This is a genomic window from Fructilactobacillus sp. X2R6C1 (assembly GCF_059901295.1).
In genome coordinates this window covers 115,343-173,013 of sequence record NZ_JBWXUZ010000003.1, presented here as the reverse complement: position 1 = coordinate 173,013, position 57,671 = coordinate 115,343, and the positions used below count along the sequence as shown (strand labels likewise).

The window sequence follows — 57,671 nt, the reverse complement described above, 5'->3', positions numbered from 1 at the left end:
CTTAACCTGATCTCTTGTCATGTCATTCAAAAGAGCAGAAACCAAATCGACACTGTCATACTTTTCAAGGAGCTTTTTTGCGACCCGCTCAAACTTGGCAGTATCCGTCTTCTTTACTAACTTTTCAATATCATCTTCAGCAAATTTTAACTGACCAGCAAGGGCTTCGTCTTCTGAAGGTGGCTTTAAAGGAAGCATCCTTACCTTGGTAAGTCGTTCAATTCCTCTTAAATAACTCATCTCATTTGGAGTGACAAACGTTACTGAGGTACCATGATGGCCGGCACGACCAGTTCGTCCAATTCGATGGACATAACTTTCTGGATCCTGGGGAATATCAAAGTTATAAACGTAAGTGACACCCGAAACATCAATTCCTCTAGCAGCCACATCAGTAGCCACTAAATAATTAATCTTGTCGTTCTTAAATTCGTTCATAATCTGAGTTCGCCGTTTTTGGGTTAAATCACCGTGAAGACCAGCTGCCCGATAACCACGCGCAATCAGTCCCTTAGAAACTTCGTCGACTCGTCGTTTAGTTCGACAAAATACGATGGTAACCTTGGGTGTTTGAACGTCAAACAAACGGGTCATGGTATCAAACTTTTCGTTATCTTTAACCTTAACGTAGTACTGATCGACTAGGTCAGTGGTTAATTCCTTCGACTTAACCGTGATCTGCTTTGGATCTCTCATGAACTGAACCCCAACTCGTTTGATGGGTGCTGGCATGGTTGCTGAGAAAAGCAAAGTTTGCCGATCTTCTGGAATGTTCTTAATGATGCTTTCAATATCATCTAAGAATCCCATGTTAAGCATTTCGTCGGCTTCATCTAACACTAAGTACTTAACGTGTCCTAGTTTTAAGGTGCGACGATTAATGTGATCAAGAATTCGTCCTGGAGTCCCCACCACAATCTGTGGCTTCTTCTTCAAATCTCTAATTTGCTGGCGAATATCTGAACCACCATAAACTACTTGAACTCGAGCTCCTTCAACGCCACCAAGACGTTGCATCTCTTTTTGTGTTTGAATGGCAAGTTCTCTAGTTGGTGAAATTACAAGTGCCTGCACATCTGGATTATTCAGATCGATTTCTTGCAGGATTGGAAGGGCAAACGCAGCTGTTTTCCCAGTTCCAGTTTGAGCCTGTCCAATAACATCCTGACCTTTTAACAATAATGGAATTGTCTGAGCCTGAATTGGAGTGGGTTCGTCAAAGCCTGATTTTTCCACGGCTTTTAATAGACTATCAGATAGTCCTAAATCTTTAAACTTCAAATGTGTTCCTCCTATTGAAACTACAATTGTGAATTCAATGATTTGCTTGGAAAAAATCCGTTTTCCATAATGCGCAAATCGTCTGATTCACATTTATTTCTATATTCTTCAGCGATTACGTGTCTAAAACATATTACACCATCTGGCCTAATTTCACAAACCGATGAACCTATTCTAACGCTTTTAAAACTCGTTCTAAGTGAATTCCGTGACTCCCTTTTAACAAGACTTCATCCCCAGTAGACAACTGGGAGTCTAGGCTTTTAGCTAATTGATCAAGCTGATCAACCGGATAATAATGGAGGGCATTTTGATTGGGATATTTTTTTTGCAACATTTGATATAAAGACTTCATAAGTGGTCCAACTAGGTAAACCTGGTTAATCAATTGCGGATCGATTGCATCAGAAATATCCTCATGCATCTCCACTCCCTTATCACCAAGTTCCAGCATGTCACCTAAAACTGCAACTCGCTTCCCTTGTAAATGAGTGGATTGAAACGCCTTTAAAACGGCTTTTAGAGCCGATGGGTTCGAATTATATACGTCACTTAAAATCATTTCACCATTTTGACCCTTAACCCATTCAGTTCGATTATTAGTAAAATTGGCATGGTCTAGTGCTGACTTCATGTTGGCCGGCAGGATTTCCGCTAGTTCACCAACTTCAATGGAAGCAAGGGCATTGTTGACGTTGTAGTCACCAATTAGCGGAATGGTGAATTTCATGTTTCCAAACCGATTGGTCTTAAACGTCGTTTCGTGGTCGCCATCATAGACATCCTTTGGGTAAATATCGTTAGTGTCTTTTCTTCCAAAGGTCAACTTTTCAACGTCAAGTGATTTAGCCCGTTCGTTTAATAAGGGTTCATCACCGTCATAGACAAACACCCCATCTGGCCTAAGTCCATGGGTAATCTCCATTTTGGCATCCGCAATCTTAGCACGGGTTCCGAAGAATTCAATGTGAGCTTCCCCAATCATGGTAATGACGGCGATGTCTGGCTTAACTAGCTTACTTAAAAAGTCAAGTTGGCCAGGTCGATCCATCCCCATCTCTACCACCAAATATTCTGTGTTAGATTCCATGGAAAGGATCGTAATTGGGACTCCAATCTCATTATTAAAGTTAGCGTGCGTCTTAGTAACATTAAACTGAGTGGCAAGAATTGAAGCAATCATGTCTTTAGTAGTGGTCTTGCCATTACTTCCGGTAATTGCCACCACTTTAGGATTAATCTTATTTAAATAGTGTCGACTGAGATCCTGTAGGGCTTTTAACGTGTCATCGACTAAAATAACCGGAAAATCCTTCGGAACATCACTAATTCGACTTTGATTCCAAAACGTTGCGTTAGCCCCGTTTTTGATGGCACTAGCAATGAAATCGTGCCCATCGTGATTCCCAGTGAGTGGAACAAAAAGATCATGCGGTTTTAACTTCCGACTATCAAACGAAACTCCCGTTATTTCAACGTTTTCGTATTTTTTCGAATTCAAGTCACCATTAACGGATTTTGCAACCTCTAAAAGGTTCATTTTCATAACAAAAACTCCTCTTAATTCGATGTAAATGCATTTAAAGTATATCAGAAAAAAATCAATAAAAAAGCGACTCAGCTGGTTTAAACCAAATCGTTTAATTCTCCCTCATCATCAACGTCTCTTTGAAGTTCCCACGTTTTAGTGGAAATATCATAAGTAATTTGACCAACTTTAAAGGCTCCACTTTTCAACTGGTCATAAGAGTTCCAAATTACCTTTGGAGATCGTTTTTTGTGTCTCATTAAGGGAATCTCAAGCTTCGGTCTCTTCACAACTATCATATCATACGGAATAATAACTCCCGTAATTCCCAGTTTTAACAACTTGGTCATGGTACGTTCGTCGATATCCCTAAACGGCACTGACTTTACGAACATTCGTCTACTGTTCCACTGCTTTTTTAGATGCCGTTTAATGCAGACAGCTAAAATTTGATTAATGACACTAAAATGACGCATGTATACCTTTGTAAAGCCAGTGGATTCACCCAAAAACACAAATTGATTCTTCAATTTAACCGAAAATGGACTCGTTTGATTGAGTGGGATACCCATGTGACTCAAGTACAATAAATCTGCGATTTCATCCTCATTTAAAGAATCCAGATCCTCCCGGTTTCTAAAATCAACCCATTTCTTGGTACTAATTTTATTGTTAATCATGTACTCTCTAATTTCATTTTGACCGGTAATTAAATCAAATTTAGTGGACATATTGAAATCATTTGCGTAACGATAATCATCATTTAATAAAATAATATTTTGGGGATCGTTCTTAATTCCGTTTAAAAAATCCGACGGAAGAATTCCCCAACTGTAGGCAAAATTCTTAACTGGATTAACCTGAAAATACACTGTGTTAATTAACATATTTGTCTTGCTCCAATCCTTATTACCCCTTTCACCATAAAATAAGATTTTAATAACCATTTTTCCAACTCACGTCATTTTCTTACGTTATAATTAGCATTCATTTTTATATATATGAAGTTCAATTACTGTTAGTATAGTAATAACGATTTAAATTTCGGGAGTGTGGATTATGAAAAAAACTAACGTTTTATTTGTCTGCTTGGGGAACATATGTCGATCTCCCATGGCAGAAGCAATGTTTAAAAAAATGCTTATAAATAAAGGACTTTCAAATCATTATTCAGTAAGTTCAGCTGCCACCGAAAACGATGAGGCAGGTAGTCGTCCTCATCCTGGTGCTCAAAAAACCATGGACGCTCATCACTTGGATTATAGTGGGAAACAATCCCATCCAATCACCGCTTACGACATCGATAATGCTGATTACATTATTACCATGGATGACTACAATATCAGTGATCTTAAAAAGATGATTCCCAAAAGTCAATGGAATAAGCTTCATTTATGCATGGACATTGTTCCCGGTAAAAAGGGAGTCAACATCGTTGATCCTTGGTATACCCATCGATTTGAGGATACCTATCAAATGCTGGATCAATCTTTGCCCTTGTGGCTAAAGTACATGCAAGAACATCATAACAGCAAACAGGAAGGAAGCGAATCATTTGAATCAGAATAAAGCCCAAATCTCTGATCCGGTTCCTTCAGAAATATGGCACAAAAACCTAGTAGCACTATGGTTTGGGATGTTCATGAATGGATTAGGTTTTAGTGAAGTCATGCCTTTTCTCTCCCTGTTCATCGCTACCCTAGGCCACTATAATTCTAGTCAACTAAGTATCTATAGTGGGCTTGCTTTCTCAGCCTCTTTCATTGTTACCGCCGTCGTCTCCCCCATTTGGGGATCTTTGGCTGACAGATACGGACGAAAAGTGATGCTTTTACGAGCATCACTTGGAATGGCAATCTGTCTAATATTGATGGGCTTTGTTACTGCTGTTTGGCAGTTAATTGCCCTTCGATTTATTCAAGGAATCTTCTCTGGATACATGAGCAATGCCAACGCCTTACTTGCGACTCAGGTACCAAAGCGAGAAAGTGGGAAAGCCCTTGGAATTTTAACCACCGGTAACGTCTCAGGAACCCTTTTTGGTCCCTTCATTGGCGGAATTTTAGCTTCTGTCTTTAGTTATCGTCTTACCTTCTTCATTACTGGTGGTTTACTCATTTCCGTCTTTTTTGTCACGCTATTTTTCGTTAAAGAACACTTTAAACCGGTTGCAAAAGAAGATAACCTATCTACCAAACAGGTTATTTTCGAACTTTCAAACGTCAAACTGATTTTTGGAATGTTCTTGACCACCCTGATTATTCAAGCCTCTAATTTCTCCATTTCACCCATTCTGTCACTGTACGTAAAAGAAATCATGCACAATAGTCCTCAAGTCACCTTTTACAGTGGAATTGTTGCCGCAGTTCCGGGAATTGCCACGCTTTTTGCCGCCCCCAAACTGGGAGCATTAGGCGATCGAATCGGGACCTCCAAGATTATGCTAGGCGGTTTCATCTTTGCCATCTTGGTCTACATCCCCATGGCGTTTGTAACCAACGTCTGGGAATTAATGGGACTCAGATTTCTGATTGGAATCTCCAACGCCTGTATGTTACCTGCCGTTCAAACCATTTTAGCTAAAAACACCCCATCTAACGTTACTGGTCGGATTTTTAGCTGGAACCAGTCCATGCAAGCAGCTGGAAACTGTATCGGACCCATCATCGGCTCCATTGTTTCTTCTTTGTTTGATTACTCAAGTGTGTTCATTTCAACCGCAATCCTTGTCTTCATTAACTTCTTGTTAGTATTAAACGAAACCAGAAACGAACAGAAGACCGTAAACTAAATTTAGACAAAAAAAGAGCCAACTAGAAGTTGGCTCTTTTTATTTATTATTATTTGTCGGCAAGACCATATTTCTTGTTGAAACGATCGACCGCACCATCTGCTTGGTTGAACTTTTGCTTACCAGTGTAGAATGGATGTGAATCAGATGAAATTTCAACTCGGATTAATGGGTAAGTGTTGCCGTCGTCCATTTTGACGGTTTCATCAGAGGTTGCAGTTGAACCAGTAATGAACTTAAATCCAGTACTTGAATCTTGAAAAACAACTTGATGAAAATCTGGATGAATTCCTTTTTTCATAATATTTCGCTCCTTTTGCCCTAAACACAGTTCAGAGATTGATTATCGAATATAACATCAACCATAATAGCTTAACATTATTTTTTGACGTACGCAATAGGACCCAGGCGTTAGTCGTCCTGGTCAATCATCTGGACGTTAGCGTGTAGATTGGTTAATTTATTAGTAATATTATCATATCCGCGTAAAATATTGTCCGCATTTTCAATAACGGTCTTACCACTAGCCATCAGCCCAGCAATGACCAAGGATGCCCCAGCGCGAATCTCTCCGGCTTGAACGGTTGTCCCATGGAGGTTCTCACTCTTACTGATAATAATTGAATTATCAGTTGGATTGACCTTGATATTAGCCCCCATCTTCTGGAGCTGGGCAATGTGATTCTGACGTTCCGGATAAATCGTATCGTGAATCACACTATCCTCGTCTGCTTTAAACAGCATGGGGGTAATTGGTTGTTGTAAATCCGTCGCAAACCCTGGAAACGGTGCCGTTTTAATCTCGATACCATTTAATTTCCCAGTCTTTGGAACATAAATACTGTCTTCGCCAACTTCTAATTGAACGCCGGCTTCAATCAACTTAGCTGTGTAGGCTTGTAAATGCTCAGGAATTACGTTCTTAACGTTAATTCCCTTCCCAACAGCGGCGGCTAACGTCAAGTATGTCCCCGCTTCAATTCGATCAGGGATAATCGTATGCGTCGCCTTGGCCTGGAGATGATCAACGCCTTGAATCCTGATGACGTCGGTCCCAGCTCCTCTGATCTTAGCTCCCATACTATTCAAAAATGATGCAATATCAATAATTTCCGGTTCTTTAGCGGCATTACTAATGGTAGTAACCCCATCAGCCTTTACCGCTGCCAGAATCGTGTTGATCGTCGCTCCAACCGAAACCATGTCAAAGAAAATTGAAGCCCCATGAAGTCCATTTTCCGTTGCATTAATATCGACCGAATCATCACTTTCATTGACTTCTGCACCCAAGGCCTTAAAGGCGCGAATGTGCTGGTCAATTGGCCGTGGTCCGATATTGTCTCCACCAGGGAAACTAATCGTGGCACGATGAAACTTGCCAAGAAGCGCTCCCATAAAATAATAGGAAGCACGCAGACTTTTAATTGCTTTACCGGGCAATTCACCCTCAAGTATATTAGTTGGATCAATGTTTAAGACACCATCTGAAAAATCAGATGTTACGTTCATCGACTGGAGGATTAGCATGAGATTATGCACATCCAGGATATCGGGAACCATGTCAAGTTCCACTGGACTATCCGCCAAAATAGCAGCCGGTATCAAAGCGACCGTACTATTCTTAGCTCCGCCAACGGTAACGTCGCCATATAGAGGATGTCCTCCTGATATTTTTAGTATCGTCATAATTGGTAATCCTCACTTATATCATATCTTTTAATAATAATCATAGGAAAGTTTTCACCAAAACACAATACAAAATCAGAAATTATTTTATTAAGATTATAAAGAAGCCTGGTTACTTCTTGTGATTATGCATGTGTTCTTTGTCGGCAGCGGCGACAAACGCCTTGAATAATCCCTCGGGACGATTTGGACGTGATAAAAATTCGGGATGGTATTGTGCTGCAACGTAGAAGTGATTATCAGGAACTTCGACCACTTCAACCAAGTGATCATCTGGTGAGGTCCCAGAAATAACTAAGCCAGCATCTTCCAGGTCTTTTCTAAATTTATTATTGAATTCATAACGATGACGATGACGCTCTGAGATTTCCCTTTTGTTGTCGTATGCACCGGCGGCTTTACTCCCTGCTTTTAACTTAGTCTTATAAGCACCCAAGCGTTGAGTTCCACCAGCATCAGTAACATCATTTTGATCGGCCATGAGATCAATCACATTGTGCTTAGTCTGCGGATCAAATTCAGTTGAGTTGGCATCCTTATAACCCACAACGTCTCTAGCATATTCGATGGTAGCAATCTGCATTCCAAGGCAAACACCTAAATAAGGAACATCATTTTCTCTAGCATATCGAGCGGCTTGAATCATTCCTTCGACCCCTCGATTACCAAATCCACCAGGAACCAAGATTCCGTCCATTCCCTTTAACTTCTTAGAAACGTTGTCTCTGTTAATCGTACCCGCATCAACCATGTGAATGTTAACTTTATCGTCAGCAGCATAACCGGCATGTTTTAAAGCTTCATTGACGGACAAATAAGCATCGTTTAGATCAACATACTTACCAACAATGGCAATGTTAACCTCACCCTTGAGATTTCTGATGTGCTTCTCCATCTTCTTCCAGTCTTTCATGTCAGCCTCTGGAGCTTTAACGTTAAAGTGCTTTAAAATCTCATCGTCCATGTCCTGTTTTTGAAAACTAAGCGGGATTTGGTACAAGTTAGGAGCATCGATGGACTCGATGATATCCTTAACCGGAACATCACAGAACATGGCAATTTTTTTCTTCATCTCATCACTAACTGGCTTCTCAGCACGAAGAACCAACATATCGGGTTGAATGCCAATTCCCCTCAATTCTTTAACACTGTGCTGGGTTGGTTTGGTTTTCATTTCCTTTGCGGCGTGCAGGTACGGAACAAGCGTAACGTGAATATAAAAAGTATTCTCATCACCGACTTCATGTTTCATCTGACGGATGGCTTCCAAAAACGGTAGGGACTCGATGTCTCCAACCGTTCCACCAATTTCTGAAATAACGATATCAGCGTCCGTGCTTTGAGCGGCACTCATAATCTTTTGTTTAATCATTCCAGTAATGTGAGGGATGACCTGAACGGTTCTCCCAAGATAATCTCCGTGACGTTCTTTTCTTAAAACTTCTTCATAGATTTTACCGGTCGTAAAGTTAGAGTACTTGTTTAAATTGTTATCAATAAAACGTTCGTAATGACCTAAATCAAGATCAGTTTCAGCACCATCATCGGTAACAAAGACTTCTCCGTGTTGATAAGGATTCATTGTTCCCGGATCAATGTTGATATATGGATCAAATTTTTGGATCGTAACGTTAAAGCCACGATTCTTCAATAATCTTCCGATTGAAGCCGAAACAATTCCCTTTCCTAAGGAAGAAACTACTCCACCGGTTACAAAAATATACTTAGTCATGCTTAACTCCTCCATCAAATTTAGGTTACAACATAAAAAAAGCTCCCCATTCATTGAATAGGGAGCGGTTACTTATTCGAAATACTTCACATGTCTGTAAAGTGCCCAAATAGTATGTTAAGTGATTCTACATAATTAGTCAAGTTTAATCATTGTCGTCGTCATCATCTTTTTTATCGTCATCGTCATCTGGATTGACCTCTGAGAGGTCGCCTTCAACACCATCATCATCGTCAATGGCGTCATCATCAGTATCAGGATTTTCTTCATCAAGATCCTTATGATACTTATCCTTGTCGTCAGGGGTATCATCAAAATCATCCTGATCTTCTGGATCATCGTTATCATAGTCGATCACGTCATCATCGTCAGCTGCATCAGCCATAAAAGCATTCACCTTACGATGCTTTTTGGGAGTATTACCGTTGTCTTCTTCACCTTCATTGATGGTGGCTTCGTTAATGGATTCATATGGGTACCAAGTACGAAGACCCCAAACGTTATTGCCAAGGGAGATAAAACTCCCATCAACATTAAGGTCTGTGTAGAATTGAGGTAAACGATCACGAATTACTTGGTTGCTGTCCCCCAAGTATTTTTGTACTTCGTTGGTTAAATCAACGAATGACATGGTTTTACCAGCATCAGCTAAAATTGCATGAGCCACTTCAACCATTGATAATTCGCTTTTATCTTGCTTGTCTAATTCTTTAAGTTCCAATTCGACCACGCCTTTCTAGATTCCTAACAGACTAATAATACTAGTTTAACATTTAAATTGCAATTTGACTCGATAGTCGCCGACTTTCTGTCCGTCGGTGTACAATTCATAGTTAATCTCAATCATTTGCCATCCGTTTTTATCATCTCTAGATTGCTTAATGCTAGTGGTATGTGCCCCAATTTTTAGATTACCAAATGGCGTTCGGTACAAGTCTTCGATTGTTTCGTTCGGTTTAAAATGAAGTTCAAGATGATTTTTGCCAGCACGAGTTAACCGAATCGCATCTTTTCCAATCCGGTAGGTAACAGGAACGTCCGGTTGTCCGTCAACGTGTTCAACGTAACGTAAATAACGATAGCCGTTGAGCATAACTAGTTGCCCATTTTCTTTAAAATGATGGTGTTCGACGTTTTCGTCCTGTTTTATTTCGATTGCAATCTCAACTTGAACTTTTTCGATCTTTTCGTTTTCTGTCAAAAATATCACCTCACAAATTTGATTTTACGCCGTTAGCAATGGAAATGCACTAACTTTGAGTTTGTCATGACGTTTATTTTTATTTCAGTTATAATGAAGAGAGATTAGTATAAGTGGAGGTCTTTTATTGAAGTATTACAATCAACCATTGAAATATGACAAAGTTTTTCGTGACCCAGTTCTGGGTCACGTTTACGTTGAACACCAAGTGATTCTCGATCTCATTAATACGCCTGAATTTCAACGTCTAAGACGAATCAAGCAGTTAGGAACTACTTCATTAACCTTTCACGGAGCAGAACACACCCGATTTAGCCACTCTTTAGGAGTGTATGAAATTACTAGACGAATTTGTGATAATTTTAAGCGAAATTATCCGTCTAAAAAAGCGGGTGATGGCTTATGGGACGATTCAGAACGAATTGTGGCCCTGTGTGCCGCTCTACTTCACGACGTTGGTCATGGAGCTTATTCACATACGTTTGAACACATTTTTCACACCAATCACGAACAGATTACCCAGCAAATCATCACTTCAAACGAAACGGAAATTAACCACGTTTTAAGTGAGGTCGGTCCTGATTTTCCCGAACGCGTCGCCAGTGTCATTAACAAGACCTATGACAATCCGCAAGTCGTCCAAATGATTTCAAGTCAAGTTGATGCCGATCGGATGGACTACCTTCTAAGTGATTCATATTACACCGGAGCACAATACGGTAATTTTGATTTGGATCGGATTCTTCAGGTGATGCGTCCGTACTCTGGCGGGATTTGTTTTCGGGCAAGTGGTTTACACGCGATTGAGTACTACATTGTTTGTCGTTTTCAAATGTATCAACAAGTATACTTCCATCCCGTCTCACGTTCGATGGAGGTTATTTTAAGTCACCTACTGATGCGGGCGAAAGAATTAGCGTTACAACCTAAGAGCACCTTTAAACCTAGTCTTTTAATGCCAATCTTTTCTAATAACTACTCCCTAGATGATTATTTACAAATTGACGATGGGGTGCTTAACACCTACTTCGTCATGTGGCGAAAGTCGGAAGATCCGATTCTCTCTGACCTCGCCAAACGTTTCTTAAATCGGCGTCCCTTTAAATCCGCTAAATACAACGATCAGACGGAATTTTTAATCCCTAAGCTACAAAAGATCATTGAAAAAGCCGGATTTAATCCAAAGTACTACACTGCCACTGACAACAGTTTTGATCAGCCCTATGATGTCTACGATCCCAAAAGTAAACATCAAAACGCCCAGATTGAACTGATGGAAAATGATGGTAATTTGGTAGAACTCTCTCAAACTAGTGACCTAGTTCGTGCCATTACCGGAAAACTAATTGGTGACAAGCGTTTTTTCTTTCCACGTGAAATGCTTAAGCCAACAAAAAACGTTGAACTTTTTCAACCTTTATACGATGAATTTCAAAAATACATTGATAATGACAACCTTATAATTCCAAAGGAGAACTAACATGGATATCAAATTAATTGCCATCGATATCGACGGCACCTTATTAAACGAAAAAAATCAATTAGCAAAAGCAACCATCGAAGCTATTACTAAAGCCTGCAATCAAGGCATAAAAGTGGTTCTTTGTACTGGTCGCCCCATTACTGGCGTAAAGCCATACCTTGATAAGCTCGGAATTGACGGAGACGATGAATACGCCATCACTTATAATGGTGCCCTAGTCGAAACGGTTAGTGGCAAAGTGTTAATCAAAGAAACGGTTAAGTATGATGACTTTTTAGAAATTGAAATGATGTCACGAGAAATGGGAGTTCACTTCCAAATCGAAACGGTTGATTCCATTACCACTACCGATCGTGATATTAGTCCCTTTTCCGTTGAAGAAAGCCATCTTGTTTCGATGCCCATCAAATATCGAACTCCTGGTGAAATCACTCGTGACGTCAACATTTACAAACTGATGTACGTTGATTATCCGGACAAGATCACCAAAGCAAAGGGCAATCTACCAAAATCAATTTACGACCGAATGAGTGTCGTTCAGAGTTCACCGGTCTTTCTTGAGTTTATGAACTCAAATTCAAGTAAAGGCAATGCCTTACGGGATCTTTCCGAAAAGCTTGGTTTAAAGCCAGATAACGTCATGGCCATTGGCGATCAGGGGAATGATATTTCGATGATCAAGTTTGCGGGACTGGGAGTGTCCATGGGTAACGGAATCGATGAAGTTAAAAAGAACGCCCAATTTGTTACCAAACCTAATTCAGAAGATGGGGTAGCATACGCCATCAATAAGTACGTTAATCAATAACAAACGAGCGCAAAAAAATAATCTTAGCATTTTAAGCTAAGATTATTTTTTATCCATTACTTTTTTTCATCATCCTTACCATAGTCAAACCGATGACTAAACAGCGGACTAACGGGACGATTTTCGTTAATTCTAGTAATTGCGTCTCCAATTAATGGTGCAACTGAAATTTGTTTGATCTTGTCAATTTTTTTATAATCGGGTAACTGAATGGAATCAGTCACAACCAGTTTCTTAATTGGCGAAGCTTCGATTCTTTCGGTTGCTGGCCCTGATAAGACGGGATGGGTACAACATGCATAAACTTCTGAAGCACCAGCATCCATTAAGGCTTGCGCACCTTTCGTAATGGTTCCAGCTGTATCAATCATATCGTCAATCATAATACAACGCTTCCCCTTTACATCCCCAATGATGTTCATAACTTGAGCAACGTTGGCTTTTGGGCGACGCTTATCAATAATAGCAATTGGAGCCTTTAAAAACTCAGCCATGGCACGAGCTCGACTCACCCCACCATGATCAGGTGAAACAACTACCGCGTCTTTTGCGAGTCCGTTCTTGATGAAGTAATCAGCAAGGAGCGGTGCCCCCATCAAATGATCAACGGGAACATCAAAGAATCCTTGAATTTGAGCAGCATGTAAATCAAGGGCTACCAAACGTGTGATTCCATCTTTTTCCAGCATGTCTGCCACTAACTTAGCGGTAATTGGTTCACGACTTCGTGCTTTTCGATCTTGTCTAGCGTAACCATAGTATGGAATAACCACGTTAATGGTTTTGGCACTTGCTCTTCTTAAAGCATCGATCATGATTAATAATTCCATTAAATTATCATTAACGGGATCAGAAGTTGATTGGATAATATAAACGTTATCGCCACGAATGCTTTCTTCAATATTAATTTGAATCTCACCATCGCTAAAGCGACTGACGGAAGCTTTTCCCAAGGGAACTCCCACTCGTTTAGCAATCTTTTCTGCAAGCGGACGATTTGAATTTAAAGAAAAAATCTTTAATTTTGGATCAGCATACTTTTCAGCCATTATAACCCCCACATTTTTTTCCTACCTAATCAATTCCATTATATTATTTTCAGAAAACAATTTCACTATTTAGCTCAAATTAATTAGCGCCTTTAAAGGGAAGTTTTTTATAATAACCCGGCTTGTTAGTCTGGCGCTCTCTAGCAATTCCCATGTCATACTGATCCATGTCGTCGGTAATGGTCGAACCAGCCGCAATAAAGGTATGATCAGCGATGTGGACTGGGGCGATCAAGTTGGAATTACTTCCAATAAAAGAATCATCACCAACCGTTGTGGTGTGCTTATGAGCTCCATCGTAATTCGCAAAAATCACTCCGCAACCAATATTAATGTGTTTACCAAGTTTAGCATTGCCAACGTAAGTCAGATGACCCATCTTGGTTCCCTCACCAATGGTGGCACTTTTGACCTCACAGAAGTTGCCAATGTGGACGTCCTTCTCAATCTTAGCACCCGGTCTTAAATGACTATCTGGTCCGATATCAGAACCCGGCATCATCTCAGAATCTTCAATTACCGAAGAGAAGACCTTAACGTTATCATGAATTTTACTGCCAGAAATTTTAGAGTGGGCACCAATGATACAGTTACTACCGATTTCCGTCCCATTTTGAAGTTGAACTCCTGGTTCAATAATGGTATCCTGACCAATTTTAATGTCACTATCAATATAGGTATCATCGGGATTAACAATCGTAACACCATTTTGCATGTGCTGACGATTAATCCGGGATTGCATAATTTGAGTGGCACGGGCCTGAGCGACCCGATCATTTACACCCATCGATTCATTAAAGTTCGCCATCTTGTAGGCAGCAATTGTGTGACCCTCATTTTTTAAGACTTCAATGGCATCAGTTAAATAATATTCACCCTGAGCGTTATCGTTATTAATCTTGTGCAAAGCCTCAAATAACGAATGATTATCAAACACGTAAACCCCAGTGTTAATCTCATGAATGCCCTGCTCTTCCGGCGTAGCATCCTTTTGCTCCACGATCTTTTCTACAATCCCAATGTCATTTCTAACAATCCGGCCATAACCAGTCGGATCAGGAGCTTTAGACGTCAAAATGGTCGCGGTGGCCTTTTTTTGTTCGTGATACTCAAAGAGTTGCTTAAGAGTAGAGGAGGTAAATAATGGAGTATCACCACTAATAACTAACGTCTCACCATCTGAGTTCTTTAAAAGTCCTTCAGCTCGTGCAACGGCATCGCCAGTCCCAAGTTGTTTATCTTGGACGACGTACTCACAACGATTGCCAAGTTCGTTTTCTACATCTTCAGCACCGTAACCAACAATCGTGATGATGTTATCCATATCTAACTTGGATACTTGCGTCAAAACATGGTCAACCATTGATTTCCCACAAATTCGGTGGAGAACTTTATATAACTTGGACTTCATCCGGGTGCCCTTACCAGCCGCTAAAATAATCGTATTCTTTGAACTCATTTTTGTTCCCCTTGTAATTAATTTTTAATTTGTACTCCCAAAAATTTTTTGGGCATAATTGCCAGGTTTAATCTCAATCTGATCATCTTTAATATCCATTTTAAGTAATGAAGTAAAATCAGTAACCTTTCTGTGACCTGGATCATCAGTTTCAACAAAAACCGTACTGCCCACCAGATGACAATCAAACTCATCAATCAGGGACGTCAGACCAGAAATCGTTCCGCCACCACGCAAAAAATCATCAACAATCAAAACGTTAGAACCTGGCTTCAGGCTTCTTTTTGAGATTGTCATTCGTTTAACTTCTTGACTAGATGCCGAAACGTAGTTAACACTCACGGTCGACCCCTCAGTAATTTGAGAGTCGTGCCTAGCAATTACCAGTGGCACATTTAAATACGTGGCAGAAGCTTCGGCAACTGGAATTCCTCTCGTTGCCACCGTTAGTACTGCGTCAACTTTCTGAAACAGGTATTGGGTGGCAATGATCCGCCCAATGGTTTTCAACTTCTCCGGTTGGCCTAAAATATCGGACATATAAACATAACCACCAGGAAGATAACGATTGTTATCGTTTAAGATGTCAGAGACCTCTTTAATAAACTGATCAGCCGCCTCTTTTAAAATGTATGGCGTAAATTTGGCGCCCCCAGAAGCTCCGGGAACGGTCTCAACCAGACCAATCCCACGTTGTTGAAATGCTTGCTTCACAATGGCTAAGTCCTCACTAATGGAAGATTTAGCAGAATTGTAGCGCTTAGCGAAAAAAGTTAATGGTACTAATGTATGAGGACGGTTTAATAGATAGTTTGTCATATCTACTAATCGTTCACTTCTTTTAAATTTCATGCTTTCACCTCGTCATAAATTGGCACACAAGGAAATTTTAGCATAAATGTTCGTGTTTTACTTCACTTTATTGAAAAAAGAGTAAAAAAAAGAGGGACTAAATCAAATTATCCCTCCCTAAAGTGATTATAAATCAGTGATCCAAAGTAAATGGCAACCTCAATAACAGCAATAAAGAAACTGACCGGCCAGTTCGTGTAATATCCAAGCGTTAATCCGGCCCAAACTCCGATCAAACCAAAAACAATGGCCAGTCCAATCATTTTTCCGACTGAATGGGCAAAGTATTTAGCACTCGCAGCTGGCAAAGTCAAAAGGATAAAAATCAAAAGTGCCCCGACAATTTGAGCAGCCACGGAGACGCTTAAAGCCAGCATTACTAGGAAAATCAATGAGAGGATTCCACTTGGAATTTTCTGGGCTCTGGCTCCCACTGCATCAAACGAATCAAACTTTAAGTCCCGATAAATACATAGGGTCACGATTAACACAATCACCGATAACCAAATCATCTGATGGACTTCAGAAGCACTGATTCCGACAATACTTCCGAACAAGATATTAGTGGCATAACTAGCACTACTGTTTGAAAGGGCTAGAAATAAGACTCCTAGTCCAATAAAGAGGGCCGAAACAGCACTAATTGTATCTTCTCGTCTTTCGGCAACGGAGCCAGCACTCATTCTTCCAACGAGAACCGAACTAATGGTGGTAAAGAGTAGCATCCCGTTTAACGGACTAATTCCCACAAACATTCCAAAGGAAGCTCCAGCAAACCCAATCTCAGATAAAGTGTGGGTCAGAAACGGCATGTTTCTTGAAACGACAAACACCCCGATGACCCCACAGACCACCGCGATGATGGTACTGGCTAAAAAGGCATTACGCATAAATTCAAAACTAAACATCGGCTTGCCCCTTCCAAAATTCTTCAACATTTAAGTTCTTAATTGGTCCAAATTCATAATTATCAGGACGCAAAAACAAGTATTCGTTAGCGAACTTCTTTGCTAGCGGAATGTCATGCGTAACAAAAATTACGGTTAACCCACTTTTAACGTTTAGGTCGGAAACCACATTAAGCAGGTTCTCCTTGGCCTCTGGGTCAAGACTTGCCGTCGATTCATCTAAAATCAAAAGATCGGGTTTCACTACCAGCGCCTGTGCCAGATAAGCTCGCTGTTTTTCCCCACCGGAAGTTCTTCCTAATGGTTCTTTGGCAATATCAGTTAGGTTAGTCTCAGTTAGGACCTGATTTAACGTTTCACGATCTTTTCTTGAAAGCCATGGTAGTTTAAACCCACTAAAAGCTAGAGCAACAAAATCTTTTACCGACAACGGATATTCGGTATCAATATTTCTAAACTGGGGCACATACCCAATCTTGACCTGAGAACGATCGGGGATAAACTGAACCTTTCCACTGGTGGGCTTCAATTGACCAAGAATCACTTTGATCAAGGTGGTCTTCCCTACTCCATTCTGGCCTACAATACTTAAAAAACTACCACGTTTCACGTTAAAGCTCAAATCACTTAAAACGTGTTTATCCGCAAAATTAACGGTTAAATTTTCTATCTTTAAAACTAAGTCATCCATCTTTAAACTCCTACCATTTCGAGCTTCAATAGTACTAACGAAGCTTACTAACTAATCAATAGTTCTCAACTAATATAACACTGTTATCTTAAGACATGCAACTAACAGCTCGGGGAAATCATGGATTATCTTGACTAATTTAAATACCCACATCATCTTACTAACTACTAATAATATAAAGCAAAAAAAAAGACCTTTCGGTCAATTCATTAAACAAAGTTAATCTCGATGTTCTTGGTTAAAATATCAGTATAACTGTATGATACTTGTCCTAACTTCTCGTCTGGATCAAGTGTAATTAAAAATACAGCGGGAAATGTCTCAGCCAGAACCCCATCATATTCGTTAGTTCGTTTTCTTCCGGCTTGTGCAGTTACATGGATTTCCTGTCCAATGTGATTATCTAGAAATAATTTAATCTTAGATAGACTAGTTGGCATTATCAATCACCTCGCGTATTACTATTATACATTAAAATCAATATAATGTAAAGGTAATGGATGAATAGCCTGTTATGCCAGCAATCCACTTATGTGAAACTGATTTGCCATTTTCACAAATTGATCAACCGATAACTGTTCGGGACGGTCTGACTTATTAATGCCTAACCGTTTTAAATCCTGTTCAATTTGTTCTTTTACCTCAGGTTTCTTTCCAAAAATACCCTGCAAATTATTCCAGAGTGTCTTTCTTCGGTGCATGAAACATCCATGCGCAAAGCCAAAGAAAGCTTTTTCATCGTAAGCAATCACCTTTTTATCTGTTTTCGGGGTTAACTTGACCACCGCAGAATCAACTTTTGGTGAGGGAATAAAGGACTTGGCCGATACGTTAATTGCAATCTCAACGTTTTTAAGATACTGAGTGATAACCGTCAAAGCCCCATAGTCGCGATTGCCCGGCTTTGCGCTAATTCGTTCTGCCACTTCTTTTTGCATCATCAACACCGTTGAATCAAATTTAACGTTGCCCTTTAAAATATCCATCAAGATTGGTTTGGTGACATAGTAAGGCAAATTAGCCACAACTTTTAGGTGGTGTTTTCCATCAAAGTTTTCTTTAATTAATTTTGGCAGATTAGCCTTCAAGAAGTCTTCATTAATAATTTTAATGTTGTCATAGGGACTGAGAGTCTCATCTAAGATTGGGAGAAGATTCTCGTCAATTTCAAAGGCCATTACGGCGTGAGCTGATTGAGCAATTTGTTCAGTTAATGCCCCAATGCCAGGTCCAATTTCAATTACATCATCGGCTTCTGATATTTGGGCAACTGCAACGATTTCTTTTAAAACTCCGAGATCGTTCAAGAAATTTTGCCCCAAGCTTTTCTTCGCATTTAAACGGTATCGGTTCAAGATGGCCTGGGTCCGAGCTGGACTGCCGATTGCTGGAACTTTACTCATCTAATCCCTCCTTATCATCAACTTGTTTTAATGCATTGTTAAACTGTTTTTTGGTAATCCCAAACATTCGCAATCTTTTTTGCATTTGTTTAGCGTTAACATACCCCAAATGAAGCAATTCACCAAGTTCCAGTCGGCGTTCTTTGGCTTCTTTCGTTCCTACTAAACCAGCTTGAATCAAATCCCGCTTGCTAATGACTTCTGGATTCTCATCGCTTTCGGTGTACACTTCAGACAAGGCATTCCGAATTGCTTCTGGACTAGCATGCTCAACCCCAAGGGATCCCTTCTGTGTATCAGGAACTGCTTCCGACTTTTTCAAAAAGGCATGCTTTGCTTCTGGAATCTCATCTGAAATTATTTTTCTGATTTTTTCCCCAGAAAAATCTGGATCAGTAAAAACGATGATTCCACGAGTTTGTGCCAACCGATCAATTAGATCGAGGGTCTCATCCGAAATCGCAGAGCCCCGGGTTTCAATCGTATCAGCATCAACCGCCCGTTGAATTTGTTTGGTGTCATCTTTTCCTTCAACCACAATTACTTCTTTAATTCTTTTCATTTTAATTATCCAATCCAAATAATCGATTCGTATTTTCGTACGTCGCCTTTGCGACCACATCAGGATCAATGTCTTTAAATCTGGCAACTGCTTCTAGGGTATACAAAGAATAAGCCGGTTCATTTTGTCGTCCGCGAAACGGCTCAGGTGTCAAATATGGGGCATCCGTCTCCACTAAAATCTTATCCAGCGGAGTTAAACGAGCGGCTTCATGAACCTCTTTGGTTTTCTTGAAGCTCACGACCCCACTGTATGAAACCACCATCCCTAAATCAACGAATTTCTTCATCCATTCACTATCTCCGTTAAAACTGTGGATAATGCCACCGATTTCACCAATGTTTTCGTCCTTTAAAATCCGGTACACGTCCTCAAAGGCATCCCGGTTATGGACTGAGATTGGTAAATGCATGTTTTTGGCAATTTCAATTTGTCGCCGAAAGACTCGTTCTTGCACGTCTTTCGGTGTGACATCTTGAAAATAATCCATTCCAATCTCACCCACAGCGACAACTTGCGGATTTTCTAGTTGCTTTTCGAGCAGTTTTTCCTGCTCGTGATTGTAATTCATGGCGTCCTCTGGATGCCATCCAATAATTGAATACAGATTGTCGTACTGAGCTGAAAGCTCCAAGGAACGCTCATTTAGCTCAGTATTGGACCCGACGTTGGCCATTCTAACAACACCAAGTCTTTTGGCGTGTCGAACGTAGCCATCAATATCATTTTGGAATGGTTGATCGTTTAAATGAGTGTGGGAATCAAATATTTTCATTGACTATTCCTTTCATAATCGAAAAAGTTTCACTAATCATTGACTAGTGAAACTTTTTTACTACTCTAAAGTACTGCCATTATCTAAAGTTTGGTCAACAGTTGCTACTTTAATTGAACCGTCTTTTTGTTCAACGGACAAAATCATTCCCTGACTTAACTCACCACGAAGTTTCTTTGGCTTTAAGTTAGCGACAATGATCACTTTTTTACCAATTAATTGTTTAAAATCTGGATACCACTTGGCAATTCCAGAAACAATCTGACGGTCACCGTCATCGCCAGCATCAAGTTGAAACTTAAGTAATTTATCAGCATTTTCAACTTTAGCTACGTTTTTAATTTCTGCGACCTTTAATTCAACTTTTTCAAAATCACTAAAGTCCAAGGTCTTCTTCTCTGACTTCAAAATCGTTTTTTCTGGGTCAAAAGTTTTCTTTTGGTCAGCACGTTTCATTGCTGAACGACCCTTTGTTTTGTCAGATTGAGTCATCTGATCCTTAATGAATCTAACTTCAACGTCGCGATCTAAACGAGGGAAAATTGGTTCACCATTCTCAATTACCTTTTGTTTTTCAGGAAGTCCAGAAAGAGCGGCATTCTTGATATCAAACCCATCCATCTGATCAAGACCTAATTGACGATACATTTCATTCGCCGCATTTGGCATGATTGGACTTACTAAGATTGCAATCAAGCGCAGACTGGCAACCAAATGACTCATGACGTTTGCTAATTTAGCTTGGTCATCTGCGTCATCCTTGTTCTTAGCCAAGGTCCATGGCTCGGTCTGATCGATGTACTTGTTGGTTTGAGAAACTAATTTCCAAATCTCAGCCAAGGCATCAGATAAATGAGTGTCATTCATTAACCGTTTAAATTCTGAAACGGTTGTTTTAGCAATTTTTTGTAAATCAACACTCGGTTGATCATCAGAATCGTGATATGAAGGTGTTACGCCATCTTCGTATTTATTGACCATTGCAATCGTTCGGTTCAACAAGTTACCAAGGTCGTTAGCTAGGTCATAGTTAACCCGATCAACAAAGTCTTCAGGAGTAAAAATCCCGTCACTTGCAAACGGAATTGCTCTAATCAGATAGTATCTGGTAGCGTCTAATCCATAACGATCGATTAACGTCTCAGGATAAATTACGTTGCCCTTTGACTTGGACATCTTTCCGTCTTTCATGGTCAGCCAGCCGTGGCCATAAATTTTCTTTGGCAGTGGGAGACCAAGGGCGTGAAGAATAATTGGCCAATAAATGGTATGGAAACGAACGATTTCTTTTCCAACCATCTGTAGATCAGCTGGCCAAAATTTCTTAAACAACTCGTCATTATCACTGTCATAACCAAGGGCAGTGATATAGTTTGACAAAGCATCAATCCATACGTAAACCACGTGCTTAGGATTTGACTTAACGGGAACTCCCCACTTAAAGGTGGTTCTCGAAACCGCTAAGTCATCCAAACCTGGTTTTAAGAAGTTGTTAACCATTTCGTTCATTCTAGAATGCGGCTCAATGAAGTCAGGATGCTCTTTGTAGTAATTCATTAACCAATCAGAATATTTACTCATCTTAAAAAAGTAACACTCTTCGTTAACAAGTTGAACTTCGTGTCCAGATGGGGCTTTTCCGCCAATCACGTTGCCTTCAGCATCACGATAAACCTCTGCTAATTGTGATTCGGTAAAGTATTCTTCGTCTGAAACCGAGTACCACCCCGAATACTGTCCAAGATAGATGTCGCCTTGGTCTTGTAACGTTTGAAATATTTTTTGCACGGCTTTTACGTGCTTATCATCAGTGGTTCTGATGAAATCGTCGTTAGAAATATCTAAATTAGCCCACAAGTCAGATATTTGAGTGGCCATCTTATCAACGTAACTTTTAGGATCAACACCCAACTTTTCTGCTTTTTGTTCAATTTTTAGTCCGTGTTCATCGGTTCCGGTTAAATAAAACACGTCGTAGCCAGATTCCCGCTTAAAACGAGCCAGTGCGTCACAGGCAACCGTCGTATAAGCGTTCCCGATGTGTAACCTTCCTGATGGATAATAAATTGGTGTTGTAATGTAATATGTTGGTTTTTCAGCCATCCCAATTCGCTCCTTTATTCCTATCGTACAAACTAAATCGTACCAATATTATACTACTTTTGTCCCTTAAAACAGATCGAGTTGCATGGGAGCTAACCCACCAAAGTTCAATCCTAAAATCTTTTTTAACTGAAGGGCATTGTCAGCCGCATCATGACCAGAGTTGTTGTTAAAAATGACGCAAACTACCTTAGCTTTTTGGCGTAGATCATCAACAACTTCGGCAAAATGCTTTAATTCCTCTTCGTTATAACGGTACAGAGTCCGTTTCTTACGCCACTGGGAGCTCTTTTCAAACCAGCCCTTTTGGTTTTGACCGTGCAGTCGAAGCATGACGAAATTCTTATCCGTAACAACGGGTTCAAAAGGCACGCCATCTGACAGGTTATGAGGCTCGTCAGCGATCACTTCACTCATTTTGAGGCTCTTTAGATAATCGTGGACATCATTTGAGATTTCATCACCATACCAGCTAGGATTTCGAAACTCAACTGAGATGGGTAAACTTCCCATCCACTCACGAACTAGTCGAAGGTACCTAATGTTATCGTTGTTTAAATGGAAGTACGGCGGAAATTGAAATAAAACGGATGCCAACTGGTTACTATCAACCAGTGAAGCAACCATCTCACTATACCGAATAAATTGCTCTCTTCTAACCTGCTCATTATCTTCACCAAACTGTGGCAAATGATGTTTGGTCATCAAATAATTGGCCTTTAAGATGAATTGAAAATTATTTGGAACCTGCTTTTGCCAATTCTCCACCGTCTTAATTTTAGGGATGCCGTAAAACGGATTATCAACCTCAACAACGGGAAAATGTTCCGCATATTCTGATAAAGTAACTTTGCGATCTTCCCCATTAATCAGTGATGGATGATCAGACCAGGTTGTCAGTCCAATTAAAATCACGTTACCACCTATACTTTCAGTTTATCAAAGAAATCAACGGCATCTTCTTGAACCATGGTGAATGGAAACGGAAAATTAAGTGCCTCTTGGTTAATCGCAATCACATCGGCACTGGGATTACGGTAATCAAGTAATCCGGCAAACGGATAAACTCGCATTGAAGTCCCGACGATCACAATTAGATCACTTTGACTCATCAATCGAACACTATTTTCAATTGTTTGAGGATTAATTCCCTCACCATATAAAACAATGTTAGGGCGCAAAATTCCACCACAGTTTTGATGGTACATACTCTTCATATATTCCTGATAATCAATGTGTTTGCCGCACTTTTGGCAGTAAATATCATAGAGGTTGCCGTGAAACTCATTCAGGTTCTTTGCGTCAGCTTTTTCGTACAGATTATCAACGTTCTGAGTGATAATACTAGCCCGATTTTGACGGGTTAATTCCGCTTGCTTTTTGTGGATAACGTTGGGTTGAGCATCTGGATAGTACATGTTCTTTTTGACGTACTCGTAGAATACCTCAGGTTCACTTACTAAGCAGTCGTGACTCAAGTAATATTCCGCTGGTTTACTGCTCTTGTCATTCGTATACAATCCGCCCTTAGAACGATAATCGGGAATTCCAGAAGGGGTAGAAATTCCGGCTCCCGTTAAAAATACGATGTTTTTAGCATTATCAAACTTTTCTTGAATATTATCTTGATTCATATTGTCACCTTATCTCAATAAATATGGAATCCGTAAGTCTTGATACAACTCTTTAACCGTCTTTGAATATAGTTCTTTGAAATAGTATTCACTTGCCTTTTTACCAGCTGGACCACTTGTCACAAACGAATTTTGGTCATCCGATTTGGTAAAGCCCACGTACGCTCTTTTGTTAGTCTTGGTCTCCTTTAATTCTGAGTGATAAAGGTTAAAAACCTGTTTCACTTGCAAACCGAGTTGGCGCTTTGAGAAGACCGCCGTTAGCATCACAAAATCATTTAATTGTAAGGCTGGTAGTCCCCAGTTCTTCATCTGTTTATCAAAATCACGGTATAGTTTGACCACATCGCGTCTGAGAGTAAACGGGGAATCAACTGGCTTCTCAGTAAGCATTGTGTAAAGTTCCTTAGCGGCCTTTAAAGAAATGGGAAAACTCGTTTGAAATACGTCTTCGTACTGATCAAAGTGGTCGCCAAGAAAAATCATGGCATCCAGAATGGTCACCAATCGTAACGGCATTTCATCGTCGACCTTCCCAGATTCAGGGGTAATCGTCTGTCTAACACCTTTAACATATTCTTTTTCAATCGCTTCATCAACTAAACCGTGCTTTCGCTGTTCAGCATACACGACAAAGTGACATACATCATCGTACAACTCAGTTCCCATGTACATTAACTGTTCATCAAGTTGCTTGTCACCACTAGTGAGTGGGAAATAAATTTGTGGGAACCCGCGCAAGGTCATTAACAAGTGTAACAACTCATGAGTGGCAGTAAAATCAGGTTCAGTTAGATCTCTAATCTGCACGTAAAGTCGATCACCATCTTGCACGACTTGCGCTTGGTCATGTCGCACATAACCGGACTTTAAGTTGCCAATAAATTGAACCTCAACATCCCCTGGAAAAAAGTGACTGACTTCGTTAATTAAGCCTTGCGTCGTCTTACTTAATTGCACATTATCATTATTTTCAGCCATCTGATCCAAACTTCCCTTCTATAATTTGTTTTGCGTTTTCTAAGTTTCTTTGATTTGTTGGTAATTTCTTTAATGCGTTAATCACCATGTCCAAGTTCTTACTGGAAGCTCCAGCAGACATGGCGAGTGATTTCATCTGAAGGTTCATGTGACCTCTTTGAATCCCATCGGTTACAAGCGCCTTTAAGGCTGCCAGGTTTTGTGCTAATCCCACAGAAGCAATCACCTCCATGAACTGCATGGCAGAGCTAACGTTTAAAATTTGATAGTTAATCCTACTCATTGAAAAGAGCCGAGTTGCACCACCAATGATTCCTGAGGGTACCGGAATGGTAATTTCTCCCTTTAATCCGTCAGGAGTAACTCGCCATTGACTAACCCCACGATACTGACCATCCCTTGCGGCATAGGAATGAACCGCACTTTCAACGGCACGCCAGTCATTACCAGTGGCAACGAGAACCGCATCAATCCCATTCATGATCCCCTTATTGTGAGTTGCCGCCCGTTTTGGGTACTTATTTGCAATTAATGAGGCTTCTGCGATTTTTTCAGCAACGTTTTTTCCGTCCAATTGACCTCGCTTTAGGGCCCGAAACGGAACGGTTCCTGATGCTGTAACCAAATTTTTATCCCCATAATTCGATAAAATACTCATTAAAGATGATTGACTAGTGTTGATTTCAATGTATGTCGAAAGAGCCTCGAGCATCGAATTCATGATGTTAGCCCCCATCGCATCACCGACATCAACGAACAGTTCAATCACCAGATAATGATCGTAAAGAGGTGAGACGGTCAAATCGTGTATACCACCGTATTTATCAATTGTGGGATGAGCATCGTGTGCAACCTGCATTAATTTAACTCGCTGATTTTCAACCCATTCGGTAAATTGAACTGGATCCGAGACTCCTAAAATGACTTCACCAGTCAAGATGCGACTCTGAGACTTTGCCTGAATGCCGCCACCAACACGGAGCATGTTGGCGCCGTTACTAGCGGCCGCAATGACCGAGGGTTCTTCAATCACCATCGGAATTAAATGTTCGACTCCGTTAATTACAAAGTTAGTTGCAACCCCCTCTGGCAATCCGTAGTCAGTAAGGTAGTTTTCAATCATGTGGCTACTAGCGTCTACGAAGTGACTTTCAATCACATCAAGTTGTGTTCGATCAAGATCGGCAAATTCGGCAACCTGCTGTAACCGTTTTTGATATGATTTTTTATAAAATCCATTAAAATCGTTCAAAATGACACCTATTTTCTAAAATGAGGACTATTCTCAATGTATTCATTAATCAGTCCCTCACGCACGCCACCGTTTGAGAAAATGACCCGCTTGGAATCAATAAAATGCATCATGACAGTTAAACAAAGGGAACCACCAATGATGACGTCGGCACGGTCGTTTTCAAGCCCATTAATCTTTTGACGCTCAGCCAAAGTCTTACTCAGAAACATTTCCATCGTACTGTTGACCTGTTTTCTGGTTAACTGAAAATTTTGGATGTGATCAACATGGCTTAAATGTTGGTACTGCCGATTAATTCTTGCAATTGCGCGGGCAGCTCCACCAATCAAAACAATCGGATAATGAAGGGGCTTCTTAATCCAAGGAATCCGACTATACACTTCGATAACGTAAGACTCAGCCGCAAATAAATCAGCTGGAGTCACCTGGTTAATCAAATGAAATTGTTCCGAAATTTTTACTGCCCCAATGGGAACGCTGATACAATGGATATCTTTTTGGTTTCTAACCTGAATAATTTCAACACTAGCACCACCAACATCCATCAAGAGATAATCTTTAACCGCCAATCGATCAGAGATTCCTAGATAATCATAGTAAGCTTCTTCCTTTCCGGTTAACACGCGAATCTTAATGTGAAGCTGCTTATAAACATTGTGTAAAAAATCCTTTTGATTTTGAGCTTGGCGCACCGCTGCCGTAGCAATGGCACGAACCACAACGTTTTTATACTTTGAATACTCTGACTTAAAGGATCGAAGCGCCGAGATCGTACGATTCATTGCAGTTATCTGTAAAATGTTATTTTGTCCGATTCCCTCAGACAATCTCGTATCGTTCTTAACGCGTTTAATCTCATGATAACTTCCATCGGAATCGATGCAATAAATTGCCATTCTGACTGAGTTTGAACCGATATCAATGATAACAAAGTTCTCCATTCGATTCTCCTCCTCAAGTATTTATTCATATTTAGTGCTATGACAATTTATCTACTTAAAATAATTAATCCCCATGGCATCGCGAACTTCTTCAAGGGTGTTTTCTGCAACAATGTTAGCCGCGTCGCTTCCGTCTTTTAAGACCCTGTATACATACTCAGGATCCTTAGCTAACTTTTCTCGACGTTGTCGAATTGGCTTGAGTTCATCTTGCAAAACTTCGTTTAAATACAACTTAATTTTAACATCTCCAAGACCACCGTGTTGATATTGCTTTTTAAGTTCACTAACTTTTTGCTTGTCGTGAGCGAAAATATCCAGATACGTAAAGACCGTGTTTCCTTCAACTTGACCTGGGTCATCAACGTGGACGTGCTTTGGATCCGTGTACATGGACATCACTTTTTTCTTAATGGTATCGGCATCGTCAGCAAGGTAAATGGCATTATTAAGCGACTTACTCATTTTGGCATTTCCGTCGAGGCCGGGAATGCGCCCCATGCCTTTCGGTGGAAAGAAACCTTGTGGTTCAACCAATACGTTCTTGTGATAGGCACTATTAAAGCTTCTAACAATCTCCCTAGTCTGTTCGATCATTGGCTCTTGATCTTCTCCGACCGGAACCACGGTTGCCTTAAAGGCAGTGATATCAGCAGCTTGACTGACCGGATAAATGAAGAAACCAGCTGGTACACTTTCACCAAAGTTTTTCTGTTTAATCTCAGTTTTAACGGTCGGATTTCGTTTCAGTCGGGAAACCGTTACTAAATTAAGATAAATCATGGTTAGTTCATTTAAGGCTGGGATCTGGGATTGGACAAAGATCGTTGATTGATTTGGATCAAGTCCGACCGCTAGATAGTCCAAGGCTACCTGCAATAGACTGTTTTGAATCTTCTTTGGATCACGAGCGTTATCGGTCAAGGCCTGCATGTCAGCAATCATGATGAATGGGTCGTAGTTACCCGAATTCTGCAACTCTAAACGGCTCATTAACGAACCAACGTAGTGTCCAATGTGAAGTTTTCCGGTCGGACGATCACCAGTTAATACAATTTCTTTTTTTGCCATCGTAATTTTCCTTTCTTTAATAAAAAACGTCCTATTGAATAATCAATAGGACGCCTTGCACGTGGTACCACCTAAATTGCAGAGATTTCTCTGCCACTTAAACTATAAGGTTGTTACCCATTATCCAGTTCGTGTCGTCTGACTAATCTCAGTAAACATAGCCTCTCTGTTATTTGACTCCACTACTTACTAAACTAAATACATATTAACTTCATTTTATGCGATTTATGACGGGTTGTCAAAGCACGAAAAAATTGACAGTACCGGCTTTTCAAATTAGAATTATTCACGAATTAAAGGGAGGAGTATGCACTTGAATAAGGATGAAAAAAACAAAGAGCAAGAGCGGGTCACCTGGGTTGGTTTCCAGTTGGACGAAAAAATCCAAGACACCCAAACTGAATACCAAAAAGCCAAGGCAGAAACTCAACGAGTTCAAAAAGATTACGGGACCAATACATCTGCAAACTATTTAGAAGCTGATGACCGGATTGAAACCAGCGCTGACCTGCAACAACAGCGAAGCTTAACTAACAAAGTGGTTGAGGATCAAGCCATTGTTGAGGGCCAACTAGCCACTTACCAGGATCTTAAAAAATCACCCTACTTTGGTCGAATTGACATCTCAGACGAGGGCTTTTCTGACGTTGATCACCTATACATTGGGAAGGCGTCTTTCATCGACAAAAACGGTGAATTCTTAATCTATGATTGGCGGGCTCCCATTTCAAGTGTCTACTATAATGGTACGCTTGGAAAAGTTGCTTATGACACTCCCAATGGAAAACAAGCCACTGACCTTCTAAAGAAACGTCAATTCCAGATTAAAGACGGCAAGATCATCAACATGTTTGATACCAACGAAACGGTTGGTGACGAACTCTTACAGAGTGCTTTAAGTGATGAAAACAACGAAAAGATGCAAAACATCGTGGCCACCATTCAGCACGAACAAAATGACATTATTAGGGATACCACCAGTAACTTGCTGGTGGTTCAAGGAGTGGCCGGATCAGGAAAGACCTCAGCGCTCTTACAACGGATTGCTTTTCTGTTATATCACAGTCGGGACTCTTTAAATGCTGACCAAATTTTACTCTTTTCTCCGAACCTCCTCTTTAGTAACTACATCAAGGACGTATTACCAAGTTTAGGAGAACGTAGTATGCGTCAGGTTACGTTAGCTGAATTTTTTGCCCACCACCTTGAAGGCATGAGGGTTCAGACCCTTTTTCAACGTTACGAAGCTTCCGATCATGATTCTGATTCTCAACTTCGCGAATTCAAGAATAGTCAGAACTTCATCGATCAGATTGAAAACTACGTCAAAAATATCACCTCTGATCAAATTAAGTTCGATGATATTCACTTTAATGGTGAAGTTTACTTTTCTAAAAAGGAAATTCGTGAGATTTACGCTAGTCTACCAAGTGGGATGACCAGCAGTGAAAAACTCCTTCAAACGAAGAATCGTTTAATTAAGAGACTGAAGAATCGTATTCACGATGAAACTAAGAAAAAATGGGTCGCTGACATCATCGACACCATGAGCGAAGAACAGTACCACAATCTTCTGGGTGAAAAACACTTAAATGACTTTGAGGAACTAGACGATGAACGAAACTACATCGCCACGCGACTAGTTAAAGATCGACTTAGTACCGTATACGATGCTATCTACAACGATGAGTTTTTCGATCCGTACGTTCAATACGCCGATTTTCTTGACCACGTTAAGTTGCCTAAAAATGTTGAACCAGATGCTTTTAAACAAAGCAAAAATGATTTCCTAAATCACATTGAATTCCACCAAATTGGTTTGGATGACACTGCCCCATTACTGTATCTGAGGGATCGTTTCAGTGGGGAAAATAAAAACGTTAACATTAAATACCTCTTCGTCGACGAGATTCAGGACTACTCAATTGCCCAGATTATGTATCTCAAGCTCATTTTTCCGAGAGCTAAGTTCAACCTAATTGGTGATAGTGAACAGGCCATTTTCAAGGATGTCGAATCAGCCAAACGTTACTGGACAAGCTTAATGATGCCATCCCTAGTAAACATTCGCGACTAATTCAGCTGAATCGTTCATACCGCTCAACCTATCCCATCACGTCCTTTGCCAAGTCATTATTACCAGATGGAAATAACATCGAGGCCTTCAACCGAAATGGGGAAAAGCCTGAGCTAATCGTGAAGGACAATTTTAATGAACTAACAAGTTCTTTATTTGACGTTATCAACAACCAACTTCAAAAACATGAAACCGTTGCGGTCATTACTAGAGATGCCACATCGGCCAAACAAGTTTATCAAAAGGTCAACGCTCACTTTGATGCTACATTATTAAAAGATAGTGACCGAGATATGACCTCACCAGTTGTCGTACTTCCCGTCTACTTGGCCAAGGGACTCGAATTTGATTCGGTCATTGCCTGGGACGTCTCAAAAAAGAATTACCCTGATCAGCACTCACTTGGAGTCCTTTACACAATTCTGACGCGAGCCATGCATTCGTTAACCCTGTTGTGTAAAGGCGAAGTTTCCCCGTTGATCCCCAAACAAGCCATCAGTGATAATTTAATTAAAGTCAGCAAAAATTCAACAGCTGAATAAAAAAACTCTCATTACGATTACGTAGTGAGAGTTTTAAACTATGAAAATAACCGATAAGCCATTCCCGGGAGTCGAACCCGGCACCTTTTCCTTACCATGGAAATGCTCTACCTACTGAGCTAGAATGGCATTCCTATTTTACCACACCAAAAATGGTACACTAGGATAGAATTCATAAAGATTAGAAAAGGACGATAATATGAAACGACATTTTAAACTTTCCCTCCTAGTCACTTGTCTCGTACTACTGATGATTCCACTCACAGCCTGTCACAAATCGGCAGCCCATGACCCAAAGAAAATTCAGATTGTGAGTTCGGTGAACTTCTATGGTGATGCTGCCCAACAAGTCGTCGGAAAGTATGGTCACAACACGTCCATCATCAATTCAGACGTTGATCCACACGACTTTGAACCAACAACTAACAACGCGAAAGAAGTTGCCAAGGCAAACGTGGTCATCTCAAATGGAATTGGTTATGACGATTGGATGAACGAATTAATTCACAACGCTGGAAACGATCATCAACAAGACGTGAACGTTGGCAAATTGATGCATAAAAAAGATGGCGACAACGAACACATTTGGTATAAACCAACTACCATGGACCATTTGGTTGATCATCTAGTTACCGTCTACAGTAAGATTGATCCAGATCACCATGGATATTTTGAGGAAAATGCGCAAACATACAAAAATGAATGGGGCCAAACGCAACGGTTAATCAAGCAGTTATCAAAGAATTCGCACGGTCAATCAGTTGCTACCAGCGAGCCCGTCTTTGACTACTCACTTTCAGCCCTTGGTTACAAACTTAAGGACTACGGGTTCTCAAATGCGATTGAAAAGGGCGTCGATCCTTCAGTCAGTGACATTTCTAACCTGCAAAGTGACATGCGCAACCATAAGATTGCTTTCTTTGTTAATAACACTCAATCCGATAGCCCGGTGGTAACGCAAATGGTTAAGTACGCTAAAACACATCATGTTCCTATTTTAAACGTCTCAGAGACTGCTCCAAAGGGCCAGAATTACATGCAGTGGATGAACAATCAATACCAAGAACTTGAAAAAATCCAAAAACAGCAATAAAAAATGATGCTCAAAATTTGAGCATCATTTTTTATCTAGTTAACTTTTAAAGCTTGTTCCATTGCCTTTTGTTCCATCTGATTTTTAGCTTTGTTCTGCATTTGCGCCTTAAATTCATTCTCAGCTTGTTTTTGCAGCTTAGCTTGGTCCTTTGGTGACATCTTTGGATTTTCGGCCATAGCTTGTTGTATCTTAGCTGCTACAAACTGTTTCCCAGAAGCAGCCATCTGTTGCTGAGCTTCAGGATTTTGTTGTGGCTGCTTCATTTGAGCAGCCTCTTGTTTCATGGCCTTCCCAAATGCTTTAGCTTGTTCAGGTGTGAATACCATGTAACCTGATTTTACGTGGAAAGTATTCGTACGTTTAATAAAGGCTTCTTTTTGAGCAAACATGAAGAAGACTTTGTAAAATTTATTTTTGTAGACCCAATCTTGTTGCTTTAAAACTAGTTTGTTTGAATCGCCACCTGGTTTGATTTCATTCGTAGTGTCAATCGCAGGTGTTACGGTTGGCTTCTTTTGACTTACATTCTTTTTGTAGATCACAACTTTATCATTAGTCTGACCAATCTTCTTATACAATATCATGTTGGCTTGATTGTTCACTGATGTAAACGAAGTGGTCTTAACCGTGGTCTTCTTTTCCATCCCAAAGTGATTGTGGTAATTGGCAATCATTAGACCAATCGTAATGATAATCAAAGTAGCAAATATAAGGCCTAAAGAGGTTGCCACTTTTTTATTAGCAATCAAATTCCACGTTAAGAAAAAGGCAATTACAAAAATAATTAGTAAGATAAATATCATTATTTTTTACCTCCCTTTTCAAAAACAGGATCTTCAGTAACATGACCCTTTTTCAACGCAAACGTCAAAAGAAAGGCAATTAATGAGATTAAGAATGCGACTCCAAAGGCTGCCATGTATCCTTTCAAATTAGCGTTAATTGCTCCAGCTCGATATGCCAACGGATTAATTTTAAGTAAGTGTTTTGCTGGCATATTATTGGTAGTAACATTGGCTAAAATTGAAATCATAACGGCCGTTGAAATTGATCCACAAACCTGTCTAAAGGTATTGTTAGCAGCAGTTCCATGTCCCATTTCAGAAACTGGAAGAGCATTCATTCCAGATGTCGTTACTGGCATCATGGACATTGCCACCCCAAACATTCTAATCGCATACAAAATAACAACGTAAATGGTTGGAGTATCCTTTGTTAAAAACAAAAATGGAAAAGTCCCAACCGTCAATAAGAACAATCCACCCATTGCTAAACGACGGGCCCCAAACTTATCGAATAGTCTTCCAGTAATTGGGCTCATAAATCCGGTTAAAAGTGCTCCGGGTAATAGAGTCAATCCGGAATGAAAAGCACTCATCCCTCTAACAATTTGTAAGTAAAGAGGTAAGACCATTTCAACTCCGACCATTCCCATGAAGACCACCGCACTGACAATGGTTCCAAGTCGAAATTCACGTGATTTGAAAACATTTAAATTCAAGAACGGGTTCTTCATGACCAGTTGACGCCATCCAAAGAGAATAATAAAAATGATTCCAATAATTAATCCCCAAATGACAGTTGGACTGCCCCAACCGTCATTTCCAACTGACGAGAATCCATAAAGTAAACTACCAAAACCAATGGTAGACAAAACTAATGAGAGATAATCTAGCTTACTTTTCTTAGTTGGAAGAACTGGTTTAACAAAAAACAGTCCTAAAACAATGACTATGGCAACAATGGGAGCAATAATCCCAAACAAATTTCGCCAAGATGAAGTATCAATCACCCATCCAGACAAAGTTGGTCCAATGGCAGGCGCTAAACCAACGACGATTCCGGCCAGTCCCATGGCAGTGCCCCGTTTTTCTGCTGGAAAAATTGATAACATGATGGTCTGAAGTAATGGCATGGCAATACCAACACCAACTCCTTGAATCAAACGGGATCCAAATAAAAACCAGAAGCTTGGAGCTATCCATGACCCCACCGTTCCAATCTCAAAGATGATCATTGCTGATAAGTACAGCCATTTAGTGTTAAAACGTCCACTCAACCAGGCACTAACTGGAATCAAAATTCCGTTAACCATCATAAATCCGGTGGTTAACCACTGAACGGTCGAGGTATTAACATTAAAGGCACGCATTAATGTTGGAAAAGCCGTTGACAAAATGGTTTGGTTTAAAACCGTACAAAAAGTTCCAACCAAAAGAATAATGACAAACATGGTTCGATTATACTTTTTGCCATTCGCATCAACAGCAGGAATATTATGCATTATATATGCCCCTTTCAAAAGCTTAATTAATTAATATTTGCTCAAAATTACAACACCAACTACTATACAACCATCCGATGTTTATGTCAATTTAATTGACACGTGCATTATTTTACATATAATTAGTATTGTATTATTTAATGAATTCATCGAGTTTGATTAAGCATAGAAAGTAGGTAAACCCTTGGAAAATGAGAATGATCAAGAAGTAGCTGACCTCAACGGACGACTCGGAAAAATCATCAAAAAAAATAACATTTCGGTTGGCATTGGTGATATTTCCAAATGCTCCGGTCTTTCCCAAAGTAAGATTCGCTACTGGGAGCAGCGAGGATACATTACTTCTTTACCAGTTCATAAAAATCAAAACAAGCGATATAGCATCTATACTCTAGTAACCGTTTTATTAATTAAATCCTATCTAGAGTCCGGCTTTACTTTAGCCACGGCAGTAGATAAGGCAAAACGTCACGAAGAAATCAGTAAAGTTTTTAAAAAATTAATTCTTGATCGGGTTCAATACGTTAAAACTAAAAATGACGACTACTGCATTAATATGGGACCTCTTTCAGACGACCCCAGTAAATCGGTCATTATCAAAGTAAGCGATCGTGGTAGTAAAATCACACTAATGGATACAAAAAAGACACTTCCTAATTAATTAGGAGGTGTCTTTTGGTTTAGATTAAATTATTTATTTTCGCCTAATTTAACCTTATCTAAAATGTTTAAGTCAGAGTCAATATCATAAACAATTGGTTGACCAGTAGCAATCTCAACGTTCATGATGTCTTCATCAGAGATTCCTTCAATGTACTTAGTTAAAGCACGAAGAGAGTTACCATGGGCAGCAACGATCACATTCTTGTTGTCTAACAATTTAGGAGCAATGTGATCTTGCCAGAATGGAATAACTCGTTCCAAAGTAACCTTTAAGTTCTCACCACCAGGGATCGCCTTTGGATCTAAGTCAGCATAACGACGATCTTTAGCAGCTGAGCCCTCATCATTTGCGTCCAAAAGTGGAGGCAAAACATCGTATGAACGACGCCAGATGTGAACTTGTTCCTTACCGAATTTTTCAGCAGCTTCCGCCTTATTTTGGCCTTGAAGTGCACCATAGTGACGTTCGTTTAAACGCCAAGACTTCAAAACTGGAATCCATAATTGGTCACTTTCATCCAACACATAATTTAAAGTCTTGATAGCACGCTTTAAAACTGAAGTGTAAGCTTGGTCAAATTGAATGCCTGCTTCAGCAATTAATTTACCTGCATTTTTAGCCTGCTTAACTCCTTCTTCACTTAAGTCAACGTCAACCCAACCAGTGAATTGGTTCGATAAGTTCCATTCACTTTGACCGTGTCTAACAAATACTAATTTAGCCATTGTAATTACCCCTCTTTTGTTTTTATACTAACTCATTTTACATCATTTAAAACTTTTTTTCACTAACTTACTGATCTTACTAAACCAACCTGGTTTCCGATTTCTCGCCACTTCATCAACGTTTTGGACTCCCAAGACGTCCAGTAAAAAGGTGAAAACAGGAACCGAAACAATTAATCCCCACGTCCCAAAGATGTGTTCACCAACCAGGAGGACCACGAACGTAAAGAAGATGGGCAGCTCGGTCTTAGCCGACATGAACTTGGGGTTTAACACGTATGCTTCAAGTAGATGAACCAACATAATGATGATGAAGATGTATACCACGTATCTAAATCCGCCTACAGTATAACCAATCAAGGTTAGAGGGATTAACGAAATGATAACCCCAGCCACCGGAATGAGGCTCAAGAAGAAAATCATGACAGCTAAGATCAAAAGCTGTGGAATCTGCATGATCCATAAACAAATCGTGGTAATCGTCGTGTTACAGATTGCGATAAAGAATTGGGCTTCAATCACGACCCCAAAGGTTTTGACGAAAGTCTTCGCGAAAAACAGGATATCCGAGAAGAACCACCCAAAGGTACTGGTTAAAAACTTCTTAGAAAAGCGCTTCACCTGCTTAAGTTCCAAGGTAAAAAAGAAACTCAAAAGTAGTGACAGGACCATAGCAATCCCAGTTGAACCAATGCTTGTAATGTAACTCCAAATCAGGTTCATACTTCCCTTAATCTGGTTTGGTACATTAAAGTTCTTTAGTAACCATAAAACCCACGAACGTAATTCTGGGTTTTTAATCGAATGGGGACTTTCATAAAAGGTAATTAGCGTCTTGGTTATTTCAACTCCCTGCTCAGCAATCTGGGGGAGGTACAGGACACTTACCAGTACGATGGCTCCCACAATTAATAAGTAAATCACAATGACCAAGATTGGAATCGGAATCTTAATCCGGGCCCGAATCCAAAGTACTAGCTTGGTTATTAATAACGTAAAGATAAAAGTCAAAAGAATGGTGGTCATCATTGAGCGACAGAGATACAAAACAACGACGATTAGCAACAAGACCACTGCCCGTCTTAATTTTGTGTTATTTAAAAATTTTTGCCACCAATTGGTTAAATTCTCCATTTTGGTTTTAATCCATCCCCTCTCCATCCATAATTCGTATTTAACACTTTACTCAAATCAATTTTAATAGTAGTACGTAATATTTTTATTATAGCATCTAATGTAATTTGTTAAAATTCATGTCAGTCTATTTTACGAGTTTCACAAAAAAAGGTTATAATGGCCATATAACTATTGAATTAAAGAGAGGTTTTTATATGCTTGAAAAGACGTTTTACAGTGAATTTATCAAACACAGTTTTAATATTCCATTAAAGGTAACATACTGGGATGGTTCTACCAAGACTTATGGTAAGGGTGAGCCTAAAGCTCACATTACCATCCACAAGGCAATTCCAATTAAAGATATTACCAGTAATGCTTCAATCGCTTTAGGTGAAGCATACATGGATGGTGTAATCACTGTTGAAGGGATTTCTTTAGAAGATTTAGTTGCAGCAGCTTACCTGGATAGCAGCAGTTTCTTACACAACAAGAAATTCATTAAGTGGCTACCAAAGTCTTCTCATTCAGAAGCAGCAAGTAAAAAAGATGTGCAAAAGCATTATGACATCGGAAATGAATTCTACAAAATTTGGCTGGATAAGACCATGACCTATTCATGCGGTTACTGGGAAAGTCCAGAAGATAGCCTGTACGATGCTCAGATGAATAAAGTTCATCACATCATCAAGAAACTAAACCCACAGCCTGGTGGTACTCTTTTAGATATCGGTTGTGGTTGGGGTACTTTAATGTTAGTTGCCGCTAAAGAATACGACCTAAAGGTTACTGGTGTGACCCTTAGTCAGGAACAATGCGACTACGTTAACGAACAGATCAAAAAATACGGTCTTGAAGACGTCGCTGAAGTCCGCCTTCAAGATTACCGTGAACTACCAAAGTCAGAAAAGTGGGATTACATCACGTCTGTTGGAATGTTTGAACACGTTGGGAAAGAAAATCTTGATGAATACTTCAAGGTCGTTTCAGACCACTTAGCGAAAAACGGAAACGCCCTCATCCATGGAATTACCAGACAACAGGGTGGTGCGATCAATGGTTGGTTAAATAAGTGGATCTTCCCTGGTGGTTACATTCCCGGTTTGACCGAAAACTTAGACCACATTATTGATAATGGCATGCAAATCTACGATCTTGAATCACTAAGAAGACACTACCAGAAGACTACGGAAACATGGGACAAAAACTTCAATGCGCACCGAAAAGAAATTGAAAATATGTTTGACGAACGTTTCTGTCGCATGTGGGACTTGTACCTTCAAGCCTGTGCCGCTTCATTTAAGGTTGGAAATATCGATGTCATGCAGTACCTCATTTCAAAGGGGCCGGCTGGTGCATCACTTCCAATGACCCGTGACTACATGTACAAATAACTTAATATAATAGATAGTAAAAGACGTAACTTCATCAATTAAAGTTACGTCTTTTTGTTATCAAATATTCATTAAAGGACAAACGTTAACAGAAACACCGCCGCTAGTCCTGCCATCACTGAAACTAGCATAGATCGGGTCCAGTAAGCAATCCCAATTACCAACACAGCAGCGATTAACTCTGGTCCCTGACCACTAATCGAAAAGGCATATGACTGATTAATAAAAATATCCTTTACTACCAGTGAAGTAAACAGACAAATTGGTACAAATTCCATCCATTCGGTAAACCACTTTGGAATTTTGCGCTTTCTAAAAAATGCTAATGGTATAAATCTTGGAGCTAAAGCAACTAAAAAACACAGCAATATTAACAGAAAGTGTTGCATCGCATCCCATTTCATAACAATTCTCCCAACTTATTCCTTCGGTGTCCCCGCAGGGTTTTTAAACGTCTTAAGAAAAATACTTTTCTTGTTGGTCTTCCGTTTTCGACTCCGAAAGTATTTATCAAGCAAAAAACCGACGAACGATGCAACTAACGTCGCCGCAACTAATCCGAGTGTTGATTTAGTTAACACTAAGAAGAAGATCGCAAGGCCAGCAGCAAAAAGTGCAATAAACACTTTTAGCAAATCCTTTAACTGCATCACAATCATATACAAGAAGAGCGCTGTGAGTGCGAAATGCACCACGGTTAGATCAATTGTAAGAGCTGACCCAATTAAACTCCCCACTAAGTTACTAATGGTCCAGAAAAATAACGTAAAATGTTCTACTTGCAACGCATCCTTCGGGGTCCATTTCTTGTCAGTTGAAAACTTTAAATAGTTCACAGCGTAATTTTCGTCATTTAAAGAACAGGCAAAAAAGAACGTAAAGAGCGTGTTCTGCCCGTGAAGATACTTAGAAAGACTCGATCCTAATAATGCGTATCTAAGCTCTAGGAAAAACAGCATCAACACAATCGTTAGAAGTGGTGAATTAATGGTTAACATGGATGCGATCAAAAATTGGGCACCACCGGAAAAAACCAGTAGTGATACCAAAATCGTGTTAAACGTGTTAAATCCCGCGGCGTGTAGCAAAATCCCACACGCCAAACCAATTGGAATGTAACTCAAGTCTAAGGGAAACGAGACCTTGAAATTGGCTTTCCAAGTAGGTTCATTAGGATTCGGTACTAATTTTGTCAATTGAAATCCTCCACTTGATTTCTTGAATAAATAACCTAAAAAAATTAATTAACTTTTTGCGTACATTGTTCATTATAAGAAAAAATGGCAAAATAACAAACCATAATTTTGTTCTAATGGTAATTATCAGAAAAATTCCACAATTTCACGGAACAATCTCGAAAAGAAGCCAACCTTATCAACGCTTTGGCAGGTAACGATTGGTGCTTTTCCACCATCATGATTTAAAAATTCCACCTTCTGATTTTTAAATCCAACCTGATTCGTTCCAACTTCCTGATTTTTAAGCACAGGAGCTGATACCGCGTTATCTTTAGCATGCTTTGAATCAAGTATAATTTGGTCGCTAAATTCATTTGGTTGATAAACCTTGCCCCACAGGGTAACTGGTTTGCTCATCTTGACTTTAACCGTCCGTTTTTTCCCGTTAATCACCCTTAGATGATTCTCGGTAAATTGATCGTTATCATACTCCATGGGGCGATAATTCTTGATTACGTGTTCCATTAAGTTCTTAGTAACGATAAACCGTTGATTAGGCTTAGCACCCATAACTACTGTGATAATGCGGTGACCATGGTGATTATCTAAAGTCCCCGCGAAGTTTTCGCCCGCTTTCTTAGAAGTTCCCGTTTTTAGACCATCAACGTTTAAGGCTGGATCGTAATATCGTTGTCCCTTCAACATTTCGTTAGAGGTCTTGACAACTTCTTGCGGTTTCTTATCAGTATCAACAAAGGTATACTGCGTTTTCTTAGTGGTTTTTAGCACATCAGGATACTGCGAAATGATTTTGGAAGAGATGATTGCCGTGTCCTTTGCTGACATCTCATTTTCAGAATCACCAGTCACCCTTGGCAAATTCATCGGTGCAACCTGTTTGTTAGTCAGACCACAGGCATTATAGAATTTGGCGTCTTTAATTCCCAATTCTTTGGCAGTTATTCGCATGGTTTTGGCAAAATTCTCACTGTTACCAGAGATTTTATCACCAAGCGCCATCGCACTCGCGTTAGCTGAACCAATCAGGGCCGTTGAATAGAGCGCCCTTACCGTGTATTTCTTATGGGCCTCTAATTTAACGTTGGTGAACCCTTTTTTGGTACTTAATTTGGCAACTGCAGGTGAAATATCCACCTTAGTGTCCCATTTCAATTGATGATCATGAACTCGTTTTTGAACTATGTATGCGGTGAGTAACTTACTCATCGAGGCTGCCGGTAGGTTTCTAGCAGCGTTTTTTTGATAAATAATCTGTCCTGATTTAGCGTCCACTGCAATGGCAGCTTTACTATCGATTTCGTTCGAGTTAGCCTTTGCCAAGGTCTCTGGAATCATTAAAACGAGCGCTAACGTCATGATTAAAAATGAAACGAGAAATTGATGACCACTATGATTACTTTTCTTGGTTTGCATTTTTCTCTCCTATCACATGTTTATCTTTCCGTAATGGATGCTTAACATCTAACGGAAGGTAAATCTTAAACGCGGTTAATTTTTTCGTTGAAGAAACGTTAATATAACCTCCCTGATTGGTGACAATCTCACGAACAATGGCAAGTCCTAGGCCAGTTCCGCCAGTTTTGGTATTTCGTGACTCCTCAACCCGGTAAAAACGATCAAAGATGTGATCTAGTGACCCCTTAGGGATCTGTTCGCCATCGTTTGAAACGATAATTTCAACTCCTTCACTACTAAATGGCTTAGCAGAAAGATAGATGTGACGTCCACCTTTTCCATACTTAAAAGCATTCGAGATCAGATTATTAAATACCCGACCTAACGACTCCGCATTGGCTTTGATCGAAATATCGTGCTTGAGTGGCTTCATTTCAATCGTCATCTTGTGCTTAGATGCATCAAGTTTAAATGAGGTCTGAAGCTGCTCTAATAGCGCATTCACATCAATGTTATCAATTTTTTGCGAAGGCTTAGACTTGTCGCCCGCCTTAGCATACTCAAAAAGCCGATCCACTAATTGTTTCATTTGTTGCGCCTTTAAATAAGCAATATGTGAATACTTTAAAATGTCGTCTTCATTTTGATACTGACCGTCTTCAATGAGACCAAGGTATCCCAGAATTGAAGTTAGTGGCGTTCTTAAATCATGACTAACGCTAGTGACCAATTTGTCCTTTGAAGCTTCCACCTCTCGCTCATCATTCATGGATTCAATAACACTATCAACAAGCGCGTTAATACTTTGAATGACCCGCTCGGTATCTCCCTTTAATTCAAAGGGGATTCGATGGTCAAAATGCCCGTTCGCAATGTAATGCAATTCCGAAATAATGTGGCGGAGTTGCATTTGATGATAGCGCCGAATCAACCGCCAGTAAATAATAATGATATCGATTACGCCCATAGCAATGATGAAGAGATTCTCCCAGCTAAGTAGTCGAAAATGCATCGGGCCAAAGGTTACCGATTGCTTAATGATGAAGATTCCGTCCCTTAGACCCGGGTTACTCTCGATTGATTCAGTGATAATCACGGTAATCGCCAAGTTTAAAAGGAGTAATAATATTAAAGTAACTACTCCTTCAACAAATAATTCAGTTTTTTCTTTCGTCGTTAATTTCAAACTCAAGATTCCTCTTATTATTTATGCTTCCACTTTGTAGCCGACGCCCCAAACGGTTTGAATCACTTTTTCACCGCCAGTGGCTTCTTCAATCTTGTCACGTAAATGACTGACGTGAACCATGACGGTTTTAGCTGAAATGATACTTTCTTGTTTCCAAACGCGCTCAAAAATCTCATCAGCTGAAAAGACCCGGTTAGGATGGCTGGCAAGAAGGTACAAAATACCAAACTCCAGAGCGGTTAACTGGATTTCTTTGCCGTCTTCCGTCTTAACTTCGTGTGAATCCTTATTGATAGTCAGTGGACCCACGTTTAAAATGTCAGGCTTGTCCTTAGTGACATCGTTTTGACTTCTTCTAAGCAGGGAACGAACCCGTGCCATGATTTCCAATGGGTTAAATGGCTTGGTGACATAATCATCAGCTCCAGAAACCAATCCCTGAATTTTATCCATATCAGCCGTTTTAGCGGACAACACAATGATCGGAATCTGGGAATCTTTGCGAATCTCTTTAATAACATCAATCCCACTCATTTCCGGCATCATGATGTCTAAAATTACCAAGCCGATGTCGGGTTCAGTACGCAAAAGTGATAATGCATCACTACCGTTATAGGCTGAGATTGGTTCGTATCCTTCATTTTTAATGTAGATTTCTAATAATTGTGCGATTTCTTTATCGTCATCAACAACTAAAATTTTCATTTTAATTACCTCGAATTCACTGTTTTCTTTCAGTTTATCAGATTGAAAACAGAGATTAACCAAAATTGTTTTAATATTATAAACATTTAAACTTTCACATCAAAAAAATCGTAGACCAGTTGATCCACGATTCATTAATTAATTTCGGTTCCCGGTAAATAGTCCATTGGTAATTGGGAAACGATGACGCATGTACAAAATTCCCGCAATTCCAATTACACCAATCACTGCATCAACAATCGGACTGGTAATCGGGTTAATCACTCTCGGAATATACGTTCCACCAAAGAAGACTAGCATCCAAATTGCAAACAATAGAACCATCATCAAAGCTCGAATGATGCCATTATATTTATGTTTTACTCCCGGAGCAAACAAGTTAGTCATAAGTGGCATCCCTGCACCAGCAACAATGGAGGAAACGAAGATTCCAGTAATTCCCATTACACCACCTTTTGATGCTTGCGAAGAATTAATGAAGAACATGGCCGCGTACAAGAAACAGAACAGGACCAAAAACCACAAAAAGTTGTACGTGGCATCAATCACGTAGGTGATGGGCGTCATCTTTTGGGGTTTCTTTGGTGGATGAACCGTGACTTGCACCTTTTGAGCAACCGTTCCATACAGATTCTTTGCGGTCACCCCACTCTTTTGGGCCTTTTTTAGTTCATTTACCATCGTACTGATTTGAGCAGCTTGCTTTTCTGGTTCCAATTTGGTTTCCGAAAGTTCCTGCTTAAATTTATACATGTATTCAGCATTTCTCTTGGTCAAACCAACGTGATCAAATTGTTCTCGTTCAGCAATCTTAGTGTTTGAGTGATGTTGATGCTGTTTTGCTTTAGCATTTCGTTTTCGATTATCTTCCTCGCTCATAATTTCCTCCTAGACGTTGAACCTAAATTCTGCAATGTCTCCATCATGCATGACGTAATCCTTACCTTCAACCCGCAATTTTCCGGCCTCTTTAACGGCATTTTCACTTCCGTATTTATCCAGGTCTTCAAAGGACATAATCTCAGCTCGAATAAAGCCCCGTTCAAAATCAGAATGGATAATTCCAGCGGCTTGAGGTGCCTTAGTACCCTTTTTAAAGGTCCACGCCTTCGTTTCTTTGCCACCTGCAGTAAAGAAGGTTTCGAGCCCAAGTAATTTGTATGAAGCACGAATCAACTTATTTAGACCGGGTTCACTAACCCCCTCAGCCTCAAGAAAGTCAGCTTTATCATCATCACCTAGTTCAGCGATTTCCTGCTCGGTTTCTGCCGCAATTCCAATTGCCTGCGCACCGTGTTTTTGAGCATAGTCTTTAACCATTTTAAAGTACTTGTCACTTTCTGGATCCGCCATCGATTCTTCGCTGATGTTAGCGACATACAAGACGGGTTTAGAAGTCAAAAGAAACAATCCCTTAACGATCTTCTGCTCGTCTTCATCAAAATCAATATCGCGGACAGCTCCGCCATCTTCAAGTACCGGCTTAATCTTGTTTAAAACATCCAGTTCTTCCTTGGCTTCATCTGATCCCTTTGCTGCTCTTTGAACTTTTCCAATTCGTTTATCAACGGCATCTAAATCAGCAATTCCAAGTTCGACGTTGATCGTTTCAATATCGCCAATGGGGTCAACGGTTCCCGTAACTGAGGTGATATTGTCATCATCAAAAGCCCGAACGACGTGGACAATGGCGTCCACTTGACGAATGTTTTCAAGAAACTTGTTTCCAAGCCCTTCACCTTTACTAGCACCCTTTACAATCCCCGCAATATCGGTAAATTCAAAAGTAGTTGGTACCACCTTTTTAGCCGGGATTAACTCCTGAATCCGGTCCAGCCGTTTATCTGGCACTTCTACCATTCCTACGTTTGGATCAATCGTTGCGAAAGGATAGTTAGCCATTTCAGCACCAGCTTTAGTAATGGCATTAAAAAGTGTTGACTTACCAACGTTCGGCAACCCAACGATTCCCGCTGTTAAAGACATCCTGCTTACCTCTTTTAATTAATTTCTTCGTGTTTTTCTAGTATTTTCTTCAAACGTTTCTCAAATTGTCGTCGACTGATCATCACAATGTGACCACATCCCATGCACTGAACCTTAATGTCAGCACCCATTCGAATAATTTCCCATCGATTGGTGCCGCAGGGATGCTGTTTCTTCATTTCAACGATATCATGCATTCCATACATAAAAATATCCTCCCTAGTCGAGATGAATATCCAATAGGTCTAAAATTCGGTTCAAATCTTCATTTGACATATAATCAATCTGGATTTGTCCCTTACCAAGCTTAGAATTGGTCTCATTAATCAAAACTTTAGTTCCAAATTTATCTTGAAGCTGGTCCTCGCTCTCTTTAATGTAGGGAGACTTGGACTTTTTCACTGGTCGTTTACTCTTGGTTGAGTGAGCCTTATTAGCCTTGGCAATTAACTTTTCTAACTGTCTAACCGTGAGGGTTTCATCCTTAGCCTTAGCAGCTAAATTCAAAAGTTGTGATTTTTCTTTGACCGATAAAAGGGCCCGGGCCTGCCCCATTGAAAGTTGCTTTTTTTGCAGCATATCCTTAACGGATTGTGGCAACCCCAGCAAACGAAGATAATTGGCAATGTAAGGGCGGCTCTTGCCTAAGCGTTCTGAAACTTGTGCTTGCGTTAAATTCAGTTTCGTCATTAAAGTATCGTACGCTTGAGCTTCTTCTAGTGGATTAAGGTCCTCACGCTGCAAGTTTTCCATTACAGCGATTTCCATCATTTGCTCTTCGGTAGCATCACGAATGATTGCTGGAATTTTGGCCTTCCCAGCAGCTTTAGATGCCCGAAATCGACGTTCACCAGCAATAATCTGGTAATTATGATTATCAACATCGTGGCGCACAATAATTGGCTGAAAAACTCCTGATTCTTTAATGGACTGGGTTAAATCGTCAAGAGCCTTCTGATCAAATTTCTTTCTTGGTTGATAAGGATTAGGCGAAATTTCGGTTAGGTCAAGATCAACAACTGCTTCGTCATTACTATTAACGTCATTGTCCTTAAACAATGCTTCAATTCCACGTCCTAATCCCTTACTATTTTTGTTGGTCATGGGCAGCTAACACTTCCTTTGTCAATTCCATGTATACTTTGGCACCTTTTGATTTGGCATCATAGTCAATGATCGGCAGTCCATGACTGGGAGCTTCCGATAAACGAACGTTTCTGGGGATGACGGTGGTGTACACCTTATCCTTAAAAAACTTTCTAACCTCACCATTGACTTGTGCTCCAAGATTAGTACGGGAATCAAACATAGTCAATAACACTCCCTCAATCTTGAGGTTGGGATTAAAGTGTTTCTGTACCAAACCAATGGTATTAAGCAATTGGCTCAGTCCCTCTAAGGCGTAATACTCAGACTGAACCGGGATCAAAATCGAATCACTGGCAGTAAAAGCGTTAATCGTGATTAATCCTAAAGAAGGTGGGCAATCAATTAAAATGTAATCGTACTTGTCAGAGACACTCTCAAGTGCCGTTTTCAATCGAGTCTCACGCGCCATCATGGGGGTCAACTCAATCTCTGCTCCAGATAATTGAATGGTAGCAGGAACAATATCTAGATTTTGATGAGCTGAATGTAGAATAACGTCTTCAATCGGCTCTTCATTAACTAAAACATCATAAATATCTTTATTAATTTTTTGCTTACTAAGACCAACGCCACTAGTGGCATTTCCTTGGGCATCGGCATCAACCAGCAGGACTTTCTTGCCCTTTGTGGCTAGGTCAGCCCCCAGATTAACAGCAGTCGTGGTCTTACCAACACCACCCTTTTGATTTGCAAGCGATATAACGGTTCCCATGTTGTTCCCTCCTTCTTACTTGATCGGATCCTTATTTGGAGTTCCAGCTTTTCTTGGATACTTCTTTGGTGTCTTGGTGACTTTATCAATGACAATTATATTTCTTACTTCATCATTTTCCGGTAATTTAAACTCAAAGTCACTTTCGACTTTACCACCTAAAGTTGTAATTGCCTTCTGAGCTCCCTTCAGTTCTTCAGGAGCCCTAGCGGCCTTTAACGCAATTAACTTGCCGCCGATCTTAACCAGTGGGAGGCACAACTCAGACATCACACTCAACCGCGCCAGTGCCCGTGCGGTTGCAAAATCAAATTGTTCGCGATCATTTGACCGCTTTCCACCAAATTCCTCGGCACGAGCATGAACAAGGCGCACGTCAGTCAATCCCAGTTCACTAACTAGTTGTTTCAAAAAAACAATCCGCTTATTAAGTGAGTCCACGATGGTGACCTCTAAATCGGGATTAATAATCTTAAGTGGGATTGACGGAAACCCTGCCCCCGCACCAACGTCTACAATTGACCTTGGCTTTTTAAGCTCTGGTATGTAAAAAACGGGAGTAAGTGAATCGTAAAAGTGCTTTAAATACACGTCGTCACGTTCAACGATGGTCGTCAAATTCACCTTTTGATTATAGGACACTAGAAGTTCGTAGTACTTTTTAAACTGTTCTACTTGAAAGTCCGATAGTGAGACATTGTGTTTTAACAATGCCGCTTTAAATTGTTCTGGATTCATTTACTTCTCCTATGTAAAACAAACAATTGGAAACTAATTAAAGTTAAACTAATTAAAGTTAAACTAATTAAAGTTAAACCAATTTAAATTAGACCCTTTATTCATTATAACGAAAATTTAAAGATTTCGTTACCAAAAAAAGGAAAAAAGTCACCGAGAAATTTACCCCGTTCTGTTTAATCTGGCATCTTTTGAACTTCAGACTTAAACCAGTCATTAAACGCTTGGGCGTCAATGTCAACGGCAACCTTAGCATTGGTTTGACCATGATGATAAGCACCACGAATATCACCAACGGTGGCGCCATTGGCGGGTCCACTAGTTTGAATATCAATCCACATCTCTTCAGTAGTAAGTAATTCTGGGTGTAACAGGTAGAAAATCGTATTAACATCGTGCATGGCCACGCCTGCATCACTTTGATCCCCATCACTAGTGATAATGGCAGAGAGCATCTCTCCCGCTCGATTCATTTTCTTAATTTCAGCTAAAGTTTCGTTAGTAAGGAGAGCTTTTTTGGTCACATCAAGTCCAATCATCACGATTTTAACACCACTTTGATACATTATTTTGGCCGCATCTGGGTCAGTAAAGACGTTAAATTCAGCGGCACTGGTCATGTTACCACGTCCAAGTGCTCCGCCCATGGCAACGATCCGTTCTAACTTGGCTTTTACTTCTGGATATTCAGACAGTAGGATGGCAACGTTAGTATAAGATCCCGTTGCGACCAACGTGACTGGTTCTTCACTGTCCATAATGTGGTCATGAAGGGCTTTCACCGCGGTCATTTTCAATGGCTCTGGCAGTTCACCCGTAAAATCATAACCACGCATCCCAGACTCACCGTGAATCCGAGCTGCATCTTCAAACGGCTTTATTAAGGGATTTGCGGCCCCACTAGCGACTTTGATCCGCTCACCATCATGAAAAAAATTAATAATTTTAAGGGCATTAGTCGTCGTTTTATCAACCGTTACGTTTCCAGCGACGGTGGTCACCAAGTCCACATCCAGTTTTGGCTCATTGAGTGCCACTGACAAAGCTGCTGCATCATCAATTCCTGGGTCCATGTCCATAATAATTTTTTGCATAATATCCCTCCGTTTTAAATCCGTCGTTATTAGTCAAGTTTACCACACGCATAATTGAATTAGCTGCTTCAGCTTAAAAGCAATCAAAAAAGAGACGGCCTAAGCTGTCTCTTTTTTTAAGTATGGAAGTAAACTTATTGATGGTCGTTTTACTCGATCAAGGATTCCTAATCCATCTAGAACCGTTCCGCCAATCACACTTACTTTATTAACATCTTCAATGTGGCGATCAGTTGATTGGTTATCATACAACATTACTGGTAAAATCTTGTAAGTCGATAATCCATCCTGAGTTTGTGAATCACCAACTCGACTTGAGGTAACAATCAACAAGTCATCATCCTCTAAAGAATCCATCAGCTCTGATAACATGACATCAACTTTCTTCAGTTCCGATGAGAATTGATCCAAGTCACCCTCCATAGCGGAGGTCTGAAGATCTGGAACTTGAACGTAAATAAAACCGCTCCGTACCTTTTCCAGCTGATGATTTAATTCAACAAAAGCAGAGGTATTATCGGGAACCTGAATCCGTCTGGAAAAGTCTTGAACCTGAAGATATTCCACAAATCTGGAAATGATCACGGAACTCTTTTCCGCTTTATAAACCTCTTCAAAGACGCTTGACACACGTGAATTAACGGCACAATCAAACATTTCTCGCAATCCAGAAGCGGGCCGGTTAACCACGGAATTAGTTCGAACTAATCCGTAAGCGCCCTCGGGATTGACTTCATCTGATGAAGAACGCTCCCCATCAAAAAAGATGTTAAAAAGGCCCAACCGCCGAAGCGATGGTAAATCTGACTTTGAGGATTGATTCAAAACGTGTGAAAGGATGTTATCGCTTGAAGCGTTAAGTTGTTCTGCTTCATTGTCCGAGCGTAATCCGAGTGATGCTAAATCCACAACAATTACCCTTTTATAACTCACGTTTTCATCTCCCATGCGACTTAATAAAATTTAATTATATTCTATAATGCAATAATAAAATGCCCATGTCAATTGACTTAGCAGTAAAATGATAGTATCACAATTCACAACCGAGGTTTAAAAAATGAAATCAATTAATGAAGACAACATCATATTATTAGGTGACTCGTTAACTCGTGGTTTTGACGGAGAAAAAGATTTAGTGCACAATTGGCCCTATTATTTAGGTCAAATTTTACCATTTAACTTCATCAAAAACGCGGGTCAGAACGCTGGGACCATTACCGGCAATTGTGAGCTGGACTTAACCTATCAGGTTAACCACAACAATTTTGGTGACTACGACATCGCCACGATCTTTTATGGTACCAACGATTTTGCCCACCGCTACGATACTTTAGAAGTCGTTAAAAGGATGTTAAATGAAAACATCCAGCAAATCAAGATCGAAAATCCGTCCATTCAAATTCTGGGAATCCTTCCATTTAACCGCTTCGATGGTGGCACCGATAACTACAACATTGAGGGACTTGCCCACTACACGTTTGGGCAGCTCCTTTGCGGCTTAACCACCGTCTACCGCCAAAATAACATTCCATACCTAAACTGGCGTAAGGTGGCACCGACCATTGTCGACGACGATAATTATAGAACAAGACTGCATGACCATCGTCTTCACCCTAATTCGACTACTTACAAAATGATGGCCGAAATCATTGCCAAATTTATTAAAGCAAACGTCAACTAAAAGGAGCCATAATTGGTTTCCTTTTTTATTTAACCTCATCCAGACCCTTAAGTTTGAGCTGATTATTAACATCTTGTTTAACATCAGCCCGATAGTTAGTCGTTTTTGACGCTTTTTGGCCCTGATCGTTAGTTGAATCAGTTTGAACCGCAAAGTCAACGGCGGCTTTCCCCTCACCAGTACTTGTAACCTTTTTAACGTTTACCTTAATTTGAAGATTTTTAACATCTGGTTCATGATCCTTTTTCGCAATCGTAATCATCTGATTATAGGCTGGGTTACTTTTTCCTCCAACAAAGTTTTGGTCGTACTGAACTTGATCAGCTGACTTTTCGTCAAAAACGTCATGGTTCAGTGGCTCCCACACGGCTTTAAGCAGACCAGTTGCTGCCTTTTTATCAACGAGCTTTTTAAACGGGAGTTTGATCTCAGAGTGATTATTCTTCATCCCGAGGTACTGAACATCACTTTTCATTGGTTTGCCGTCAGCACTCAGAGTGGCCCAGATTGATGAATCATCACCAATGGGTAAATTATTGACCTTCGCCTTGCCGTTTTCACCAATTTGAGCAACCGGATGATTGTCAACGTAGACGATAGCGTTTGGGACACTTTCAAGCCCAAACGAAACCACGTTAAACGTCAGGTGCGCCGTATCAGATGACTTCATCAGACTAAACTGACCGGAAGTCTTAAGCTGTTTACCACCAGCCGTGGCAGTCGCCTCAATCTGATGAACTCCCGGGATGAGTGATTTCACGTTCAGCTCCCCATTACCATCCGTTTTACCTGCCTTGTTTCCATCAATTGTCACGTTGGCTTCTGAAAGATTGGTCTTAATTTTAGGATCAATTGGTTTAACTACCAGTTGATAACGTGGAAATACCAGGAAATTCTTCCCCGTTTGTTTATAAACCAAGTTGTTTTCAGCCACTTTCTCACCGTTAATCTGCATCTTGAGCCGATTAACTGCTTCGGAATTTTGATCGAAATCGTTAACAAGGGGTTGAAGGGCCTCTTCACTTGGAGTACCCGTTTGCCCGTCAATTTTGATTCCAGCAATCACCTGCTTTTGTTCGTGATTACGCAGGGCATTCACCAAGCGGTCACCACTAGCTTTTTTTGAATAATACTTTGTCCCGGAAACTCCGACCACAATCACGATGATAATTTCCAACACGAGTAAAAAGGCCAAGAATTTATGTGATTTACGTTTTTCTGCCAAACTAATTTCCATCCTTTTATAATATTGAGGAAATCATAACATACACCAAACAAAAAGAAACGTAGCACAGAATGCTCGTTTCTTTTCTAAATTACTATTAATCGTTATCGGTACTATCCGATACTTTCTTAACTGACTGGTTACTCTTGATGATAAACGGAAGATCATCAGAATCATCACTGCCAGGATTTTTGACCAAGATGGCATTGTATTCAAACGTCTGATGACGAACCGAACTATTGTCATCGTCGTCATTGTTATCGAAAGTATAATCAACCTGATAAGTGACTTGCGTCTCCCCACTATCATAAGGTGCTACCGATTCGGTCCTTTCACTAGTTTCAAATGACTCAATTTTATCGTTGTCATTATAACTTTTGACCATTTTAAGCATATCCTGACAAGCGGGACTACCATTTCCACCGTCAAAGAAATGGGAAATATCAACGTCGTTACCGGCACCACTCACCTGAGTCCAGAGCGGATTCAAGACCTGATCAGCCTGGTCTTTCGTGGCAATCCCATCAAACTTCGGTTCAATCGTGTTGTTATTATCACTGTCTTTTAAATTATAGGGTTTACTCTGAATTAATTTACCGGACTTGCCCTTCATCTGAACTTGAACGTTCATGTTCGTACTAAATGGGTAGTCAGAAAGCTTAAAGCTCCCATTGTCACCAATCGTTCCAACCTTCTTGTTTTGAATCAACACGTCTGATCCTGGTTGCCCCTTCACTGTAAAGGTGATAATTCGAAGTGGTAAGGACGCTGAACTGGCACCATCAATCCAGTCGAATTGACCATTATTGTGCAATTCACGGCCATTGACTTTTCCGGCAGTGGTGATGTTATAAAGACCCGGTGCAAGTGGCCCAATCTTCTTAGCCTTTTGACTGCCCATGTTGCTGGTAATTTGCTTGCCGTTCACACTCAACGAGACGCCATTCAGGTTAGTGGAAATACTAGAATAAACGGGTTTGACCATCAGTTTATACTTAGGGAAAACTAACCAGGTGTTACCCTCCTGCTTAAATTGCAGGTTGTCGGTCACCGGATTATCGTTATCGCGCATGAACTGACTCCTAAGCTTTGATAACTGGTCCTTATTACTAGCATAATAATTAATGGTTGGCTTCATCGCTTTCCCACTAATCTTAAAGTTCGGGTCGTTTGTTTCCGACACATTGGCTAAATTCTTTTCCTGATCATTCTTAATTGCTGAGATGACTCGGTCGACTTGATTAGCTTTTGAATAGTAATTCTTTCCAAAGAAGTAACCACCGATAAGTACCACTACCAAGACCACCACAATTACCCAAATCACTTTAGTAAGTGGTTTCATCTTCTTTTGCTTTCGCGGACGATTAACGTTACTTGTCTGACGCAGGGGTCGACTCCCTGATGTCTTGCGACTTGGTCCTGCTTGACCTTTTGGTGATCCATTAGGAGTTAGTTTATACCCACAATTGGGGCAGAACTCATCATTTGCATTAATTCGGTGTCCACAATTGGGACAAAAAGACGCTTCTTCACTCATTTTGACTCCTCCTAGTATCCCTGCCCAAAGTTAGCAGCAAAGTTGTTAATGATCTCTTGAGTCAGCGTTTGAAGTTGAGAGCCCAGGCTATTACCCAAAATAGCTACTAGGACAGCGGAAATGATTGCCACGATAACCGTTACAATCAATAAAACATAGAAACTATCAATCGACCCAAAATTCTTAGAAAAGAGCATTTCATAAATTAACGCCCAACCCGAAATGGTGATGGCCAAGTCGACCACGTAGAGACCAATTAAAAATAAAATCCCAGCGGGCATCACTGCGGATAGGAGCAGGCCCACTAACAGTAAAATAATTCCAACGTTTAAAAATTTACCGTACTCATTCGTATAATCACTGAGGCTCATATTGTTGTTCATGACGAAGTGAACACCGACATAGCCTAAAATCCAAGCTAACAGACCGATTACGGCAATAATCAGTCCTAGTCCCATAACGCTCGTGTTAATGACGCCATCCATCTTATGAATAAGTGAGTATGGAACTGATTCAGAGGCCAGTCCGCTCTTCATTCTCATTGCTAAAATAAACGAAACTAACCAGGTCAAAACGGCGAAGATTCCAAGTGAGATATATCCCAGATACTTCTCACTAGCAGCCTCATATTTGACTGGATGTTTAATCGATTCAATGAAATAATTAAACACGCTGGTTAACCCGTTAGAAACGTCAGCCTGTGAATTACGGGGCTGTTGCTGCTTTTTTGTTTCATTATGTACCTTATTACTGCTTGTTTGACTGTTGCCAGTCAACTTAGTTCCACACTTGACACAAAACTTTGCGCCTGGCTTGTTATTAAAATGACAATTAGGACATTCATTCATATTAGTTCCTCCAATTAAATAAATATTAAGATTTTCTTACGTTTACATTATCACATACTGATTAGCTCAATCAAAGGGCTAAGGCACATAAATAAAAAAATCAATTAATTAAGGCATCGGATATTGGTCATTCAGGCATTCTCGTTTATCAAGTTCCCTCAGTGTTTGTGAATCTTGATAAACTACAATCCCACCATTTGATTATTTAACTTATTTAATTATAATTATTATAAGATAATAAAGGAGGCGTGCTTATGATTCATTGTACTGGAAACGATGTTTTTATAAATGATCAAAAACTATACAATACCGTGCAAATGGAGATGCAGGATTCTCATAACTTTTACGAATTTGCTGTCCACATTGCTTATGCCCTAGAGGGTAAAATGGCTGTTAATGACATTGCCAAAATCGTGGAGGCCGCTAGTAACAACCACTTAAAGGTCACCGAAACCATTAACGTTTGTCCTAAAGCTCTTCAAGAAGCACTCAAAAAATCACAGTACCTATAAGAAATTCCTTAGCTTGGATGGGCTAAGGAATTTTTTTGGTTTCAGGTGATGTTATCTAAAACTCATTTGAAGTAATATGATTAGTATCACTGATTAAACTTCAAACTACTATTAATGGAGAAAAAATGAAAAACAAACGCAACGTTCTACGAAACATTAACGATCTCATCTGTGGCATTGCCCTGGTATTTGCCATCATGTTCGCCCACTTCAATATTTTACTAATCACGGTCTTAATCGTTTTTATTGATGAACTCTTATGGGGCATGTTCGGCAAAAACAAGAAGACTACGTGGTATTTAATTGCCGCGATTATTGGTTTAATTGGTGCCATCGGTTACAACTTCATCTAAAATAAAAAAATACTAGGACAATGTCCTAGTATTTTTGAACTAATTTAAATTAGCATTTTTTCATTTCAGTTTGGCTGACCCACTGATGGTTAACGTATTCTTTGCCACCATTAGTTGGTTTGAAGGTTACAGCATAGGCAGGACCGTCACAAACTTTAACAATCTTCCCCTTAGCACCTTTCATGCCGGGCATGTGGTCAGCTTCAACGGTGACTTTTTCGCCCTTTTTCAAGGTAGCACCCTGTTTATCAGCCTTAAGTTGGTCTTTTGTAACGAACTCATGATTTTTAACTTCAGCCTTACCATCGGTTGGCTTGTAATCGATGACATAAAGTGGTGAATCATATGCTCCGGTAACTTTAGCCTTAGCACCTTTCATCCCTTTCATGTGGTTAGCTGATAGTTTAACTTCAGAACCAACCTTAAACTTAGGATTTTTAGCGGCAGCTAAGTCAGTGGGAAGATTCATCTTATGCTTCATTGGCATATTCATGTCCATTGACTTATCGCCCTTGGTTTCCTTCATGTCTTTTTTACTCATTGTTTTTTCGCTACTGCTACTCGACATATTTGATGACGAACTGGACTTAGAACTACTCTTGCTTTCTCCACAACCAGTAAGTACCAATCCCACACTAGCTACGGCAGCTAACGTAAATAATGTTTTCTTCATTTTCATCTTTGAAGAGCTCCCTTGATATTTTTATGATGTTTCAACTGCTAAGATAGCACCGTCGACACCAAAAAGTTACTAAAATGACTTACCGTAAGCATATTTTAAGATTCTTATAGATTCCTTCAAAATTAAGTAATATGTTTGCACATTTAGCCCTAAAAGTTCATGCTAAATGTATATAATCTTATGTTTGTGAGGTGAAAATTAATGGGTACAGAAAGTTTAATCATTTCAATTGTTGCATTAGTTGTGATTTTGATCATTCTAATCGCTCTAGCATGGTTGTTCTACAAGTTCCTCGGTGGTAGAGATAAGGCAGCCTGGAAATCATCAATGCAAATGGCATTCACAATTGCCTTTGGAATCATCGTTGCATTCATCGTAATGGGATTGTTCAAGATGATCGTCGCAGCCATTGCAGCCATGATCGGTATGCAAGGCGGAATGATGTAATTTACTAAAATAATGCCACTTGGCATTATTTTTTTATTATCACGGTCAATTCAAGAGGAACAACAATAATGAGAGTAAGTATTTTGCAACACACTTCTGATGAGGGACCTGGAGCAATCTCCGACTGGATTCATCACAACCATTACCAGATGTTCGTTTATCATCCTTCCCAGTTTAAGGTGCTACCAGACGCTGCTACAACCGACATGTTAGTAATCTTAGGCGGCCCAATGAGCGTCAACGACGACACAAACTGGATCAAATCCGAACGAGAACTAATCAAACGGGTGATTAGCCAAAGAAAACCAGTCTTTGGCGCCTGCTTTGGTGCCCAACAAATGGCCAAAGTTCTAGGAGCTTCCGTCTTTGACTCGCACACTAAGGAAGTTGGGTTTGCTCCCGTCTACTTAAAAACAAAACTCATCTCCGGATTATCCAACCAACTAGAAGTGCTCCACTGGCATGAGGAAACGTTTCAGATTCCAGATGGTGCCTCGTTATTGTACTCAAGTGATCAACTCGTTAATCAGGGATTTGTAAAGGATAACCTCGTTGGCCTCCAGTTTCACCTTGAACCCAACCACGACAACGTCACCGAAATGGCAATTAACGACTACCCTTACCTTACTGGGTCCGTTTTAAGTCAGTCTAAAAACACCATCATTAACCACCCAATTTCAAAACAGAACCATCGCGATTTATTCAAGATTTTGGATTACATCGCAAACAAATAGCACCCACCTAGAAAAAGTGGATGCTTTTTTGATTTTATTTAAAAGCAAAGTACTTAGAAACAAAGTAATTAATCACAATGGCCATGATTTGTGTTCCAACCACACAGATAAAACTGTTAAACAACGTGGGACTCCCAATCAACCCGTGAACAACGGGAAGTTGGAACAACCAAGCCGAATAGTTTAAGTGATCTAAAAATAAAATCTTAATGAAAAATTGCGGAAACTTATCGATCATTACGTAAGTCATCAAAAAGTCAAGGACTAAAACAAACAATCGTCCCGAAACAAAGTTAACGATCTGAACCTGAAGTGTCTTGGACTGCGTTCCACTGTTAAAAACAAAGTATTTGTTCACCACAAAAGCAAACGCAATCGACAGAACTTGGGCAATTAAGACCGGGGTAAAATCACTGGTAAAAATCTTCATCGAAACGAATCGACTGACAAAGTAAACCAGGGTGGTCATGGCTCCCCAAAACAAGTATTCAATTTTTTCATCAAAAACTAATCTTTTTACGATATCTAAGTAGTTAGTAGTATTAGCGTCGTTTGTATCATTCATGATATGCATCAAACCCCTTCTTAGTCATTTTATCACAATCAATTAAGTTATAAATTTGTGATTTCCTTAAAACTTAATCTTTTCGGTCGTGTTAAAATAAAACCAATCATTAACGAAGGGAATGGACGTCATGGATTTAAGCACGTTTATCTGGCTCGTCATAATGATGGTGGTCGTTTTCGTAGTGGTAACCATCATTACCATCTTAGTGAGTCTTCATCGCGCAAAAAAACGACAGGAAAAAGAGAACCGACATTCTGATTCCAAGTAGCTTAGTTACGTGAAAACGTTAAAGTTACGATTATCAGCCATAAAACTGTATAATGAGTGAAGAAAGAGAAGCGTGATTTTTAATCGGGATGGTGCCATGAATCACATTGTTTTAGTGACTGAAAAATTATCATTAGCACTTAGTTTCAACCAAACCTTTAATGACAATGGGTACTTTGTCGACGATTTATACGATGTTTCAAGCCTCCTATCATCCATTCAAAAGTACGAAGAACAGGCCATTATTTGGGACCTAAGTACCGTTGCAGCTCAAAAGTTGATCGAGCTTATCCCTAAAATCCGCCAAACGGCCTCACTTCCAATTCTCGCTCTGGGAGAAAAAAAGGACGAGCGTACCGTTGATCAATTATTTAAAGTTGGCATCGACGACTACATCATCCAACCATACAACGCTGACGAAGTCATGCTCCGGATGAAGCATCGTGCGCGCTTCTACCAAGACGAAAATAATAGTCTAAAGCAGGAAAAAAATAAGAAGGTCAAACCACGATTTCACTTTTCTGACATCGACGTTGATTTAGATCAGAAGATTGCCAC

60 protein-coding genes, 1 tRNA gene and 1 pseudogene (2 of these 62 running past the window's edge) are annotated in these 57,671 nt (G+C 40.0%); 15 read left to right on the top strand and 47 right to left on the bottom strand.

The genetic code is table 11. The annotated features are described in order from the left end of the window. The 3 genes from cshA to AC6UDF_RS04735 form a co-directional block, all read right to left on the bottom strand. Positions 1 to 1,281, bottom strand: the 5' portion of a protein-coding gene (cshA, locus tag AC6UDF_RS04745) for a degradosome RNA helicase CshA (RefSeq protein WP_500693982.1). It extends 210 nt beyond the left edge of the window; only the first 1,281 of its 1,491 coding nucleotides appear in the window; it begins with the start codon at positions 1,279 to 1,281; the stop codon falls past the left edge of the window. 169 nt (positions 1,282 to 1,450) lie between these two features. After that, a complete protein-coding gene (locus tag AC6UDF_RS04740) occupies positions 1,451 to 2,827 on the bottom strand; it encodes a UDP-N-acetylmuramoyl-tripeptide--D-alanyl-D-alanine ligase (protein ID WP_500695765.1) in 1,377 nt (458 codons plus the stop codon). A gap of 80 nt (positions 2,828 to 2,907) precedes the next feature. Beyond that, positions 2,908 to 3,696: a hypothetical protein gene (locus AC6UDF_RS04735; protein WP_500693984.1), complete on the bottom strand. Its 789-nt coding sequence runs from the start codon at positions 3,694 to 3,696 to the stop codon at positions 2,908 to 2,910. 172 nt (positions 3,697 to 3,868) lie between these two features. Here AC6UDF_RS04735 and AC6UDF_RS04730 point away from each other — a divergent pair, with 172 nt between their 5' ends. Next, entirely contained in the window at positions 3,869 to 4,378 is a 510-nt protein-coding gene (locus tag AC6UDF_RS04730; RefSeq protein ID WP_500693985.1) for a low molecular weight protein-tyrosine-phosphatase, read from the top strand. Further along, positions 4,365 to 5,600: a multidrug efflux MFS transporter gene (locus AC6UDF_RS04725; protein ID WP_500693986.1), complete on the top strand. Its 1,236-nt coding sequence runs from the start codon at positions 4,365 to 4,367 to the stop codon at positions 5,598 to 5,600. The genes AC6UDF_RS04730 and AC6UDF_RS04725 overlap by 14 nt, the downstream gene beginning before the upstream one ends. 49 nt (positions 5,601 to 5,649) lie before the next feature. On the opposite strand, the gene AC6UDF_RS04720 is transcribed toward AC6UDF_RS04725, so the two are convergent. The 5 genes from AC6UDF_RS04720 to AC6UDF_RS04700 all read right to left on the bottom strand — a co-directional run bounded on the left by AC6UDF_RS04720 (position 5,650) and on the right by AC6UDF_RS04700 (position 10,219). Then, on the bottom strand, positions 5,650 to 5,901 hold the full coding sequence (locus AC6UDF_RS04720; RefSeq protein ID WP_500693987.1) for a type B 50S ribosomal protein L31: 252 nt from the start codon (positions 5,899 to 5,901) through the stop codon (positions 5,650 to 5,652). 110 nt (positions 5,902 to 6,011) lie between these two features. Then, entirely contained in the window at positions 6,012 to 7,286 is a 1,275-nt protein-coding gene (murA, locus tag AC6UDF_RS04715; protein ID WP_500693988.1) for a UDP-N-acetylglucosamine 1-carboxyvinyltransferase, read from the bottom strand. Between the two features lie 112 nt (positions 7,287 to 7,398). Then, positions 7,399 to 9,018, bottom strand: coding sequence for a CTP synthase (pyrG, locus tag AC6UDF_RS04710; RefSeq protein ID WP_500695767.1), 1,620 nt, complete (start codon positions 9,016 to 9,018; stop codon positions 7,399 to 7,401). A gap of 145 nt (positions 9,019 to 9,163) precedes the next feature. Continuing rightward, complete coding sequence (rpoE, locus tag AC6UDF_RS04705; RefSeq protein ID WP_500695768.1) at positions 9,164 to 9,739, bottom strand: DNA-directed RNA polymerase subunit delta; 576 nt, start codon at positions 9,737 to 9,739, stop codon at positions 9,164 to 9,166. A 45-nt stretch (positions 9,740 to 9,784) separates the two neighbouring features. Next, entirely contained in the window at positions 9,785 to 10,219 is a 435-nt protein-coding gene (locus AC6UDF_RS04700) for a YwiB family protein (protein ID WP_500693991.1), read from the bottom strand. Between the two features lie 127 nt (positions 10,220 to 10,346). Between AC6UDF_RS04700 and AC6UDF_RS04695 the strand changes: the two genes are divergently transcribed. Both AC6UDF_RS04695 and yidA read left to right on the top strand, forming a co-directional pair. Beyond that, the gene (locus AC6UDF_RS04695) at positions 10,347 to 11,699 is read left to right on the top strand and encodes an HD domain-containing protein (RefSeq protein WP_500693992.1); all 1,353 of its coding nucleotides are present in this window, start codon (positions 10,347 to 10,349) and stop codon (positions 11,697 to 11,699) included. Position 11,700: 1 nt separating this feature from the next. Beyond that, positions 11,701 to 12,510, top strand: a complete 810-nt coding sequence (gene yidA, locus AC6UDF_RS04690) for a sugar-phosphatase (protein ID WP_500693993.1) — start codon at positions 11,701 to 11,703, stop codon at positions 12,508 to 12,510. Between the two features lie 56 nt (positions 12,511 to 12,566). Here the strand turns inward: yidA and AC6UDF_RS04685 are convergent, their stop codons facing one another. The 16 genes from AC6UDF_RS04685 to trpS form a co-directional block, all read right to left on the bottom strand. Further along, positions 12,567 to 13,559, bottom strand: coding sequence for a ribose-phosphate diphosphokinase (locus tag AC6UDF_RS04685; protein ID WP_500693994.1), 993 nt, complete (start codon positions 13,557 to 13,559; stop codon positions 12,567 to 12,569). Positions 13,560 to 13,638: 79 nt separating this feature from the next. Next, positions 13,639 to 15,018, bottom strand: a complete 1,380-nt coding sequence (gene glmU / locus AC6UDF_RS04680; protein ID WP_500723940.1) for a bifunctional UDP-N-acetylglucosamine diphosphorylase/glucosamine-1-phosphate N-acetyltransferase GlmU — start codon at positions 15,016 to 15,018, stop codon at positions 13,639 to 13,641. A 24-nt stretch (positions 15,019 to 15,042) separates the two neighbouring features. Further along, positions 15,043 to 15,870 (bottom strand): pur operon repressor, encoded by an 828-nt coding sequence (gene purR, locus AC6UDF_RS04675; protein WP_500723938.1) that lies wholly within the window; start codon positions 15,868 to 15,870, stop codon positions 15,043 to 15,045. Positions 15,871 to 15,977: 107 nt separating this feature from the next. Next, positions 15,978 to 16,778 carry a metal ABC transporter permease gene (locus AC6UDF_RS04670; RefSeq protein ID WP_500693997.1) on the bottom strand — a complete coding sequence of 267 codons (801 nt, stop codon included), beginning with the start codon at positions 16,776 to 16,778 and terminating at the stop codon, positions 15,978 to 15,980. After that, entirely contained in the window at positions 16,771 to 17,469 is a 699-nt protein-coding gene (locus AC6UDF_RS04665) for a metal ABC transporter ATP-binding protein (protein WP_500695771.1), read from the bottom strand. Before AC6UDF_RS04665 ends, AC6UDF_RS04670 begins: the two co-directional genes overlap by 8 nt. Before the next feature lie 209 nt (positions 17,470 to 17,678). Next, positions 17,679 to 17,909, bottom strand: a complete 231-nt coding sequence (locus AC6UDF_RS04660) for a Veg family protein (protein WP_500693999.1) — start codon at positions 17,907 to 17,909, stop codon at positions 17,679 to 17,681. Between the two features lie 72 nt (positions 17,910 to 17,981). Continuing rightward, the gene (gene rsmA / locus AC6UDF_RS04655) at positions 17,982 to 18,872 is read right to left on the bottom strand and encodes a 16S rRNA (adenine(1518)-N(6)/adenine(1519)-N(6))-dimethyltransferase RsmA (RefSeq protein WP_500723936.1); all 891 of its coding nucleotides are present in this window, start codon (positions 18,870 to 18,872) and stop codon (positions 17,982 to 17,984) included. Next, entirely contained in the window at positions 18,865 to 19,434 is a 570-nt protein-coding gene (rnmV, locus tag AC6UDF_RS04650; protein ID WP_500696925.1) for a ribonuclease M5, read from the bottom strand. The genes rsmA and rnmV overlap by 8 nt, the downstream gene beginning before the upstream one ends. A 1-nt stretch (position 19,435) precedes the next feature. Further along, entirely contained in the window at positions 19,436 to 20,209 is a 774-nt protein-coding gene (locus AC6UDF_RS04645) for a TatD family hydrolase (protein WP_500723934.1), read from the bottom strand. Positions 20,210 to 20,269: 60 nt separating this feature from the next. Next, positions 20,270 to 22,312 (bottom strand): methionine--tRNA ligase, encoded by a 2,043-nt coding sequence (gene metG / locus AC6UDF_RS04640; RefSeq protein ID WP_500723932.1) that lies wholly within the window; start codon positions 22,310 to 22,312, stop codon positions 20,270 to 20,272. A gap of 66 nt (positions 22,313 to 22,378) precedes the next feature. After that, complete coding sequence (locus AC6UDF_RS04635) at positions 22,379 to 23,227, bottom strand: DUF72 domain-containing protein (protein WP_500694004.1); 849 nt, start codon at positions 23,225 to 23,227, stop codon at positions 22,379 to 22,381. Between the two features lie 8 nt (positions 23,228 to 23,235). Next, positions 23,236 to 23,946 carry an NAD-dependent protein deacylase gene (locus tag AC6UDF_RS04630; RefSeq protein ID WP_500694005.1) on the bottom strand — a complete coding sequence of 237 codons (711 nt, stop codon included), beginning with the start codon at positions 23,944 to 23,946 and terminating at the stop codon, positions 23,236 to 23,238. A 9-nt stretch (positions 23,947 to 23,955) separates the two neighbouring features. Continuing rightward, the gene (locus tag AC6UDF_RS04625; protein ID WP_500694006.1) at positions 23,956 to 24,927 is read right to left on the bottom strand and encodes an IpaB/EvcA family protein; all 972 of its coding nucleotides are present in this window, start codon (positions 24,925 to 24,927) and stop codon (positions 23,956 to 23,958) included. Beyond that, complete coding sequence (locus tag AC6UDF_RS04620; protein ID WP_500694007.1) at positions 24,920 to 26,179, bottom strand: hydroxymethylglutaryl-CoA reductase, degradative; 1,260 nt, start codon at positions 26,177 to 26,179, stop codon at positions 24,920 to 24,922. Before AC6UDF_RS04620 ends, AC6UDF_RS04625 begins: the two co-directional genes overlap by 8 nt. Positions 26,180 to 26,187: 8 nt before the next feature. Continuing rightward, complete coding sequence (locus AC6UDF_RS04615; protein WP_500694008.1) at positions 26,188 to 27,123, bottom strand: Ppx/GppA phosphatase family protein; 936 nt, start codon at positions 27,121 to 27,123, stop codon at positions 26,188 to 26,190. A 51-nt stretch (positions 27,124 to 27,174) separates the two neighbouring features. Beyond that, positions 27,175 to 28,194, bottom strand: a complete 1,020-nt coding sequence (trpS, locus tag AC6UDF_RS04610) for a tryptophan--tRNA ligase (protein WP_500694009.1) — start codon at positions 28,192 to 28,194, stop codon at positions 27,175 to 27,177. A 307-nt stretch (positions 28,195 to 28,501) separates the two neighbouring features. Between trpS and helD the strand changes: the two are divergent. Then, a pseudogene (helD, locus tag AC6UDF_RS04605) lies at positions 28,502 to 30,813 on the top strand (RNA polymerase recycling motor HelD). A gap of 56 nt (positions 30,814 to 30,869) precedes the next feature. Here helD and AC6UDF_RS04600 read toward each other — a convergent pair. Next, positions 30,870 to 30,942, bottom strand: a tRNA-Thr gene (locus AC6UDF_RS04600). 70 nt (positions 30,943 to 31,012) lie between these two features. Here AC6UDF_RS04600 and AC6UDF_RS04595 point away from each other — a divergent pair. Next, entirely contained in the window at positions 31,013 to 31,906 is an 894-nt protein-coding gene (locus AC6UDF_RS04595; protein WP_500709631.1) for a metal ABC transporter solute-binding protein, Zn/Mn family, read from the top strand. Positions 31,907 to 31,941: 35 nt separating this feature from the next. On the opposite strand, the gene AC6UDF_RS04590 is transcribed toward AC6UDF_RS04595, so the two are convergent. Together AC6UDF_RS04590 and AC6UDF_RS04585 are read right to left on the bottom strand one after the other, a co-directional pair. Continuing rightward, on the bottom strand, positions 31,942 to 32,712 hold the full coding sequence (locus tag AC6UDF_RS04590) for a DUF4811 domain-containing protein (protein WP_500694012.1): 771 nt from the start codon (positions 32,710 to 32,712) through the stop codon (positions 31,942 to 31,944). Further along, a complete protein-coding gene (locus AC6UDF_RS04585) occupies positions 32,712 to 34,193 on the bottom strand; it encodes an MDR family MFS transporter (RefSeq protein WP_500694013.1) in 1,482 nt (493 codons plus the stop codon). The genes AC6UDF_RS04590 and AC6UDF_RS04585 overlap by 1 nt, the downstream gene beginning before the upstream one ends. A gap of 184 nt (positions 34,194 to 34,377) precedes the next feature. Here AC6UDF_RS04585 and AC6UDF_RS04580 point away from each other — a divergent pair, with 184 nt between their 5' ends. After that, positions 34,378 to 34,854 carry a MerR family transcriptional regulator gene (locus tag AC6UDF_RS04580; protein WP_500694014.1) on the top strand — a complete coding sequence of 159 codons (477 nt, stop codon included), beginning with the start codon at positions 34,378 to 34,380 and terminating at the stop codon, positions 34,852 to 34,854. A gap of 29 nt (positions 34,855 to 34,883) precedes the next feature. Here the strand turns inward: AC6UDF_RS04580 and AC6UDF_RS04575 are convergent, their stop codons facing one another. Both AC6UDF_RS04575 and AC6UDF_RS04570 read right to left on the bottom strand, forming a co-directional pair. Beyond that, the gene (locus AC6UDF_RS04575) at positions 34,884 to 35,582 is read right to left on the bottom strand and encodes a 2,3-diphosphoglycerate-dependent phosphoglycerate mutase (RefSeq protein WP_500694015.1); all 699 of its coding nucleotides are present in this window, start codon (positions 35,580 to 35,582) and stop codon (positions 34,884 to 34,886) included. 42 nt (positions 35,583 to 35,624) lie between these two features. Beyond that, a complete protein-coding gene (locus tag AC6UDF_RS04570) occupies positions 35,625 to 36,716 on the bottom strand; it encodes an AI-2E family transporter (RefSeq protein WP_500706704.1) in 1,092 nt (363 codons plus the stop codon). Positions 36,717 to 36,913: 197 nt separating this feature from the next. Between AC6UDF_RS04570 and AC6UDF_RS04565 the strand changes: the two genes are divergently transcribed. Beyond that, positions 36,914 to 38,092, top strand: coding sequence for a class I SAM-dependent methyltransferase (locus AC6UDF_RS04565; RefSeq protein WP_500694017.1), 1,179 nt, complete (start codon positions 36,914 to 36,916; stop codon positions 38,090 to 38,092). Positions 38,093 to 38,163: 71 nt separating this feature from the next. Here the strand turns inward: AC6UDF_RS04565 and AC6UDF_RS04560 are convergent, their stop codons facing one another. From AC6UDF_RS04560 to AC6UDF_RS04500, 13 genes are all read right to left on the bottom strand, one after another. Further along, positions 38,164 to 38,496 (bottom strand): AzlD domain-containing protein, encoded by a 333-nt coding sequence (locus AC6UDF_RS04560; RefSeq protein WP_500694018.1) that lies wholly within the window; start codon positions 38,494 to 38,496, stop codon positions 38,164 to 38,166. A 15-nt stretch (positions 38,497 to 38,511) separates the two neighbouring features. Continuing rightward, positions 38,512 to 39,288, bottom strand: coding sequence for an AzlC family ABC transporter permease (locus tag AC6UDF_RS04555; protein ID WP_500694019.1), 777 nt, complete (start codon positions 39,286 to 39,288; stop codon positions 38,512 to 38,514). Between the two features lie 126 nt (positions 39,289 to 39,414). Then, positions 39,415 to 40,704, bottom strand: coding sequence for a D-alanyl-D-alanine carboxypeptidase family protein (locus AC6UDF_RS04550; RefSeq protein ID WP_500723930.1), 1,290 nt, complete (start codon positions 40,702 to 40,704; stop codon positions 39,415 to 39,417). Continuing rightward, positions 40,685 to 41,872, bottom strand: a complete 1,188-nt coding sequence (locus AC6UDF_RS04545) for a sensor histidine kinase (RefSeq protein WP_500723968.1) — start codon at positions 41,870 to 41,872, stop codon at positions 40,685 to 40,687. Before AC6UDF_RS04545 ends, AC6UDF_RS04550 begins: the two co-directional genes overlap by 20 nt. 21 nt (positions 41,873 to 41,893) lie before the next feature. Beyond that, positions 41,894 to 42,580 carry a response regulator transcription factor CroR gene (gene croR / locus AC6UDF_RS04540; RefSeq protein WP_500694021.1) on the bottom strand — a complete coding sequence of 229 codons (687 nt, stop codon included), beginning with the start codon at positions 42,578 to 42,580 and terminating at the stop codon, positions 41,894 to 41,896. A 138-nt stretch (positions 42,581 to 42,718) separates the two neighbouring features. After that, positions 42,719 to 43,459 carry a DUF1129 family protein gene (locus AC6UDF_RS04535; protein WP_500695787.1) on the bottom strand — a complete coding sequence of 247 codons (741 nt, stop codon included), beginning with the start codon at positions 43,457 to 43,459 and terminating at the stop codon, positions 42,719 to 42,721. Between the two features lie 9 nt (positions 43,460 to 43,468). Next, positions 43,469 to 44,566, bottom strand: coding sequence for a redox-regulated ATPase YchF (gene ychF, locus AC6UDF_RS04530; protein WP_500695788.1), 1,098 nt, complete (start codon positions 44,564 to 44,566; stop codon positions 43,469 to 43,471). Positions 44,567 to 44,580: 14 nt separating this feature from the next. After that, on the bottom strand, positions 44,581 to 44,772 hold the full coding sequence (locus AC6UDF_RS04525; RefSeq protein WP_500694024.1) for a DUF951 domain-containing protein: 192 nt from the start codon (positions 44,770 to 44,772) through the stop codon (positions 44,581 to 44,583). A 13-nt stretch (positions 44,773 to 44,785) separates the two neighbouring features. Further along, positions 44,786 to 45,670 (bottom strand): ParB/RepB/Spo0J family partition protein, encoded by an 885-nt coding sequence (locus AC6UDF_RS04520; RefSeq protein ID WP_500699623.1) that lies wholly within the window; start codon positions 45,668 to 45,670, stop codon positions 44,786 to 44,788. Then, a complete protein-coding gene (locus AC6UDF_RS04515; protein ID WP_500694026.1) occupies positions 45,654 to 46,427 on the bottom strand; it encodes a ParA family protein in 774 nt (257 codons plus the stop codon). Before AC6UDF_RS04515 ends, AC6UDF_RS04520 begins: the two co-directional genes overlap by 17 nt. 15 nt (positions 46,428 to 46,442) lie before the next feature. Beyond that, positions 46,443 to 47,165: a 16S rRNA (guanine(527)-N(7))-methyltransferase RsmG gene (gene rsmG, locus AC6UDF_RS04510; protein WP_500694027.1), complete on the bottom strand. Its 723-nt coding sequence runs from the start codon at positions 47,163 to 47,165 to the stop codon at positions 46,443 to 46,445. A 176-nt stretch (positions 47,166 to 47,341) separates the two neighbouring features. After that, positions 47,342 to 48,259 (bottom strand): ribonucleoside hydrolase RihC, encoded by a 918-nt coding sequence (gene rihC, locus AC6UDF_RS04505; protein ID WP_500694028.1) that lies wholly within the window; start codon positions 48,257 to 48,259, stop codon positions 47,342 to 47,344. 99 nt (positions 48,260 to 48,358) lie between these two features. After that, positions 48,359 to 49,192 (bottom strand): alkaline phosphatase family protein, encoded by an 834-nt coding sequence (locus AC6UDF_RS04500; protein WP_500694029.1) that lies wholly within the window; start codon positions 49,190 to 49,192, stop codon positions 48,359 to 48,361. Positions 49,193 to 49,316: 124 nt separating this feature from the next. On the opposite strand from AC6UDF_RS04500, the gene AC6UDF_RS04495 reads away from it, so the two are divergent. Then, on the top strand, positions 49,317 to 49,940 hold the full coding sequence (locus tag AC6UDF_RS04495; protein ID WP_500694030.1) for an SGNH/GDSL hydrolase family protein: 624 nt from the start codon (positions 49,317 to 49,319) through the stop codon (positions 49,938 to 49,940). Between the two features lie 25 nt (positions 49,941 to 49,965). Here the strand turns inward: AC6UDF_RS04495 and AC6UDF_RS04490 are convergent, their stop codons facing one another. From AC6UDF_RS04490 to AC6UDF_RS04480, 3 genes are all read right to left on the bottom strand, one after another. Then, complete coding sequence (locus AC6UDF_RS04490) at positions 49,966 to 51,165, bottom strand: zinc ribbon domain-containing protein (protein ID WP_500723927.1); 1,200 nt, start codon at positions 51,163 to 51,165, stop codon at positions 49,966 to 49,968. Between the two features lie 97 nt (positions 51,166 to 51,262). Beyond that, the gene (locus AC6UDF_RS04485; RefSeq protein ID WP_500723925.1) at positions 51,263 to 52,702 is read right to left on the bottom strand and encodes a zinc ribbon domain-containing protein; all 1,440 of its coding nucleotides are present in this window, start codon (positions 52,700 to 52,702) and stop codon (positions 51,263 to 51,265) included. Positions 52,703 to 52,713: 11 nt separating this feature from the next. Continuing rightward, positions 52,714 to 53,550, bottom strand: coding sequence for a DUF6574 domain-containing protein (locus tag AC6UDF_RS04480; RefSeq protein ID WP_500707445.1), 837 nt, complete (start codon positions 53,548 to 53,550; stop codon positions 52,714 to 52,716). Positions 53,551 to 53,804: 254 nt separating this feature from the next. On the opposite strand from AC6UDF_RS04480, the gene AC6UDF_RS04475 reads away from it, so the two are divergent. Together AC6UDF_RS04475 and AC6UDF_RS04470 are read left to right on the top strand one after the other, a co-directional pair. Then, positions 53,805 to 54,062: a hypothetical protein gene (locus tag AC6UDF_RS04475; protein WP_500694034.1), complete on the top strand. Its 258-nt coding sequence runs from the start codon at positions 53,805 to 53,807 to the stop codon at positions 54,060 to 54,062. Between the two features lie 125 nt (positions 54,063 to 54,187). Continuing rightward, entirely contained in the window at positions 54,188 to 54,415 is a 228-nt protein-coding gene (locus AC6UDF_RS04470; RefSeq protein ID WP_500701241.1) for a hypothetical protein, read from the top strand. A gap of 49 nt (positions 54,416 to 54,464) precedes the next feature. Here AC6UDF_RS04470 and AC6UDF_RS04465 read toward each other — a convergent pair whose 3' ends face one another. Beyond that, complete coding sequence (locus AC6UDF_RS04465; protein ID WP_500723923.1) at positions 54,465 to 55,094, bottom strand: YdhK family protein; 630 nt, start codon at positions 55,092 to 55,094, stop codon at positions 54,465 to 54,467. A gap of 204 nt (positions 55,095 to 55,298) precedes the next feature. Here AC6UDF_RS04465 and AC6UDF_RS04460 point away from each other — a divergent pair, with 204 nt between their 5' ends. Continuing rightward, a complete protein-coding gene (locus tag AC6UDF_RS04460; protein ID WP_500694037.1) occupies positions 55,299 to 55,544 on the top strand; it encodes a hypothetical protein in 246 nt (81 codons plus the stop codon). 68 nt (positions 55,545 to 55,612) lie between these two features. Continuing rightward, a complete protein-coding gene (locus AC6UDF_RS04455) occupies positions 55,613 to 56,278 on the top strand; it encodes a type 1 glutamine amidotransferase (RefSeq protein WP_500707441.1) in 666 nt (221 codons plus the stop codon). Between the two features lie 34 nt (positions 56,279 to 56,312). On the opposite strand, the gene AC6UDF_RS04450 is transcribed toward AC6UDF_RS04455, so the two are convergent. Beyond that, positions 56,313 to 56,852 (bottom strand): GtrA family protein, encoded by a 540-nt coding sequence (locus AC6UDF_RS04450; RefSeq protein ID WP_500723921.1) that lies wholly within the window; start codon positions 56,850 to 56,852, stop codon positions 56,313 to 56,315. 121 nt (positions 56,853 to 56,973) lie between these two features. On the opposite strand from AC6UDF_RS04450, the gene AC6UDF_RS04445 reads away from it, so the two are divergent. Together AC6UDF_RS04445 and AC6UDF_RS04440 are read left to right on the top strand one after the other, a co-directional pair. Next, positions 56,974 to 57,114: a hypothetical protein gene (locus AC6UDF_RS04445; protein WP_500708278.1), complete on the top strand. Its 141-nt coding sequence runs from the start codon at positions 56,974 to 56,976 to the stop codon at positions 57,112 to 57,114. A 72-nt stretch (positions 57,115 to 57,186) separates the two neighbouring features. Then, positions 57,187 to 57,671, top strand: the 5' portion of a protein-coding gene (locus AC6UDF_RS04440; protein ID WP_500723919.1) for a winged helix-turn-helix domain-containing protein. It continues 265 nt past the right edge of the window; only the first 485 of its 750 coding nucleotides appear in the window; its start codon is at positions 57,187 to 57,189; its stop codon lies beyond the right edge, outside the window.

What these genes read in the sequence shown, in the direction of transcription:
- murA (WP_500693988.1), bottom strand. Translation starts at nt 7,286, where the DNA reads ATGACGATACTAAAAATATCAGGAGGACATCCTCTATATGGCGACGTT.
- AC6UDF_RS04475 (WP_500694034.1), top strand. Translation starts at nt 53,805, where the DNA reads ATGATTCATTGTACTGGAAACGATGTTTTTATAAATGATCAAAAACTA.
- AC6UDF_RS04550 (WP_500723930.1), bottom strand. Translation starts at nt 40,704, where the DNA reads ATGCAAACCAAGAAAAGTAATCATAGTGGTCATCAATTTCTCGTTTCA.
- AC6UDF_RS04570 (WP_500706704.1), bottom strand. Translation starts at nt 36,716, where the DNA reads ATGGAGAATTTAACCAATTGGTGGCAAAAATTTTTAAATAACACAAAA.
- AC6UDF_RS04615 (WP_500694008.1), bottom strand. Translation starts at nt 27,123, where the DNA reads ATGGAGAACTTTGTTATCATTGATATCGGTTCAAACTCAGTCAGAATG.
- trpS (WP_500694009.1), bottom strand. Translation starts at nt 28,194, where the DNA reads ATGGCAAAAAAAGAAATTGTATTAACTGGTGATCGTCCGACCGGAAAA.
- AC6UDF_RS04565 (WP_500694017.1), top strand. Translation starts at nt 36,914, where the DNA reads ATGCTTGAAAAGACGTTTTACAGTGAATTTATCAAACACAGTTTTAAT.
- AC6UDF_RS04525 (WP_500694024.1), bottom strand. Translation starts at nt 44,772, where the DNA reads ATGTATGGAATGCATGATATCGTTGAAATGAAGAAACAGCATCCCTGC.
- rsmA (WP_500723936.1), bottom strand. Translation starts at nt 18,872, where the DNA reads ATGAGTAAAGTTCCAGCAATCGGCAGTCCAGCTCGGACCCAGGCCATC.
- AC6UDF_RS04735 (WP_500693984.1), bottom strand. Translation starts at nt 3,696, where the DNA reads ATGTTAATTAACACAGTGTATTTTCAGGTTAATCCAGTTAAGAATTTT.
- AC6UDF_RS04495 (WP_500694030.1), top strand. Translation starts at nt 49,317, where the DNA reads ATGAAATCAATTAATGAAGACAACATCATATTATTAGGTGACTCGTTA.
- AC6UDF_RS04485 (WP_500723925.1), bottom strand. Translation starts at nt 52,702, where the DNA reads ATGAGTGAAGAAGCGTCTTTTTGTCCCAATTGTGGACACCGAATTAAT.
- AC6UDF_RS04665 (WP_500695771.1), bottom strand. Translation starts at nt 17,469, where the DNA reads ATGGATGACTTAGTTTTAAAGATAGAAAATTTAACCGTTAATTTTGCG.
- AC6UDF_RS04575 (WP_500694015.1), bottom strand. Translation starts at nt 35,582, where the DNA reads ATGGCTAAATTAGTATTTGTTAGACACGGTCAAAGTGAATGGAACTTA.
- ychF (WP_500695788.1), bottom strand. Translation starts at nt 44,566, where the DNA reads ATGTCTTTAACAGCGGGAATCGTTGGGTTGCCGAACGTTGGTAAGTCA.
- AC6UDF_RS04625 (WP_500694006.1), bottom strand. Translation starts at nt 24,927, where the DNA reads ATGGCTGAAAATAATGATAATGTGCAATTAAGTAAGACGACGCAAGGC.
- AC6UDF_RS04670 (WP_500693997.1), bottom strand. Translation starts at nt 16,778, where the DNA reads ATGTTTAGTTTTGAATTTATGCGTAATGCCTTTTTAGCCAGTACCATC.
- AC6UDF_RS04515 (WP_500694026.1), bottom strand. Translation starts at nt 46,427, where the DNA reads ATGGGAACCGTTATATCGCTTGCAAATCAAAAGGGTGGTGTTGGTAAG.
- glmU (WP_500723940.1), bottom strand. Translation starts at nt 15,018, where the DNA reads ATGAGTTCAAAGAATACGATTATTTTAGCGGCTGGTAAGGGCACCCGG.
- AC6UDF_RS04720 (WP_500693987.1), bottom strand. Translation starts at nt 5,901, where the DNA reads ATGAAAAAAGGAATTCATCCAGATTTTCATCAAGTTGTTTTTCAAGAT.
- AC6UDF_RS04465 (WP_500723923.1), bottom strand. Translation starts at nt 55,094, where the DNA reads ATGAAAATGAAGAAAACATTATTTACGTTAGCTGCCGTAGCTAGTGTG.
- AC6UDF_RS04685 (WP_500693994.1), bottom strand. Translation starts at nt 13,559, where the DNA reads ATGGCTGAAAAGTATGCTGATCCAAAATTAAAGATTTTTTCTTTAAAT.
- metG (WP_500723932.1), bottom strand. Translation starts at nt 22,312, where the DNA reads ATGGCTGAAAAACCAACATATTACATTACAACACCAATTTATTATCCA.
- AC6UDF_RS04450 (WP_500723921.1), bottom strand. Translation starts at nt 56,852, where the DNA reads ATGCATATCATGAATGATACAAACGACGCTAATACTACTAACTACTTA.
- AC6UDF_RS04480 (WP_500707445.1), bottom strand. Translation starts at nt 53,550, where the DNA reads ATGAATGAATGTCCTAATTGTCATTTTAATAACAAGCCAGGCGCAAAG.
- AC6UDF_RS04520 (WP_500699623.1), bottom strand. Translation starts at nt 45,670, where the DNA reads ATGACCAACAAAAATAGTAAGGGATTAGGACGTGGAATTGAAGCATTG.
- AC6UDF_RS04585 (WP_500694013.1), bottom strand. Translation starts at nt 34,193, where the DNA reads ATGCATAATATTCCTGCTGTTGATGCGAATGGCAAAAAGTATAATCGA.
- rnmV (WP_500696925.1), bottom strand. Translation starts at nt 19,434, where the DNA reads ATGAAAAGAATTAAAGAAGTAATTGTGGTTGAAGGAAAAGATGACACC.
- AC6UDF_RS04455 (WP_500707441.1), top strand. Translation starts at nt 55,613, where the DNA reads ATGAGAGTAAGTATTTTGCAACACACTTCTGATGAGGGACCTGGAGCA.
- AC6UDF_RS04445 (WP_500708278.1), top strand. Translation starts at nt 56,974, where the DNA reads ATGGATTTAAGCACGTTTATCTGGCTCGTCATAATGATGGTGGTCGTT.
- AC6UDF_RS04590 (WP_500694012.1), bottom strand. Translation starts at nt 32,712, where the DNA reads ATGATATTTATCTTACTAATTATTTTTGTAATTGCCTTTTTCTTAACG.
- yidA (WP_500693993.1), top strand. Translation starts at nt 11,701, where the DNA reads ATGGATATCAAATTAATTGCCATCGATATCGACGGCACCTTATTAAAC.
- AC6UDF_RS04470 (WP_500701241.1), top strand. Translation starts at nt 54,188, where the DNA reads ATGAAAAACAAACGCAACGTTCTACGAAACATTAACGATCTCATCTGT.
- rihC (WP_500694028.1), bottom strand. Translation starts at nt 48,259, where the DNA reads ATGCAAAAAATTATTATGGACATGGACCCAGGAATTGATGATGCAGCA.
- AC6UDF_RS04595 (WP_500709631.1), top strand. Translation starts at nt 31,013, where the DNA reads ATGAAACGACATTTTAAACTTTCCCTCCTAGTCACTTGTCTCGTACTA.
- AC6UDF_RS04630 (WP_500694005.1), bottom strand. Translation starts at nt 23,946, where the DNA reads ATGAATCAAGATAATATTCAAGAAAAGTTTGATAATGCTAAAAACATC.
- AC6UDF_RS04660 (WP_500693999.1), bottom strand. Translation starts at nt 17,909, where the DNA reads ATGCCAACTAGTCTATCTAAGATTAAATTATTTCTAGATAATCACATT.
- pyrG (WP_500695767.1), bottom strand. Translation starts at nt 9,018, where the DNA reads ATGACTAAGTATATTTTTGTAACCGGTGGAGTAGTTTCTTCCTTAGGA.
- purR (WP_500723938.1), bottom strand. Translation starts at nt 15,870, where the DNA reads ATGAAATTTAAAAGAAGTGAACGATTAGTAGATATGACAAACTATCTA.
- AC6UDF_RS04740 (WP_500695765.1), bottom strand. Translation starts at nt 2,827, where the DNA reads ATGAAAATGAACCTTTTAGAGGTTGCAAAATCCGTTAATGGTGACTTG.
- AC6UDF_RS04730 (WP_500693985.1), top strand. Translation starts at nt 3,869, where the DNA reads ATGAAAAAAACTAACGTTTTATTTGTCTGCTTGGGGAACATATGTCGA.
- AC6UDF_RS04460 (WP_500694037.1), top strand. Translation starts at nt 55,299, where the DNA reads ATGGGTACAGAAAGTTTAATCATTTCAATTGTTGCATTAGTTGTGATT.
- AC6UDF_RS04535 (WP_500695787.1), bottom strand. Translation starts at nt 43,459, where the DNA reads ATGAGCGAGGAAGATAATCGAAAACGAAATGCTAAAGCAAAACAGCAT.
- AC6UDF_RS04645 (WP_500723934.1), bottom strand. Translation starts at nt 20,209, where the DNA reads ATGAAAATATTTGATTCCCACACTCATTTAAACGATCAACCATTCCAA.
- croR (WP_500694021.1), bottom strand. Translation starts at nt 42,580, where the DNA reads ATGAAAATTTTAGTTGTTGATGACGATAAAGAAATCGCACAATTATTA.
- rsmG (WP_500694027.1), bottom strand. Translation starts at nt 47,165, where the DNA reads ATGAATCCAGAACAATTTAAAGCGGCATTGTTAAAACACAATGTCTCA.
- AC6UDF_RS04560 (WP_500694018.1), bottom strand. Translation starts at nt 38,496, where the DNA reads ATGAAATGGGATGCGATGCAACACTTTCTGTTAATATTGCTGTGTTTT.